At 73.7% G+C, this 57367-nt stretch carries 48 protein-coding genes and 1 tRNA gene (2 of these 49 cut by a window edge); 19 read left to right on the top strand and 30 right to left on the bottom strand.

Annotation, left to right across the window (positions count from 1 at the left end; genetic code table 11):
* The 3 genes from BCL65_RS10025 to BCL65_RS17805 form a co-directional block, all read right to left on the bottom strand.
* Positions 1-259, bottom strand: the beginning of a protein-coding gene (locus BCL65_RS10025) for a glycosyltransferase family 4 protein (RefSeq protein ID WP_106267600.1). The gene continues 821 nt to the left of window position 1, outside the view; 259 of the gene's 1080 nt are visible here — the first part of the coding sequence; its start codon is at positions 257-259; its stop codon lies off the left edge, out of view.
* Complete coding sequence (locus BCL65_RS10020; protein ID WP_106267598.1) at positions 256-1326, bottom strand: glycosyltransferase WbsX family protein; 1071 nt, start codon at positions 1324-1326, stop codon at positions 256-258. Before BCL65_RS10020 ends, BCL65_RS10025 begins: the two co-directional genes overlap by 4 nt.
* A 138-nt stretch (positions 1327-1464) precedes the next feature.
* Positions 1465-4743 (bottom strand): hypothetical protein, encoded by a 3279-nt coding sequence (locus BCL65_RS17805; RefSeq protein ID WP_125206527.1) that lies wholly within the window; start codon positions 4741-4743, stop codon positions 1465-1467.
* Positions 4744-4925: 182 nt separating this feature from the next.
* Here BCL65_RS17805 and BCL65_RS10010 point away from each other — a divergent pair, with 182 nt between their 5' ends.
* From BCL65_RS10010 to BCL65_RS09990, 5 genes are all read left to right on the top strand, one after another.
* A complete protein-coding gene (locus tag BCL65_RS10010; RefSeq protein WP_125206528.1) occupies positions 4926-5765 on the top strand; it encodes a hypothetical protein in 840 nt (279 codons plus the stop codon).
* Between the two features lies 1 nt (position 5766).
* Entirely contained in the window at positions 5767-6714 is a 948-nt protein-coding gene (locus BCL65_RS10005) for a glycosyltransferase (RefSeq protein WP_106267594.1), read from the top strand.
* Positions 6715-6829: 115 nt separating this feature from the next.
* Positions 6830-8044 carry an ABC transporter ATP-binding protein gene (locus tag BCL65_RS10000; protein WP_207767703.1) on the top strand — a complete coding sequence of 405 codons (1215 nt, stop codon included), beginning with the start codon at positions 6830-6832 and terminating at the stop codon, positions 8042-8044.
* 7 nt (positions 8045-8051) lie between these two features.
* Positions 8052-8876, top strand: a complete 825-nt coding sequence (locus BCL65_RS09995) for an ABC transporter permease (protein WP_106267593.1) — start codon at positions 8052-8054, stop codon at positions 8874-8876.
* A complete protein-coding gene (locus BCL65_RS09990) occupies positions 8876-9799 on the top strand; it encodes a glycosyltransferase family 2 protein (RefSeq protein ID WP_106267591.1) in 924 nt (307 codons plus the stop codon). Before BCL65_RS09995 ends, BCL65_RS09990 begins: the two co-directional genes overlap by 1 nt.
* 16 nt (positions 9800-9815) lie before the next feature.
* On the opposite strand, the gene BCL65_RS09985 is transcribed toward BCL65_RS09990, so the two are convergent.
* Together BCL65_RS09985 and BCL65_RS09980 are read right to left on the bottom strand one after the other, a co-directional pair.
* On the bottom strand, positions 9816-11249 hold the full coding sequence (locus BCL65_RS09985) for an apiosidase-like domain-containing protein (protein ID WP_106267589.1): 1434 nt from the start codon (positions 11247-11249) through the stop codon (positions 9816-9818).
* Entirely contained in the window at positions 11246-12409 is a 1164-nt protein-coding gene (locus BCL65_RS09980; RefSeq protein ID WP_165799987.1) for a polysaccharide pyruvyl transferase family protein, read from the bottom strand. The genes BCL65_RS09985 and BCL65_RS09980 overlap by 4 nt, the downstream gene beginning before the upstream one ends.
* A gap of 248 nt (positions 12410-12657) precedes the next feature.
* Between BCL65_RS09980 and BCL65_RS09975 the strand changes: the two genes are divergently transcribed.
* Positions 12658-13812 (top strand): glycosyltransferase family 4 protein, encoded by a 1155-nt coding sequence (locus BCL65_RS09975; protein WP_106267585.1) that lies wholly within the window; start codon positions 12658-12660, stop codon positions 13810-13812.
* Complete coding sequence (locus BCL65_RS09970) at positions 13809-14744, top strand: glycosyltransferase family 2 protein (RefSeq protein WP_165799988.1); 936 nt, start codon at positions 13809-13811, stop codon at positions 14742-14744. The genes BCL65_RS09975 and BCL65_RS09970 overlap by 4 nt, the downstream gene beginning before the upstream one ends.
* Here BCL65_RS09970 and BCL65_RS09965 read toward each other — a convergent pair.
* From BCL65_RS09965 to BCL65_RS09945, 5 genes are read right to left on the bottom strand one after another with little or no spacing between them, the layout of a single operon-like run.
* The gene (locus BCL65_RS09965) at positions 14695-15606 is read right to left on the bottom strand and encodes a glycosyltransferase family 2 protein (RefSeq protein WP_165799989.1); all 912 of its coding nucleotides are present in this window, start codon (positions 15604-15606) and stop codon (positions 14695-14697) included. The genes BCL65_RS09970 and BCL65_RS09965 overlap by 50 nt on opposite strands.
* Complete coding sequence (locus BCL65_RS09960) at positions 15603-16238, bottom strand: PIG-L deacetylase family protein (protein WP_106267579.1); 636 nt, start codon at positions 16236-16238, stop codon at positions 15603-15605. The genes BCL65_RS09965 and BCL65_RS09960 overlap by 4 nt, the downstream gene beginning before the upstream one ends.
* Positions 16235-17455, bottom strand: a complete 1221-nt coding sequence (locus tag BCL65_RS09955) for a polysaccharide pyruvyl transferase family protein (RefSeq protein ID WP_106267577.1) — start codon at positions 17453-17455, stop codon at positions 16235-16237. The genes BCL65_RS09960 and BCL65_RS09955 overlap by 4 nt, the downstream gene beginning before the upstream one ends.
* Positions 17442-18293: a sugar phosphate nucleotidyltransferase gene (locus tag BCL65_RS09950; protein ID WP_125206529.1), complete on the bottom strand. Its 852-nt coding sequence runs from the start codon at positions 18291-18293 to the stop codon at positions 17442-17444. Before BCL65_RS09950 ends, BCL65_RS09955 begins: the two co-directional genes overlap by 14 nt.
* Complete coding sequence (locus tag BCL65_RS09945; protein ID WP_106267575.1) at positions 18290-19720, bottom strand: glutamate-1-semialdehyde 2,1-aminomutase; 1431 nt, start codon at positions 19718-19720, stop codon at positions 18290-18292. The genes BCL65_RS09950 and BCL65_RS09945 overlap by 4 nt, the downstream gene beginning before the upstream one ends.
* Before the next feature lie 149 nt (positions 19721-19869).
* On the opposite strand from BCL65_RS09945, the gene BCL65_RS09940 reads away from it, so the two are divergent.
* A complete protein-coding gene (locus tag BCL65_RS09940; protein WP_106267573.1) occupies positions 19870-20421 on the top strand; it encodes a dTDP-4-dehydrorhamnose 3,5-epimerase family protein in 552 nt (183 codons plus the stop codon).
* On the opposite strand, the gene BCL65_RS09935 is transcribed toward BCL65_RS09940, so the two are convergent.
* The 3 genes from BCL65_RS09935 to BCL65_RS09925 are packed head-to-tail and all read right to left on the bottom strand — an operon-like array spanning position 20408 to position 23945.
* On the bottom strand, positions 20408-21616 hold the full coding sequence (locus BCL65_RS09935; RefSeq protein ID WP_106267571.1) for a class I SAM-dependent methyltransferase: 1209 nt from the start codon (positions 21614-21616) through the stop codon (positions 20408-20410). The genes BCL65_RS09940 and BCL65_RS09935 overlap by 14 nt on opposite strands.
* Complete coding sequence (locus BCL65_RS09930; RefSeq protein ID WP_106267570.1) at positions 21616-22920, bottom strand: class I SAM-dependent methyltransferase; 1305 nt, start codon at positions 22918-22920, stop codon at positions 21616-21618. Before BCL65_RS09930 ends, BCL65_RS09935 begins: the two co-directional genes overlap by 1 nt.
* Positions 22917-23945 (bottom strand): NAD-dependent epimerase/dehydratase family protein, encoded by a 1029-nt coding sequence (locus tag BCL65_RS09925; protein WP_106267568.1) that lies wholly within the window; start codon positions 23943-23945, stop codon positions 22917-22919. The genes BCL65_RS09930 and BCL65_RS09925 overlap by 4 nt, the downstream gene beginning before the upstream one ends.
* 201 nt (positions 23946-24146) lie before the next feature.
* On the opposite strand from BCL65_RS09925, the gene BCL65_RS09920 reads away from it, so the two are divergent.
* Genes BCL65_RS09920 through BCL65_RS09905 form a run of 4 tightly spaced genes read left to right on the top strand, consistent with a single transcriptional unit; the run spans position 24147 to position 30860 of the window.
* Positions 24147-26165 carry a glycosyltransferase gene (locus BCL65_RS09920; protein ID WP_106267833.1) on the top strand — a complete coding sequence of 673 codons (2019 nt, stop codon included), beginning with the start codon at positions 24147-24149 and terminating at the stop codon, positions 26163-26165.
* Positions 26162-27493 (top strand): O-antigen ligase family protein, encoded by a 1332-nt coding sequence (locus BCL65_RS09915; RefSeq protein WP_106267566.1) that lies wholly within the window; start codon positions 26162-26164, stop codon positions 27491-27493. Before BCL65_RS09920 ends, BCL65_RS09915 begins: the two co-directional genes overlap by 4 nt.
* A complete protein-coding gene (locus BCL65_RS09910; RefSeq protein ID WP_106267564.1) occupies positions 27490-28626 on the top strand; it encodes a glycosyltransferase family 4 protein in 1137 nt (378 codons plus the stop codon). The genes BCL65_RS09915 and BCL65_RS09910 overlap by 4 nt, the downstream gene beginning before the upstream one ends.
* Entirely contained in the window at positions 28626-30860 is a 2235-nt protein-coding gene (locus BCL65_RS09905) for a glycosyltransferase family 4 protein (protein ID WP_106267562.1), read from the top strand. The genes BCL65_RS09910 and BCL65_RS09905 overlap by 1 nt, the downstream gene beginning before the upstream one ends.
* On the opposite strand, the gene BCL65_RS09900 is transcribed toward BCL65_RS09905, so the two are convergent.
* The 8 genes from BCL65_RS09900 to BCL65_RS09865 all read right to left on the bottom strand — a co-directional run bounded on the left by BCL65_RS09900 (position 30820) and on the right by BCL65_RS09865 (position 39606).
* Positions 30820-32058: a glycosyltransferase gene (locus tag BCL65_RS09900; protein WP_106267560.1), complete on the bottom strand. Its 1239-nt coding sequence runs from the start codon at positions 32056-32058 to the stop codon at positions 30820-30822. The two genes, BCL65_RS09905 and BCL65_RS09900, sit on opposite strands and share 41 nt — an antisense overlap.
* Positions 32055-33785, bottom strand: coding sequence for a CpsD/CapB family tyrosine-protein kinase (locus BCL65_RS09895; RefSeq protein ID WP_106267558.1), 1731 nt, complete (start codon positions 33783-33785; stop codon positions 32055-32057). Before BCL65_RS09895 ends, BCL65_RS09900 begins: the two co-directional genes overlap by 4 nt.
* Positions 33786-33801: 16 nt before the next feature.
* A complete protein-coding gene (locus BCL65_RS09890; RefSeq protein WP_106267556.1) occupies positions 33802-34947 on the bottom strand; it encodes a glycosyltransferase in 1146 nt (381 codons plus the stop codon).
* A gap of 115 nt (positions 34948-35062) precedes the next feature.
* Positions 35063-35665: an aminoacyl-tRNA hydrolase gene (gene pth, locus BCL65_RS09885; RefSeq protein ID WP_106267554.1), complete on the bottom strand. Its 603-nt coding sequence runs from the start codon at positions 35663-35665 to the stop codon at positions 35063-35065.
* 181 nt (positions 35666-35846) lie between these two features.
* The gene (locus tag BCL65_RS09880; protein WP_106267552.1) at positions 35847-36449 is read right to left on the bottom strand and encodes a 50S ribosomal protein L25/general stress protein Ctc; all 603 of its coding nucleotides are present in this window, start codon (positions 36447-36449) and stop codon (positions 35847-35849) included.
* Between the two features lie 329 nt (positions 36450-36778).
* The gene (locus tag BCL65_RS09875) at positions 36779-37762 is read right to left on the bottom strand and encodes a ribose-phosphate diphosphokinase (RefSeq protein ID WP_106267550.1); all 984 of its coding nucleotides are present in this window, start codon (positions 37760-37762) and stop codon (positions 36779-36781) included.
* A gap of 44 nt (positions 37763-37806) precedes the next feature.
* Positions 37807-39438 (bottom strand): bifunctional UDP-N-acetylglucosamine diphosphorylase/glucosamine-1-phosphate N-acetyltransferase GlmU, encoded by a 1632-nt coding sequence (glmU, locus tag BCL65_RS09870; RefSeq protein WP_106267832.1) that lies wholly within the window; start codon positions 39436-39438, stop codon positions 37807-37809.
* Positions 39439-39534: 96 nt separating this feature from the next.
* Positions 39535-39606: transfer RNA gene (locus BCL65_RS09865), tRNA-Gln, on the bottom strand.
* A 240-nt stretch (positions 39607-39846) separates the two neighbouring features.
* Here BCL65_RS09865 and BCL65_RS09860 point away from each other — a divergent pair.
* The 4 genes from BCL65_RS09860 (at position 39847) to BCL65_RS09845 (ending at position 43386) form a co-directional block, all read left to right on the top strand.
* Positions 39847-40443 carry a TetR/AcrR family transcriptional regulator gene (locus BCL65_RS09860; RefSeq protein WP_106267830.1) on the top strand — a complete coding sequence of 199 codons (597 nt, stop codon included), beginning with the start codon at positions 39847-39849 and terminating at the stop codon, positions 40441-40443.
* Positions 40444-40599: 156 nt separating this feature from the next.
* Positions 40600-41499, top strand: a complete 900-nt coding sequence (locus tag BCL65_RS09855) for a hypothetical protein (RefSeq protein ID WP_106267548.1) — start codon at positions 40600-40602, stop codon at positions 41497-41499.
* A gap of 137 nt (positions 41500-41636) precedes the next feature.
* The gene (locus BCL65_RS09850; RefSeq protein ID WP_106267546.1) at positions 41637-42140 is read left to right on the top strand and encodes a MarR family winged helix-turn-helix transcriptional regulator; all 504 of its coding nucleotides are present in this window, start codon (positions 41637-41639) and stop codon (positions 42138-42140) included.
* On the top strand, positions 42133-43386 hold the full coding sequence (locus tag BCL65_RS09845; protein ID WP_106267544.1) for an MFS transporter: 1254 nt from the start codon (positions 42133-42135) through the stop codon (positions 43384-43386). Before BCL65_RS09850 ends, BCL65_RS09845 begins: the two co-directional genes overlap by 8 nt.
* Before the next feature lie 39 nt (positions 43387-43425).
* On the opposite strand, the gene BCL65_RS09840 is transcribed toward BCL65_RS09845, so the two are convergent.
* Positions 43426-45276 carry an ABC-F family ATP-binding cassette domain-containing protein gene (locus BCL65_RS09840; protein WP_181340732.1) on the bottom strand — a complete coding sequence of 617 codons (1851 nt, stop codon included), beginning with the start codon at positions 45274-45276 and terminating at the stop codon, positions 43426-43428.
* Positions 45277-45376: 100 nt separating this feature from the next.
* Between BCL65_RS09840 and BCL65_RS09835 the strand changes: the two genes are divergently transcribed.
* The gene (locus BCL65_RS09835; RefSeq protein WP_106267540.1) at positions 45377-46354 is read left to right on the top strand and encodes an acetylxylan esterase; all 978 of its coding nucleotides are present in this window, start codon (positions 45377-45379) and stop codon (positions 46352-46354) included.
* A gap of 61 nt (positions 46355-46415) precedes the next feature.
* Here BCL65_RS09835 and BCL65_RS09830 read toward each other — a convergent pair whose 3' ends face one another.
* The 7 genes from BCL65_RS09830 to metG all read right to left on the bottom strand — a co-directional run bounded on the left by BCL65_RS09830 (position 46416) and on the right by metG (position 55351).
* On the bottom strand, positions 46416-47348 hold the full coding sequence (locus BCL65_RS09830) for a 4-(cytidine 5'-diphospho)-2-C-methyl-D-erythritol kinase (RefSeq protein WP_106267538.1): 933 nt from the start codon (positions 47346-47348) through the stop codon (positions 46416-46418).
* Positions 47345-48217: a 16S rRNA (adenine(1518)-N(6)/adenine(1519)-N(6))-dimethyltransferase RsmA gene (rsmA, locus tag BCL65_RS09825; protein WP_106267536.1), complete on the bottom strand. Its 873-nt coding sequence runs from the start codon at positions 48215-48217 to the stop codon at positions 47345-47347. Before rsmA ends, BCL65_RS09830 begins: the two co-directional genes overlap by 4 nt.
* A 28-nt stretch (positions 48218-48245) precedes the next feature.
* Complete coding sequence (locus BCL65_RS09820; RefSeq protein ID WP_106267534.1) at positions 48246-49577, bottom strand: ubiquitin-like domain-containing protein; 1332 nt, start codon at positions 49575-49577, stop codon at positions 48246-48248.
* A 233-nt stretch (positions 49578-49810) separates the two neighbouring features.
* Complete coding sequence (locus tag BCL65_RS09815; RefSeq protein ID WP_279340818.1) at positions 49811-51112, bottom strand: resuscitation-promoting factor; 1302 nt, start codon at positions 51110-51112, stop codon at positions 49811-49813.
* Positions 51113-51347: 235 nt separating this feature from the next.
* Positions 51348-52577 (bottom strand): ubiquitin-like domain-containing protein, encoded by a 1230-nt coding sequence (locus BCL65_RS09810; protein ID WP_243400997.1) that lies wholly within the window; start codon positions 52575-52577, stop codon positions 51348-51350.
* Between the two features lie 42 nt (positions 52578-52619).
* A complete protein-coding gene (locus BCL65_RS09805) occupies positions 52620-53552 on the bottom strand; it encodes a TatD family hydrolase (protein WP_106267533.1) in 933 nt (310 codons plus the stop codon).
* A 2-nt stretch (positions 53553-53554) separates the two neighbouring features.
* Positions 53555-55351, bottom strand: coding sequence for a methionine--tRNA ligase (gene metG, locus BCL65_RS09800; protein WP_106267531.1), 1797 nt, complete (start codon positions 55349-55351; stop codon positions 53555-53557).
* Positions 55352-55443: 92 nt separating this feature from the next.
* On the opposite strand from metG, the gene BCL65_RS09795 reads away from it, so the two are divergent.
* Positions 55444-56034, top strand: a complete 591-nt coding sequence (locus tag BCL65_RS09795; protein WP_106267529.1) for an isochorismatase family protein — start codon at positions 55444-55446, stop codon at positions 56032-56034.
* A gap of 42 nt (positions 56035-56076) precedes the next feature.
* Here the strand turns inward: BCL65_RS09795 and rsmI are convergent, their stop codons facing one another.
* Positions 56077-56949: a 16S rRNA (cytidine(1402)-2'-O)-methyltransferase gene (gene rsmI, locus BCL65_RS09790; protein ID WP_106267527.1), complete on the bottom strand. Its 873-nt coding sequence runs from the start codon at positions 56947-56949 to the stop codon at positions 56077-56079.
* Positions 56950-56997: 48 nt separating this feature from the next.
* Between rsmI and BCL65_RS09785 the strand changes: the two genes are divergently transcribed.
* A protein-coding gene (locus BCL65_RS09785) for a dolichyl-phosphate-mannose--protein mannosyltransferase (RefSeq protein ID WP_243400998.1) crosses the window boundary here: on the top strand, positions 56998-57367 show its beginning. 1616 nt of this gene lie beyond the right edge of the window; only the first 370 of its 1986 coding nucleotides appear in the window; the start codon lies at positions 56998-57000; its stop codon lies beyond the right edge, outside the window.

Here is a 57367-nt window from a genome sequence, read left to right as displayed (position 1 = left end):
CCGTCGCGAACCTGAACGTCCGCAGGGACCCGCTCAGCTCGACGTGCCGGTGCCCGTAGACGGCGCCCGGCACCGGAGGGCACTCGCTGATCACGTCGACGTGATGGCCGCGTCGCACGAGCTCGGTGGCGAGCTCGTGCACCTGGTAGCCGATGCCCTGCTTGCTGCCGCTGGGCAGGTAGTAGGAGATCATCGCGATCCGGAGCGGGCGGTCCGGCGCGTGCTCCTCGCTCGCCACCCGGCCCGCCGGCACGGTCACGCCGCGTCCCGCAGGCCGTCGCGCAGGGCCTCCAGCCAGCCGTGCCCGTGCCGCAGGTCCGGTTCGAGGTGGTTGCCCTCGGCCCACTCGTTCCACGACTTGACCCAGAGCAGCTGTTCGTCCGCCGGACGGTGCGCCACCGACGCGGCAGCCTGGCGCACGTTCGCCCGGAACCCCTCCGGCGTCGCGCCGTGGAGCACGACGCCGCGGCGTCCCGAGCGCGGCGTGTTGTCCCAGTTGGGGTAGATGCACGGCTGGATCAGGTCGCCGGTCCGGTTCTGCTCGGCCCACGCCGTGGAGTACGGGTGGATCTGCGGGCCTCCGGCAACCTTCCGGAAGGCCCGCATGCGCAGCATGTCCCACCGTGAGGTGCCGGCCGGCATCCGCATGTACACGCCGGCGTCGAAGCCGTCCTCCTTGACCCGGTCGTAGCGCACGCCGGTACCGAAGAGGTCGCTCATCTCGGCCACCAGGTAGAGGCCCTCCAGGCCCGCGCGGCGAGCCATCGACTGCCACAGGTCCACGAAGCGCGCGGCGTCCGGCAGCTCCTCGGGACGGAACACGTAGAAGACGGGCCGTCCCCCGACGCGCAGGTAGCGCGGGTCGCGGAAGGCCGGCAGGACGGTCTCGAAGTGGGCGGCGTGGTCCTCGTCCCCCGGGTACTCCTGACGCACCAGGACACGGTCGGCGTCGCCGTGCCAGATGCCGCTCCACGTCTGGTTGGCCCAGGCGAGGCAGAACGACAGGTCGGGGCTGCCGGAGCCGAGCACCTCGGCGAAGGGCCGTTCCAGGATGCGCCGGCCGTTCCCGAACCAGTAGTGCCAGTAGGCGAACGCCTCGACGCCGTAGGAGCGGGCGAGCTCGGACTGCGCGGCGCGCGCCTCCGGCACCCGCAGGTCGTAGAACCCCAGGTCGGCCGGCACCACCGGCTGCACGTGCCCCGGGTAGAGGCGACGCGCCCGCGCCACGTTGGTCCACTCGGTGAAGCCCCGCCCCCACCATGCGTCGTTCTCGGGGACGGGGTGGAACTGCGGCAGGTAGAACGCCACCGCGCGCGTCGCCGTCATGACTTGCTCCTCCCCCCAGCCTGGCCTCCCCCAGTCTCGACCGCCGATCACGGCCGCTCAACGCTTCACGAGGCTTTTCACCCCGGTCGGCGGCCCGGAGAGGGAACTTCACCCGAGGCACCCCGCCGGACGGTCGGGTCAGGGCGGCGCCCACGCCTGGACGGCGCTCACCGCGACGAGCCAGTCGCTCTCCGTGGCCACGCCCATGAACGGCTGCGGAGGGCCGCCGAGCACACCGGTGTAGTTGACGTCCAGCACGCGGTGGCCGCGGATCCGTGTCCACGGGACGCTCACCCGCACGGCGGTGATCTCCACCGGATCGGTGCGCAGAAGGGCCACGCGGTCCCACAGCTGGTCCGTCGGCGCGGGGATCTCCCGCCAGTCGCCGTCCGGCGTCCGGACCTCCACGGTGTAGTGCCGCAGGCCCGCGGTGCAGCACCGGATGCCGGCCGTGGCGACGGCGATGCGGTTCACCTCGACGGGAGCGTCCGTCTCGACGGTCACCGAGGGCGCGGGGTCCACCGAACCGTCGTCGAGCCGGCCGGACCGCCACGGGTCGCGGACGGCGAAGGTGCCCGAGGTGACCGTCGTCGGGTCCCCGGCGTCCGGGTGGGTGGAGGACGCCGTCACGGCGGCCCCCGCGAGGACGTCGTCGCCGAACGGCTCGGCGGGCCGCACCGCGAGCGACTCCCCCGCGGGCACGAGCAGCGCCACGGGGCTGCCGTTCACGGGTACCTCCGTGCCGTCCGCGGGGACGTCCAGCGGCGCCTCGGCCCCGTAGACGTCGCGGCGCACCACCTCGACGCCGCCGGCGGAACCGTCAGCGGGGGCGATGACGACGGACGTGCTCAGGTCCTCCGACCACAGCGCCAGCACCGAGGCGCCGTCGTCGGCGACCGCCCGCACGGCGTGCACGCCGGGCACGCCGGTCTCCACCGCCGTCGCGGCGTCGTAGCGCTCCACCAGGGGCGCGGTGGCCGCCATCGCCGCCCCGGCGGGCTTGACGTAGGCGTCGTGCTGCACCAGGGACCACGAGACGCCGTTCTCCCCGAACCCGCCCTCGCTGAAGAAGTAGGTCCACTCGGCGACGTCCTCGATCTCGTACCACCACAGCTTGCGAGCCACGTCCCACCCGGACGCCCAGAAGTTGACGACGCCGTCCGACCACCAGCCGGACTCCGTGTCCCACCAGGGCAGCTCGTCGCAGACGGCGAGGATCTCGCGCAGCTCGTCCAGCTCGGCACCGGGACGCGAGAACCCTTCTTCCTCCCAGGACCGGTTGAACCCGGTGTAGGGATGGATCCCCACGGCGTCCATCGACGAGCACCCGCCCGCGTCCACCAGCCCGCGCCACCAGTCCGGCGCGAGACCGAGCGTGTTGCCCCCGACGACGACGGCCTCCGGGTCGGCGGCGCGCACGGCCTCGGCGAACGGGGCGCCGACTTCCCGCTCGTAGCGGGCGGGATCCTCGTAGCCGGTGTTGTTCGGCTCGTTCCACGGCTGCCAGGCGGTGATCCCGGGGGCGCCCTCGCGCACGCCGTCGACGACGGCCTCCACCCAGCCGCGCCACGTCCCGGCGTCGACGGCGGCACGATCCGCCTCGCTGCCCTGCCCCACCTGGACGACGAGCCGGACCCCCGTGCGCTCGGCCAGACGAGCGGCGGCCGCGAGCTCGGCGAACGGATCGACGATCTCGCCGTCCTGGGCGTGCAGCCCGGCACCGGGCAGGGCGTCCCAGACGATCGCCGCCGGGTCGGGGGTCGCCGTCGGGTCCGGCACGAGCGCGCCGAGGTCCAGCTGCACCCGGTGGGAGCCGACGCCGAGCTGGTCCGCGATCTGCACCCCGCGCAGGGGTGCCGCCCCGCCCCAGTCCGCGCCGTCGGCGAGCGCCGACGGGTCGAGCCTGCTGCCCGGTGGCGTCACCGTGTAGCGCAGGCAGGTCCCCGACACGGGCACGTCGTCCGTGTCCAGCAGCGCGGCGTCGACCTCGTACACGCCGGGACGCGCGGGCGGCAGCTCCAGCTCCAGCTCACCACCGCCGGCCGGCAGGTCCGTGACCCGGACGTCCCCGACGACGGGGTCGGGCACCCGGGGGTCGCCGCGCACCTGGTAGCGCAGCCGGTACCGGTCGGCGTGCGCGCCCCACGCGGGATCGAAGGCGGCGACCACGCGAGGCGTCTCCCCCGCGCCGAAGACCGCGAAGGGGCGGTCGACGAGCAGGCCGGCGCCGAGACCGAGCGTGGCCACCCGGGACTCGGTGCCGGCGTTGATCTCGACGGGGTCGCGCAGCCCGTAGGCCATCCGGTCGTCACTGATCGCGGTGAGCGAGACGCTTCCGCCTCGCCCGTGCGTGAGCAGGTAGTAGTCGCCGCCGTGGTGCAGCACGGGGGTGCGGTCCCACGGCGCGAACGGGCGGTCGACGTCGGTGCCGGTGGCCGGCCAGAATCCGTGCCGCACGCCGTCGGTGCCGAACCGGTGCAGCCCGGTGCCCGGCTCGGCCAGCAGCAGACCGCCGTCCGGCGCGGTCGCGACGCCGGTCGGGTCCGTCCACGGCAGGCTCGGCACGCCGACCGGACGGTCCACCGGTGCGGGTGCGCCGACGCGCGCCTCGACCTCCCCGTCCGGGGACGCGACGGTGAGGCTGCGGCCCTGCGGGCCGTCGGCACGGTAGGCCACCGCGCCGCCGTCCAGCGCACCCAGCACCGACCCGTCGACGTCCACGGGGTCCAACCGTTCGCCGGCTGCCGTCACGCGGTGCAGGACGGCGCCGGCGTCCCCCACCCCGACGACCCGCCCGTCGTCCGGGTCGTCCCAGGCCACCGTGGAACCGGCCAGGTCGGTCACGGCACCGGTGCTCTGGTCCCCGGCGGGCAGCGGGACCCGCCACCGTTCGCTGCCGTCCGGAGCGATCTTGAGCAGGTCGCGGCGGCCCATGAGGGGGTCCACGAGGTACACCGCGCCGTCGTCGTCCACCTCGAACGAGCTGACGCCGAAGAGCTCGTGGGCCGGGTCCCACCGCAGCTCGACGACGGTCTCGCCCTGCGGGCTCCCGTCGTCGACGTCGTAGCGGGCGACGGTGTACGTGGCCTCGTCCCGGGACAGCACGAAGGCCGTGCCGCGGTGCACCCGGAGGGTGACGAGCTCCCCGGCGGCCGGGAGCACGTCGTCGACGACGGTCCGCCACCCCGGCAGCGTCGTGGCGTCGACGCCGTCGTCCACGACCTGCGCGAGGTCCGGGATGCCGCACACGGGCGTCTCGCCCGTGACCACCTCGATGGCGGGCACCTCGACGGCCGGTCCGGCGGCCGCAGGACCGACCGGGCGCGGTCCCGCCTCCTGGGTACGCAGGACGACGGTCGTCACGACCACCGCGCACACCACCAGGAGGACCAGGGCCACCACGACGTGTCGTCTCACGGCGCCTCCCGCCATCTCCGACACCGGCCACGCTAGGCGCGAGGAGCGCGCCCCGGCGAGGACTTCCCGAGAGTTCACCCGGGCGGAACGGGGACCTCCTGTGTTCCCGCACGGGGGCGAGCGGCCATGATGAACCAGGGTGACGGCCACCTGCGCAGACGTCGGACGAGAGGAGGTCGGGGATGAGCAGCTCGCGTCGTGTGGGCGCGTACGTCCTGCCCGGGGACCCCACCTGGCTCGAACGCACGCTCTCGGTCTACTACCCGCTGCTCGACGACCTCGTCGTCCCCGTACCGCAGGACGGCCGCGGCTGGACCGGACGTCCGCTGCCCGTCGACGAGTGCGTGGACATCGTCCGCACCGTCGACACGCGCGGGATCGCACGCTTCGTCCGCGGGAGCTGGATCGACCCCCAGGACCCCCTCGGCGCCGAGACACGCCAGCGCCAGGCGGCCGTCGACGCCATGCCCGACGTGGACTGGGTGGTCCAGCTCGACGGTGACGAGCTGCTCCCCTCACCGGGCCCGCTCGTCCACGCGATGGACCGCGCCGACGCCCGCGACGTCGACGCCGTCGAGCTCCCGATGCGGGTGGTCTTCCGGCGCACCCGGCGGGCCCGCTTCGAGGTGGTGCGTCCCGACGGCGCGCCGCACCTCGAGTATCCCGGCCCGGTCCTGGTGCGCCCGTCGGTACCCCTGACCTCCACCCGCCGGACCGGCGGCGAGTTCCTGCGTCTGATGGTTCCCGGTGACACCTCGCTGCAGTCGGCCCGAGCGCCGGAGCCCGGCGAGATCCGCGAGGAGCTGCCGGCCCAGTTCGAGAGCATCGTGCACAACTCCTGGGGGCGGTCCCCGCGCGAGATCCTGGCGAAGGTCCGCTCCTGGGGCCACGCGAACGACATCCGCCGCTACCGCTACTACGTCGCGGTGTGGCTGCCCACCCCGGCGACCTGGCGGCTCCTGCGGAACTTCCACCCGCTCGTGAGCGAGCTGTGGCCACGCCTGAGACGGGTGGCCGACTGACATGCCGCGGACCGTCCGCAGCCTCGTCGTGGTCCTGTCGTTCCACGGGGCGGACGACACCCTGGCGTGCGTCGACTCCGTGGTCCAGGGATGCCCGGGTCACGACCTGCTGGTCATCGACAACGGGTCGTTCGACGGGGTCCTCGACAAGGTGCGGGGCGAGTGGCCGGACGTCATGACGATGCAGACGGGGACGAACCTGGGCTACTCGGGCGGGATGAACGCCGGGCTCGCCCGCGGGCTGAGCTCCGGGTACGACGTCGTCACGGTGCTGAACAACGACACCCTGGTCGAGGCCGGCGCGCTCGACGAGCTGGTGGCCGTCGCCGCCGGCGGCGCCACCGCGGTGAGCCCCCGTGTCCTGTACCAGGACGACCCGGACCGCGCCTGGTTCGAGGGCGGCCTCCTGGATCCCGACGACGGGCTGCCCCGGCACATGACGACGGCGGAGGCCGTCGCGGCGGGTCGCGAGGTGGACGGCGACCCGTATGCCGTCGACCTCCTGGCCGGCTGCTGCGTCACGGCGTCCGCCACCACGTGGCGGGACGTCGGGCTGTTCGACGACCGGTACTTCCTCAACTTCGAGGACTCGGACTGGAGCATGCGGGCCCGGCGCCGCGGCGTCGCCCTGCGAGTGGTCCCGCGCTCCCGTGTCCGCCACGGCGTCTCGCGGTCCTTCACCGGCGCCTACGCATACCTGGGCACCTACTACTACCTGCGCAACCTCCTCCTGTTCGCCAGGACCTGGCTGCCGGGCCGTCAACGCCGGCGGCTGCTCCGGACGCGGGTCCTGCCCTCACCGGTCCGGGACGCCCGGGAGCGGGGACCGCGGGCGGGCCTGCGCACCGGACGGATCCTCGTAGCGGTCGCCCTGGCGCAGGTGCGCCGCCGGTACGGCCGCGCACCGTCGCGCCTGGAGCGGCGGGCACGGCGCTGGTCCCGGGGCTAGACCCGCGACCGTCCGGTCGGCCGGTCGAGGTTTCACCCCCACCCGGGCGCCGCAGCGACAGATTCACCCGTTCCCGCCGTTCCAGACCTTCCCCACTCCTGTCTACGGTTCACCTGTGCAACCACTGGCCGGATCGGCGATCGTGGCGCGCGGTCTGGGCAAGTCCTACCGCATCGCCACCTCGGGGCGCTCCCACGACCGCCTCACCGAGGCGTTGGTGGCGCGCGCCAAGGATCCGTTCCACCGGCGCGAGTTCGAGACGTTCGAGGCCCTGCACGACATGTCGTTCGACATCCCCTGGGGCGAGGCGGTGGGGATCGTCGGACGGAACGGCGCCGGCAAGAGCACGCTGCTGAAGATCCTCACCCGCATCACCGCACCGACGACCGGACGGGTCGAGCTCGGCGGTCGCGTGGGCAGCCTGCTCGAGGTGGGCACCGGGTTCCACCCCGAGCTCACCGGTCGCGAGAACATCTTCCTCAACGGCTCCCTGCTGGGCATGGGGCGCAGCGAGATCCGGCGCCGCTTCGACGACATCGTCCGGTTCTCCGGCATCGAGAAGTTCCTCGAGACGCCGGTCAAGCGGTTCTCGTCGGGGATGTACGTGCGTCTGGCCTTCGCGGTGGCGGCACACCTCGAGACGGAGATCCTCGCCATCGACGAGGTGCTCGCCGTCGGCGACGCCGAGTTCCAGCGCAAGTCCCTGGACAAGATGCGCGACGTCGCCAAGGACGGCCGCGCCGTGCTCTACGTCAGCCACCAGATGCAGACGGTCACCGCGCTGTGCACCTCCGCGATGTTCATCGACCGCGGGCGCCTCGTCCAGACCGGTTCGGTGGACGACGTCATGACGGCGTACCGCGACAGCTTCGACGACTGGCGGGCACGGCAGGTCGAGGCGAAGCACCGACCCGGCACGGGCGAGATCCGGCTGGAGCGAGTCGACACCACCGAGGTGCGCGACCCGGTCGACGACACGGTCGTGACCTTCGCCGTCGGCGCGAACCCCGAGATCGTGGGCAAGTACTTCGTCTCCTGCCACATCGTCGACCACCAGGGCGCCGTGGTGGCGCAGTGCGACTCCCGACTGGTGAGCCAGTGGTTCGACCCCTCCGAGCCCCGCAGCGGTGAGCTGCGGATCAAAAACCTCTGGCTCAAGCCGGGCACCTACACGATCGACGCGTTCGTGTGCCAGAACGGAGTGTTCGACGGGTGGCGCGGGGCAGCAGCGTTCGAGGTGCTCCCGCACCTGCCGTACCCCGACCTGGTGATGGACGAGGGCGTCGAGCTGGGCGCAGTCTTCGCCGACTTCGACTACGAGGCCTGGTGAGACCGGCATGAGTGCACCGAGGATCGTCATCACCCCGCCCGGGCGGCTCAACATCCCGCGCTGGCGCGAGGTGTGGGAGGCCCGCGAGATCTTCTACCGGTTCGGCATCCGCGACGTGGTGCTCCGCTACCGGCAGACGGCGATCGGCATCGCCTGGGTGGTGCTGCAGCCGCTCGTCACGGCGGGCATCTTCGCGATCGTCTTCGGGCGGGTCGCAGGCCTCCCGACCGGCGGTGTGCCGTACCTGCTCTTCGCCTTCGCCGGCACCACGGCGTGGACCGTGTTCTCCGGCGTCCTGACGCGCGCCGCCCCCTCGCTGGTGGCGAACCAGGCGCTGGTGTCCAAGGTGTTCTTCCCCCGGGTGGTCGTCCCGCTGTCGACGTCCTTGTCGGTGATGCTCGACTTCTGCGTGTCCCTCGTGATGCTCGGCGTACTGCTGGTCGTCTACGGCGTGAACCCGGGGTGGGCGCTCCTCGGTCTCCCGCTGTGGACGGTGTGCGCCGTCACGTTCGGGTCCGGGCTGGGCCTGGCCGCGTCCGCCGTGATGGTGAAGTACCGCGACGTCACCTACGTGCTGCCGTGGCTGGTCCAGGTCCTGATGTACGCCACGCCGGTGGCGTACTCGCTCGACGCCGTGCCGGCGAACCTCTCCTGGCTGTTCGCGGCGAACCCGCTGACCTGGCTCATGGAGTGCTTCCGGTGGTCCATGCTCGGGACGCCGGCACCGCCCCTGTGGCAGATCGCCGGACTGATCGCGGTGTCCGCGCTGGCGCTCGCCGGAGGCCTGCTGGTGTTCCAGCAGCGGGAACGCGAGTTCGCGGACGTGATCTGATGGTCGCCCGCCGGGTCACCGTGGTCATGTCGACCAACCGCGTGTCCCCGTACCTGCCCGAGGCTCTGCAGAGCCTGAAGGACCAGTCCTTCCCGGACTGGGAGCTGATCGTCATGGACAACGGCTCGCCCGATCCGGACGGGGTGCGGGACGCCGTGTCCGCCGTGCCCGGGGCCGAGGTCGTGCCGGAGGCCGGTCACGGCGTCTCGATCCCGCTCAACCACGGCGCCGCGCTGGCACGCGGCGAGTTCCTCACGTTCCTGGACGACGACGACGTCTGGCTCCCGGACCGGCTCGAGCGGTTCGTGACCGCGCTCGACGCGGCACCGGACGCCGGCGCCGCGTACTCCTCGGTCGACTTCATCGACTCCCGCGGGCAGCGGGGCGAGCCGCTGTTCGTCGCCGCCGACGAGACCCGCCGCGACCTGCTGGCCGGCCGGTACCCGTTCCCCAACGTCGTCTCGGTCATGTACCGGCGGACGCAGTTTCTGCGTGTCGGCGGGTTCAACCCGGCACTGCACTACGCGGAGGACACGGACCTCACCTTCCGGATGCTCCAGTACTCGCGGATGGTCGCTGTCCCCGAGGTGCTGACCCTGTACCGGCGTCACGAGCAGAACGTCACCCGGGTGCTCCCGACCGAGCTCCACGACGCGTCACGGCGGATGATCGGCATGCAGCTCTGGGGCGCCGAGCACCACCCGGACCCCGGCGTGCTCGAGGACGTGCGGGCCAACCTCGATGCGCTGGACGCCCGGGACTCCGCGGACTCGGTGGGGGTCGGCCTCGACCGGCTACGCCGGGGACAGGTCGTCGGGGCGGGGCGCATGTTCACGCGCGCGGTGCGGCTCGACGCGCCGGTCGCCGTCCGCGAGGTCACACGACGCGTCGGCAACCGGCTGCGTCGCCCTGCCGCCTCCTGACACCTCTCGCCGGCGGTCAGCCGACGGCGTGGGAGCCCAGCACGAGCAACCAGTCCTGCTCCCCGGCGGCGTTCGCGCCCGGGGTCGCCATCGACTCCTCCAGCTCGACGGACGTCTCCTCGCCGGTCGTCGGGTCCACCCACCAGGCCCGCGCGCCGTCCACCAGGCGGCCGACGTCGAGCGTGACGGTCCGGGCGGTCGGCACGTAGACGAGCGCGAGATCACCGTCCGGGCTGACGGCGGCCGTCGCGAGGTCGCTCTCGAGCTGGTCCGAGGCCTCGTCGCCCCCACCGGCGCCACCGGTCAGCAGCTCACCCGAGTCGGGGACGAGCGTCCACCACGGCAGCGAGGCCACGACGTCGCGGATCCTGGCGATCTGGTCGGCGCCTTCGGAGCGCAGCCGGTCCTGCCAGCCGGGCAGGAACTCCCAGTCGTCGCTGCCGTAGACGTCCCCCGGCGACCCCGACGTGATGGCCCACAGCACCTGGCGCCGGAGCGTCTCCGTCGTCGTGGGCTCGCCACCGGTGTTGTTCTCCCCCTCGTAGTTCGACTCCGCGAGCAGGGCGGGACGGACCGGTGGCGAGTCGTAGGCCTCGCGCACCGCCCCGTGGACGGGCTGATAGGTGTACACGAAGTCCCAGTCCACGAGCGGGTCCCAGTGGGGGTCCTGGCCGGCGAAACGCACCGAGATCAGCTGGGCCGAGAAGGGACGGCTGTCACCGGTGGAACGGATGCCCTCCTGGACCGCCTCGAAGCACTGGTCCGTCTCCGGGACGGGGGTGTAGTCGCCCCCCGCCATCCACAGCACGTTCGGCAGGTCCGCGGCCCACGTACCGACCATCTCGCCGTACCGGTGGCACGTGTCGGCCGACGGCGAGCCGAACGGCTCGTCGATGGTCCAGCTGTCCACCGGGTAGAGCAGCACCGTCAGGCCCAGCTCGGCGGCGCGTGCCACGGTCGCGTGCGCCCGGTCCCAGTAGGGCGCGTTCCAGCGCGTGACGTCGCCGTCGACGAACGGCAGGATGCCGTCCACGGTCGCGCCGTCACCCGTCACCCCGCCGTTCGCGGGGTTGCCCAGGAGCGAGACGACGAGGGCGTTGAAACCCTGCTCCGACCGGGTGGACAGGTACGTCTCCGCCTCCGCCGGCAGGAGGTCCACGAGCATCGACCACGGTGCGTCACCGCGGACGAGGATCGGCCGGCCGTCCTGGTCGACGAAGTAGCGACCGCCGTCCGCGACACCCGTGACCAGTCGCGGCGTGCCGTCCGCGGCGGCGCCTGCCGTCGACGGCGCTACCGGCCGCACGGGTGCACCGGCCGCCGGCGGCTGCTCGTTCCATCCGTCCTGCGTGGGAGTGGACGGCCGCAGGGCGCTGTACACCACGGCTCCCGCGGCGACGGCCAGGACCACGGCGAGCGCCACGACCAGGACCCTGACCGGCCGGCTCATGCGACGACCTGGTCAGGTGCCCGGAGCCCCAGCCAGGTCCGGACCCGGGCGTCCTGGTCCCGGACGGCGAGCCGGTCCCGGGCCGCCACGTCCCGCACCCGCGCCGACTCGGCCGGGTGGTCCCGGAGGATCTCGCGGACCTGGGCCACGATCTCCGCCGCGTCGTAGGTGTCCCGGTCGTGCGCCCGGTCGGCCGGGCCGTAGGACGCCACGAGGGAGGACTGCTTGTGGCTGTAGCCGGTGGCGACGACGGGAACACCCTCGCTCACCGCGGCGACCAGGTTGTGGTAGCGGGCCGCGACGACGGCGTGGCAGCCCGCGAGGGAGCGTGCGACCTCCTCCACCGTGCGTCCCGCACCCTGCTCGACGGCGGCGCCCGGGTCCGCGGCGCGGACGCGGCGGACCACCTCGGCGGCCACCCGGTCGTCCAGGTCCTCGCCGATCACGACCCGGACCCGGATCCCTGCGTCCAGCAGGGCGCGGACCAGGGCGACGCTCCGACCGGTGTACACCTCACGGTCCGCGTCCCGTTCGGTGCCGCCCCAGTCCATGACCCCGACCGCCACGAGCGGATCCGTCCGGGCGCCGTTCGGAGGCGTGGGGGCGTTCACCGGCTCCCGCCCGAGCACGAGGTCCGGCACGACCAGCACCTCGCGTCGCACGCCGAGAGCCGCCACCGCGCGCGCCGACTCCTCGTCGCGCACCGTCACCAGGTCGGACCAGGCGAGCACCCGCGCGAAGAACCAGTTGACGCCCCGGGTCCCCGCGTCGTCGACCCCGACGCTGAGCAGGAGCAGCGGACGACGCCACCAGCGCGACCACGCCGCCAACCAGAACAGGGAGAAGGGGATGCCTCGTGGCCGCACCCCGCGTCCCTCGAAGATCCCCGTCCCGGGCACGATCACGGCGTCGACCGACCGCACGACGGCGCCCAGGTGCAGGACGTCGGCGAAGCGACCCGTCAGGCTGGTGAACCCGTGCCGCAACGGTCCGGGACGCCGGATGTCCACCGCCTCGATGCCGTGCTCGGCGACGACGTCCGCGCACCGCTGCGCCACGGCGACCGGCCGGGCCCCGGTGCCCTCGAGCAGGTGGATCCCGGCCACGAGGGACGCCTCGTTGCCGAAGTTGCCGATCCCGGTCTCGCCGAAGAGCGCCACCCGCCGCACCTGGGTTCGCGTCGTCGTTCGCCGTGCCTCGGCGTCCGGCGTACCGGAGGTCCTCCGATGCCCCACCCCGACCTCCTCCGTCGTCCGTCCGCTCACAGTCTGCGCCGCCCCGGCCACGGGGTGAAGCCGTTCGAGGGGAGTTCACCCGTCCCGCACGGCGGAACTTCACCCCGCGCCCCGCGGTCCGGCCGGGGAGCGCGTCGGTACGATCGCCAAGAACCCTCCTGACGGGACCTGACATGGAACGTCGCCTGATCCATGTGATCACCCCGGGCGACCACTACTCGCCTCGGACGGGCAGCGCCGTCCCGACGGTCGTGCACGGGCTGAGCGCACACGCACCCGCCGGCACGGAGCCCACGGTGCTCGTGGCTCGCGGCACCTACCCCGACCGCTACACCAGCGCGGACGTCGTCGAGTACCTCCCGGGCACGGAGCCCGGCCGCTGGGATCGGCGGCTCGACCCGCTGCGCGGAGCGCTCGGGGTGCGGCGTGCCTCGTCCCGGCCCTGGGCGGCTGCGCTCCACGACCAGGACGAGTGGCCCCCTTCCGTCGTCGTCCTGCACAACGCGCCACAGGCCGTGCCGCTCGTCGACACCACCCGTCACGCGGTCGTCCTCTACGCCCACAACGAGCTGCTGCGGACATACTCGCCACGCGAGGCGGCACTGACGCTGGGCGGTGTGACCGCCGTCGTGTGCGTGAGCGACTTCCTGGCAGAGCGCACGCGGCGCCGCCTGCCCCCCGCCCTGCGCGACCGCGTCGCGGTCGTCCGCAACGGGGTGGACGGCACCGTGTTCCGGCCCGGACGCCGCGATGCCTCCGCGCCCCTCGAGGTCACGTTCGTCGGGCGGACCATCGCGGCCAAGGGGCCGGACGTCCTGCTCGAGGCCGTCGCGCTGATGGATCGCGACGACGTCCACGTGACGATCGTCGGCAGCTCCGGGTTCTCCGCGACGGATCCCCTGACGCCCTACGAACGACGCGTGCGCGCCGCGGCCGAGGGTCTGCGCGACCGCGTCACCATCCGTCCGTTCCTCCCCCGGGAAGCTGTCGCGGACCAGCTCGCCACCACGGACGTGGTCGTCGTGCCGTCCGTGTGGCCCGAGCCGTTCGCCCTCACCGTGCTCGAGGGCATGGCCGCCGGAGCCGCCGTCGTCGCCTCCCGCATCGGCGGGATCCCGGAGGCCGTCGCCGACGGCGGCACGCTGGTCCCGCCCGGGGACCCCCGCGCGCTCGCCGACGCGCTGCAGGTGCTGGCCGACAGCCCCGACCGCCTCGCCGCGGAGCAGGACCGTGCGCGCCGTCGGGCGGCCGAACGGCCCTGGTCGGTCGTGTCCGCCGAGCTCGACGCCCTCCTCGCTGCCCGTCTGGACGGGCAGGTGACCGCGTGATCTCCGCGCCCGTCGTCGCGGTCGTCCTGGCCACCAACCGCGGACCGGACAACCCGTTCCTCGAGGCGGCGCTCCGGTCGGTGGCGCACCAGACCCTGCGGGAGGTCGAGCTCGTCGTCGTCGACGACGGCAGCCCCCGACCTCTGGACGCCGGCCTGCTGCCCCGGGCGCCTGCCGGCACCCGGCTGCTCCGCACGCCCGGGACGGGGCCGTCCGCGGCACGCAACGCCGGCGCACGGGAGGCGCGAGGCACGCTCCTGGCATTCCTCGACGACGACGACGTGTGGGAACCCGAGCGGCTCGCCGCGCACGCGGAGGCGATGCGAGCCGACCCGGGGCTCGTCCTGACGTACTGCCGCATGCGGAGCATCGACGCCGACGGGCGCGAGATCGCCCCGCCCGACCAGGCGGCGGTCACGACGACCGCCGACGTCTTCCGGCGCCGGACGGGCGTGATGCTGCCGAACTCGGTGGTCCGGGCCGACGCCTTCCGCGCCGTCGACGGGTTCGACGAGTCCCGGCGCCTGGCCGAAGACCTGGACCTGGTGCTCCGTCTCGCCGCCCGCGGCCCGGTCGCCCGGGTCGGCGACGGATCGCTGGTCTCCTACCGCCGTCACGGCGACAACGCGACCGGCCGTCACCGTGCGCTCGCCGCGGCGATCCGCGACGTCGTGGGCGACCGGCGCACGGTGGCGCTCCGCCACGGTCAGGACGAGCTGGTGGACGCCCTCGACGAGTCGCAGAGAGCGAACGACCGGTACGCGGCATGGTCGGCGGCGCGGGCGGCGCGGGCGGCGGCAGCGGAGGGCAGGCCCGGCACCGCCGTCCGGGAGCTCGTCTGGGCGCTGCGGTTCGCGCCCGGCGCACCCGGCCAGTGGCTGGTCAGGCGGCTCCACCGCGGCCGCGAGCCAGCCGCTGCACGTTCCGCTTGACGTCGTAGGGGAAGAACCGCCAGTTCTTGATCGTCCAGTCGCGGAGCACCACACCGGCGGCCCGCGACCGTTGGCGGACGTCGAGCGGAGCCCGGACGGCCTCGGCCAGCAACCGATGGTTGAGGTACCACTGCGGGAACGCGACGGGGCGCCGGTGCGTGCGATACGCCTGGACCTGACGGACCGGGTCTGACGCCTGCAGCTTGTTGGTCTGCTCGTCGTGGTTGCGGGCCCAGAAGAGCTGCTCCGGCACCTGCACCCACGGAGCGCGCAACGCCATGCGCACGGCGAGCGCCATGTCGCCACCGTAGAAGTCCGGATGCTTGCCCATCGCCCGCAACGCCTCGGTCCGGAAGACCCCGCCGTAGCCGATCGCCTGGTAGACCTCGCGTCGGAAGAAGAGCCGCACGCGATCCGCGGGAGCGAGCGAGAGGAAGTCGAGGTTCTCGTCGTCGCGCTCGCCGAGCCGCTCCCCGTCGGCGCCGATGAGGACGACCCTCGAGAAGGCGATGGTGGCCTCGGGGTGCGCCTCGAGCGCCTCCATGCAGGCGCGGAGGTGGCCCGGCTGGACGACGTCGTCCGCCGCGTTCCACATGAACAACGGTGCCCGTGCCAGGTCGACCAGCCGGTTGAAGTTCCAGGTGACCCCACGATTGACCGGGCTGGTCACCACCGTGAAGCGCTCGTCGGCGGCCGCGAGCTCCTGCGCGATCTCGAGGGTCGCGTCGGTGGACCCGTTGTCGGCGATCACGACCTCGATCTCGTCCAGGTCTTGATCCCGCAGCGCCGTCAACGCCTCTTCCAGGTAACGCGCGCCGTTCCAGACGGGCACCCCGACGGTCACCGCCGGCGTCCGCGTCACAGCCCGAGCACCGCCTTGTGCAGAGCGAAGGCCTCCGCGAACCGGGAGCGGCACTCCACGCCCCGCATCCGCATCAGACCCTCGAACGTCGCGTGGTCCCACCAGTCGTGGTGGACCTGGGACGGGTAGCAGGCGTCCAAGATCTCGAGCTTGCGCTGCACCGTCTCCTCGTCCAGCGGGACGTACGCCGACGTCCTGCCGAGATCGCCGTCCCACTTCGGGATCTCGTAGTGCAGCACCACGGCGTCCCGCCAGACGGTGGTGACCAGCTCGCCGATCAGGCGGTGGTCCTGGTGGGCGTCGTCGCTCCGGGGGGCCAGCACCAGGTCCGGCGCCGGACGCGCGTCCGCGAAGGCGTGCAGCGCATCCTTGACCGCGCCCCAGAGCTGAGGGAGCCGACCGTCGGGCAGCCGGGCGAACCGTGCGTCGGCGCCCGGCCAGACCTCGGACGCCGCGCGCCGGGCCTCGGCCTCGCGGTCCGGCGTGCCGGTCATCGTCAGGAAGGACGCCGTCGCCCCCGGCCTGCCGGACAGCCGGATCAGCGTTCCCCCGCAGGCGATCTCCAGGTCGTCCGGGTGCGCGGCGAGGCCGACCACGTGCAGCGGTCCGGACCCGGTGTGCAGCTCGATCATCGGCGGGCTTCCTCCGGGTGGGCGACGGGTTCCAGCCCGAGGTCGGCGCGGAGGCCGACTGCCTGCCGCCCAAGGACGGCGCGGGCACGTCCGAGCCAGGCGGCACCTGCGGTCCCGCGCCCGGCGGTGCTCCGTTCCAGGAGGTCGACGACCTGGTCGGCCACGGTCTCAGGATCGAAGTCGGCGACGTCGTGGGCGCGGTCCGCGGCGCCCAGGTCGGTCAGGAGCCACCTCTGCTTCTCCGCATAGCCGATCGAGACCAGCGGCACACCGAGCCGGAGCCCCGCGACGAGGTTGTGGTACCGGGACGCCACCACGACGTCGCAGGCGCTGAGCACGCCGTCCAGCGCCTGCATCGACCTCGCCGGGGCCAGCACCGCACGGGGGTCGGCGGCCTGCGCGACCACCTCGGCGGCCATCGCGTCGTCGAGGCCCGCACCTCCGACGACCCGCACCTCGGCGCCCGCCGCCAGCACCCGCCCGATCAGCTCCCCCATGCGCCGGAGGTAGGCGTCGCGGTCCCAGGAGGCCTCGACGGTCCCCGTGCCGTGCGTGTCGATCACTCCGATCGCCACGCACGGGGGGCCCGACCCGGCGGACGGCGCTGCCGCGGGGTCGTCGGCCAGCACCAGGTCGGGGACGACCGGCGGACGCCGCCTGGTCAGCTCCTGCACGCACGCGGCGGATCCCCCGTCCCGCACCGTGACGATGGTGGCGCTGCGCACCACCGCGGCGAAGAGCTGCCGGGTCAGCCACGACCCGTCGGTGTCGACACCGACGGAGAGCACGTGGAACGGGCGCCGACGCAGCCGGGCGCACAGGGCGTACCAGAACACGGTCAGGGGAACGGCGGTGGCCCGCACCGCCGACCCTTCCAGGAGCCCGGTGCCGGGAACCACCACCGCGTCGACCTCACCGACCTGGTGCCAGGTCCACCGGAGGTCTCGCCCCTTGCCGACGACGCCGCGCCAGCCCCCGCGGGGCGCCCCCGGATCGGTGAGGGACACCGCGGGGAGGCCGCGGGCCGCGTGGACGGCGTCGGGCTCCTCGGTGAGGATCGTCAGATCGGCCGACCCGGCCAGCACCGTGAGCATCGCGTCGAGGGACGCCTCGTTCCCGAGGTTGCCGATACCGAACTGCCCGAGCAGCCCGACCCGACGCCGTCGGTCGGCACTCGGTGTGCCGCGTCCCGCCGTCGTCCCCTCAGGCGCTCGCACGGACGGGCCCCACGACGTCGGGGACGTCGACCTCGGGCACCCTGCGCACCTGGTGCTGCGTCCCTGCGTCCCAGACGGCCCACGGCCGGTTGCCGACACGGTTCATCTCGTCCAGCGCGGACCGCTCCTTGAGCGTGTCCATCGGGGCCCAGAAGCCCTCGTGCGGGTGGACGCGGAAGCGTCCGTCGCGAGCGGCCCGGACGCACGCGTCCATCACGAGGTCCTCGCCCTCGTTCAGGTAGTCGAAGATGCCCTGACGCAGCACGAAGTAGCCACCGTTGATGCACATGCTCATACCGGCCACCGGCTCGAGGTCCTGCATGGTGCCGTCGGGCTCGAAGCGCACCACGTGGAACGAGTCCTGGGGCGCGACGGCCATCAACGAGCCGACGGCGTCGGTCTGCAAGAAGTCGTCGACGATCGTGTCCATCGGCGCGTCGGTGAGCACGTCCCCGTAGTTGGCCAGGAACACCTCGTCGTCGTCGAGGTAGCGCCGCACACGACGCAGTCGTTCACCGATCGCCGTGTCCATGCCGGTGTCGACGAACGTGATGCGCCACTCGCTGATGTCGCTGCCGAGCAGCTCGATCTGCTCGCCGCCCTTGGTCAGGACGAAGTCGTTGGAGTGCGTCTCCTGGTAGTCGAGGAAGTAGTCCTTCACGGCGTTCGCGCCGTAGCCGAGGGCCAGGACGAACTCCGTGTGCCCGAAGTGCGCGTAGTACTTCATGATGTGCCACAGCACCGGGCGCGAACCGATCGGCATCATCGGCTTGGGGAGCGAGTCGTGGCCGGACCGCATGCGCATCCCCAGCCCCCCGCAGAACAGGACGACCTTCATGGCTTGACCTCCTGGGTCGGCGCCCCCAGGTCAGGCAGGCGACGTGGTGCGGCGTGCGTGCGTAGTGCGGGCGCCACCGGTCGGCCCCGGAGGAACCCGTCGGTGGTGCCGTTGTCGAGAGCCTTGGCGTAGACGACGCAGGCCCGTGCCACGGCCTCGACCGTGAGGTCGACGTCGTCGTCGGTGTGCGCGGCGGAGACGACGAACGACTGCCCCAGCACGCCGTGGCGGAGCAGCTCCTGCAGGAACAACGCCCGGAAGGCCTGGCTGGGTTCGCCCTGCGGGTCCCGGGTGCCGAAGACGAGGCAGGACGCCCGGCCGCCGACGGTCACGTGGTCGGCGACGCCGGCGGCGGCCGCGACCTCCTCGACCCCGCGGCGCAGCCGCTCGCCCTGACGTTCCATGATGCCGACGACGTCGTGCTCGGCGTAGGCGTCCGAGACGGCGAGGTAGGCGGCGAGCCCGGTCGTCTCCGCGCCGTGCGTCGTCGACAGCAGGAACACGCGGGGGCGCGCGGTGTCGAGGCCCCCGAGCTCCATCAGGTCGCGCTTGCCGGCGAGGGCGGAGACGGCGAACCCGTTGCCGAGCGCCTTGCCCCACGTCGACAGGTCGGGGATGACGCCGTACACCTGCTGGGCGCCACCGGCGTGCCAGCGCATCCCGGTGATCATCTCGTCGAGGACCATGACGGCGCCGTGCTCGGTGGCGAGACCGCGCACGCCCTCGAGGAAGCCCGGGGCGGGCTCGGCGCCCCCGGTCGCCGCTTCGAGGAACACGGCGGCCACCTGCCCGCGGTGCTCCTCGAGGACCCGGCGCAGCGAGTCGAGGTCGTTGTAGGCGAACCCGACGGTGAGGTCGCGCCCGGCGCCGGGGATGCCGGCGTCCATCCCGGTGGTGGAGATGAACCAGTCGTCGACGGAGAAGAACGGCTGGCTGCTGCAGATCGCGACCATCGCACGGCCGGTCGCAGCACGGGCGAGCCTGAGAGCCGCCGTCGTCGCGTCGGAACCGTTCTTCGCGAACTTCACCATGTCCGCCCCGGGAACCGTCTCGAGGAACCGTTCCGCGGCCTCCAGCTCCCGGACAGAGGGACGAGAGAAGCTCACGCCGTCGGCGGCGGCGCGGGTCACGGCGTCGACCACCGGCCGGTAACCGTGGCCGAGCGTGACGCTGCGCAAGCCCATGCCGTACTCGACGTACCAGTTCCCGTCGACGTCCTGCACCCGCGCGCCGACACCGCGCACCAGGACCGGGGCGACCCCCTCGGGGTACTGGTCGGAGCCGCGCGCGTAGGTGTGCGCGCCACCGGGGACGAGGCGGTGCAGCCGCTCCTGCGCGGCGGCAGAACCTGTCCAGGTGGTGTGCCGCGGAGCCGGCGTGAGACGCCCGGAGATCTCCTGGGGACTTGCCGTGCGGGTCGCACCCATCGTTGGCCTCCAGTCCGCCCGTTCTCCCAGACCATTGTTCGTGCACGAACCGAGCAGCCTCAACGGCCTGACGCCAATTCACCCGGGTGAGGAGCAGTCCGGGCGGGTGCCCGCTGGCTGCTCGCAGGCCGACCGCCTAGCCTCGAGCCATGCGTGTCGAGACCACCCGCCTCGCCGGGCTCCTGCGCCTGGTGCCCACCCCGCATCGCGACGAGCGCGGCTTCTTCACGCGCACGTTCGACGACGCCACGGCGCGCGAGGCGGGCATCGACCCCGCGGCGTTCGTCCAGGACTCGCAGTCCCGCTCGCACCAGGGCGTCGTGCGCGGCATGCACGGACGCGTGGGGTCGGGCGAGGCCAAGCTGGTCCGGGCGGCCCACGGCGCCGTGCTCGACGTCGTGGTGGACGCGCGACCCGGGTCACCGACGTTCGGCCAGGCGGAGTCGGTCGTGCTCGACGACGACACCTTCGTGTCGCTGTACATCCCGCGGGGCTTCCTCCACGGCCACCAGACCCTGACGCCGACGGCGGACGTCTGCTACCGCATCGACGCCGAGCACGACCCCACGGAGGACGTCGCCGTGCACCATCTGGACCCCGACCTGGCCATCGCCTGGCCGGCGGAGATCACGACGGTCAGCGCGCGCGACCGCGCCGCCGGGTCGTGGGCGCAGCTCACCGGTCGCCTCAGCGCGTCGTGATCCCGTCGGGGGCGACGACGACCGGAGCGGGCTCGGCCACGACCCAGCTCCCGCCGGACGCCTCCACCTCCGGGTAGGCCCGGCGCACCTCGTCCAGGAGGTCGGGGACGAACAGCACCACCCATCGGGGCCGGAGCCCGCCCAGCGCGGCCGGCTCGACGATCGGGATCCGCGGTGCGCCGTCGGCCCCTGCGGTCCCCGGCATCGACAGGCCGCTCTTCGCGGCCGACGCGTCGACCACCGCGCGCACGTCGCGACCCGTCACCCCTGCCGCGGCCAGCAGCGCCACCGCCCGGGAGGCCGCTCCGTAGCCGACGATCCCCTCCGCGCGGTGGTCGTCCACCCACGCCCGCAGCGCCGTCGCCGTCGTGGTGACCTCGGCCTGCAACCGTCCCACGGCGTCCGGGTCGGTCACCCCGGCGACCCGCTCGTCGTCCAGGACCTGGTCGAGGTCCGCGAGCGCCGCGGACCCGGCGTGCTCGGCGGCACGCCGCGACCCGGCCGGCACCAGAGCCAGCACCACCGTGCCGCCGTACAGCGCGTACCGCCACAGCCCCACCGGCACGACGCCGACTTCCCGGGCGGCGCGCACGAGCCAGGTCACGGAGTAGTAGGCGTAGTGCCCGTGCCGCAGCGCGTTCCAGGCGCTCGTGCGCAGGATCGTGCCGAGCGGGTGGACGTGCAGGGCGAGCACCCCCTCGGGGGCGAGCTGGTCGGCGCGGTCCGCGAGGGCGGCCCGCTGGTCGGCGTCGTGCATCATGCCGAGCGAGTCGACGAGGAGGTCGACCCGCTCCTCGTCGTCGGCACCCGGCTCGTCCGGGACGACCGTCAGGCCGCGCTCGGCGAGCTGGCCCAGCCAGGATCCGCCGTGGGGGCTGGGCTGCTCGGCCACGCGGGCACCCGAGGCCGCCAGGCCGGCGGCGGCGAGGTCGTCGACCGCCTCACGGGCCTGCGCGACGAGGGCTGCCGGTTCGATCCCTCGCGGCTCGTCGGCGTCGGTCGGGTCCTCCTCGAGCTGGGCCAGGCCGCACCCGGCGCACAGGACCATCCGCAGCGGGTACACGTCGTCCGCTCCCGTGGCCCCGGCGGGAGGGAACGCGTCGGCCGCGGGCTGCTCGCCCAGGTCGAGCACGACGGAGCCGTCGTCCGCTCCGCACCACCGGCACCGCCAGGACGTGACCGGCCGGGCGCCCATCACGTCCCCGGCTCGAACACCTCGAGGTGCGGGAGCGCGACGACCAGCTTCCCTCCCCAGTCGGCGACGGGGGCGAGCTGTGCCGAGATCTCCTTCCGGAGGTTCCACGGCATGATGACGACGTAGTCGGGTCGTGCTGCGTCGAGCGCCTCGGGCGCGTGCACGGGGATGTGCGTGCCGGGCAGGAACCGGCCGTGCTTGTACGGGTTCCGGTCGACCGCGAACTCCAGGAGGTCGGCCCGCACGCCGCAGTGGTTGAGCAGCGTGTTGCCCTTGCCCGGCGCCCCGTAGGCCACGACCCGCTTGCCGGCGCGGCGTGCGTCCAGCAGGAACGACACGAAGTCGTCGCGCACCTGCGCCACCTGCTCGGCGAACCCGTCGTGCCCCTCGACGCTGTGCAGGCCGAAGTCGGCCTCGGCGGCGAGCACCTCGGCGACCGCCGCCGTCGGGACGACGCGCCCGGACTCCACAGTCTCCGTCGGTGCCGACCAGGTGCGCAGCGACCCGCCGTGGCTGGCGAGCTCCTCGACGTCGACCACCGTGAGCCCGGCCGCCGCGAGCACCCGCTGCGTGGTCAGCAGCGACAGGTAGGAGAAGTGCTCGTGGTAGATCGTGTCGTACTCGTTGCCCTCGATGAGGCGCAGCAGGTGCGGGATCTCGATCGTGACCCGGCCGTCGTCGGCCACGAGGGCCCGCAGCCCCTTCGCGAAGTCGACGATGTCGGGCACGTGGGCGAACACGTTGTTCGCCACGACGAGGTCGGCCGGTCCGTGCTCGGCGCGGACCGTGCGGCCGCTCTGCTCCCCGAGGAACTCCACGAGCGTCGGGATCCCCTTCGCCACGGCCGCCTCGGCGACCGTGCGGGACGGCTCGATGCCCAGGCAGCGGATGCCCTGCGCCTGCACGTGCTGCAGCAGGTAGCCGTCGTTGCTCGCCACCTCGACGACGAACGACGACCCGGCGTCGAGGCCGAGCCGGTCGGTCGCCTTCTCGACGTACTGGCGGGCGTGCTCGACCCAGCTCGTGGAGAACGAGGAGAAGTAGGCGTAGTCGTCGAAGATCTCCGTCTCGGCGACGTAGGCGGGGAGCTGCACCAGCAGGCACTGCATGCAGATCCGCACGTTGAGCGGGTAGAAGGTCTCCCCCTGGTCGATCTGGTCCGCCCGCAGGATCGCCTCGCACGGCGGGGACATGCCGAGGTCGACGAACGTGCGCGTCAGCTCCGCGCCGCACAGGCGGCACGCCGGCACCGACGCCGAGGCCGCAGTCCTGGCAGCGGCCGCCGCGGACGCCGTCGCCGTCATGCCGCCACCACCATGCGCAGCGAGGCGAGGTCCAGGCGACCGGCGGCCGCCAGCTCCTGGATGCGGTGCAGCCGGACGAACGTCTGCTCGAAGTCCTCGGTGGTCAGGCCCCGCTGGCGCATGTCCCGCCACAGCTCCTCGATGCCGTCCCGCACGGTCCAGCGGGGGTCGGCCGCCGGCAGCAGGCTGCGGATCTTGCCGAAGTCGACGCGGTAGTTGCGGGCGTCGGCCCCCGCCCCCGGCGCGAAGGTCACGGGCGCCCCGGTGACGTCGGCGACCTGCTCGGCCACGGTGCGGATCTGCACGACGTCCTCGTCGCGGCCCACGTTGAACGCCTGGTCGTGCACCACCTCACGCGGCGCCTCGAGCGCGGCCAGGAAGGCCCGCGCGATGTCCTGGACGTGCACCAGCGGCCGCCACGGCGAGCCGTCGGACTGCAGCCGCACCTCGCCCCGCGTGAACGCCGTGCCCGTGAGGTTGTTGACGACGATGTCGGCCCGCAGGCGCCGCGATGACCCGTACGCCGTCGCGTTGCGCAGGTAGGTGGGGCTGAACGAGTCGTCCGCGAGCGGGGAGATCCCCTGCTCCGCGCGTACCTTCGACTCGCCGTACGGCGTGACCGGGTGGAACGGGCTCTGCTCGTCCACCGGCGCGTCCCCCGCCGCGCCGTACAGGGAGCACGACGACGAGAACAGGAAGCGCGGCACGCCCGCGGCCTTCGCCGCCTCGGCCATGTGGACCGCTCCGCCCGCGTTCACCGAGAACGTCGCGTCCGGCGCGAGGTGCCCGATCGGGTCGTTGCTGATCGCCGCCAGGTGGACCACCGCGTCGAAGCCCTCGAGGTCCTCCGGCCGCGCGTCCCGGACGTCGCCGGTGCGCTGCTCGTAGTCCGCGGCGGGCGTCCCGAAGTCGCAGCCGTCGTACCACCCGACGTCGAGGCCGACGACCTCGTGCCCGTGGGCCCGCAGGAGCGGTACCAGGACGGCACCGACATAACCTCGGTCGCCGTCGACAAGAACCCTCATGGCAGTCTCCTCCGGTCACGGAACGGCATCGCGTCGACAGTAACCAGAAGCCTCGAGGGCAGGACAGGCGTGGAGCGGGTGGAAAAGCGCCCCGGCCGGGTGAACCGCGGCACGGTGGCACGGGTGAAGTTCGGGCGCGCACCGGGTGATTCACCGGCACCTCCGTTCCACGGTCCGGGCGCGCAGGGGACGATCGTCGTCATGAAGGTCCTCCGCGTGTCGCACAGCGCTGTCGTCGACGCGTGGCGCGAACGCGAGCGCGCGCTGCGCCGCCGCGGCGTCGACGTCCGCTTGCTGGCGGCGCGCTCGTGGGACGAGGGGGGCTCGCGAGTCCGGCTGGTCGCCCGGCCGGGCGAACCCGTCCGCGGGGTGCGGACCGCCGGTCGGCACCCCGCGCTCTTCGTCTACGACCCGTTCGCCCTGTGGCGCGCGCTGGGCCACGACTGGGACCTCGTCGACGTCCACGAGGAACCGTTCGCGCTGGCGACGGCGGAGGTCCTGGCCCTGCGCCGGCTCCGGGCGCTGCTGGGTCGGCGCCCGGCACCGCCCGTCGTCCTGTACTCGGCGCAGAACCTGCGCAAGCGCTACCCGTGGCCCTTCCGCTGGCTCGAGGCCCACGCGCTGCGGACCGCCGCGGGCGTGTCGGTCTGCAACGAGCAGGCGGGGCGCATCTGCACCGACAAGGGCGCCACCGGTCGGGTCGAGACGATCCCCCTGGGCGTGGACCCGGCGCACTTCTCCCCCGCCGCGCCGGTCCCGTCGCAGGACGGCGGACGCCCGTGGCGGGTGGGCTACGCCGGGCGCCTCGCCGACCACAAGGGTGTCGACGTCCTGCTGCGGGCCGTCGCGGGAGAACCTGACCTCCGGCTCGAGCTGGCCGGGGACGGACCGGTCCGCCGGAGGCTGGAGGACCAGGCCCGGACGGCGGGACTGGACGTGCGCTTCCACGGGGCGCTCGACGGCGACGCGCTCGTGGCGTTCTACCGCACGCTCGACGTCCTCGTGGTGCCGTCCCGCGAGACGCCGGGCTGGACGGAGCAGTTCGGCCGGGTCGCGGTGGAGGCCATGGCGTGCGGAGTCCCCGTGGTGGCCACGGAGACCGGGGCGCTGCCCGACGTCGTCGGCGGCGCCGGACTGCTCGTGCCGCCCGACGACCCGCCGGCCCTGCGGTCCGCGCTGCTGCGTGTGCGGCACGAGCCGGGGCTCGCCGGCCGGCTGCGGGCCGCGGGGGCCGACCGCGCGGCGTCGTGCTCGTGGCAGGAGGTCGCCCGGCGCTACCACGACCTCTACAGCGAGGTGACCTCCGCCCGGACCCCGAGCGACGTCGTGACCGCCGCACCGGCCCCGCCGGAGGTCGTCGTCGTCGCCTACGGTGCGCCGCACCTCGTGCGCACGGCGCTCGAGCCGCTGGCCGGCAAGCTCACGCTGACCGTCGTCGACAACTCCTCGATGCCGCAGATCCAGGAGATCACCGAGGGCCTCGGCGGTCGCTACCTCGACCCCGGTCGCAACGGGGGCTTCGCCGCCGGCGTCAACCACGCCCTCGCGCACCGGCAGGAATCGGGCGCCGACGTCCTCCTGCTCAACCCGGACGCCGTGGTCGGCCCCGACGACGTCGTCGCCCTCCAGGCAGCCCTGCACGCCCGGCCGCGGACGGCGAGCGTCGGCCCGGCGCAGGTCGGTGCCGACGGCTCGCCGGCGCGGGTGGTGTGGCCCTACCCCTCGCCGACGGCGACGTGGGTGGAGGCGCTCGGGTTCGGTGCGTTGCGCCGCACTCCCGCCGCGCGGTCCTTCGTCATCGGGTCGGTGCTGCTGCTGAGGTCAGAGGCGTTGGACGAGGTGGGCGGCTTCGACGAACGGTTCTTCCTCTACGCCGAGGAGACCGACTGGGCCTACCGGGCCAACCAGGCCGGGTGGCGGCACGCCGTCGTCCCCGAGGTCCAGGCGCTGCACCTCGGCGGAGCGACCAGCGACGACCCGGGCCGGCGCGACGTCCACTTCCACGCCTCGCAGGAGCACTTCCTGCGCAAGCACCACGGCGCCCTCGGCTGGCAGGTGGCGCGCGCAGGGGCCGTCGTGGGCGCGGTGTCCCGCGCGGTGCTGCTGGACGGGGAACGCGGCGCGGCCGCCCGCCGTCGGCTGCGGTCCTACGTCCGGGGCCCGGCCCGCACGGAAGCGCTGCTGCGCCGGACGTCCGCCCGAGCGGTCGGGGCCTCGTGATCCGGCGTTCGATGGCCTGGCTCGCGGGGGTCGCCGCGGTGACGGTGGTGCTCGTCGGCGTCGGCGCCCTCGTCCCGGACTACGCACCGTTCGCCGTCGCCGCGGCGGCGCTGGTGCTCGTCGTCGGCCTGACGCTCTACGAACCGGTCGCGCTGCCGGTCCTGGCGATGCCGGCGCTCGTCGTCGTCGAACGCGTCGGCAGCGGCGCTCTCGACCTGTCGATGTCCGACTTCGCGCTCTTCGCCGCCTTCTGGTTCGCGCTGTTCCTCGCCCCGCGCCCCTACTCCCGACCGATGCGCTCGATGCTGTGGCTCTCGGCCGTCTACCAGGTCGGCACGCTGTTCACGGTCATCGTCAACCCCTACCAGTCCAACACCGTCGAGTGGTTCCACGCCTGGCTGTCCGTGGGTGGGGCGCTCGTCGTGGGCTGGGCCGTGGGGCGTGCCGGGCGGGCGCGGCTCGCCCTCTCGCTGTTCCTCGGGGTGTGCCTCGCCATCTCCGCCCTGACCTGCCTCGTCGCGGTGCAGCAGCTCGCCGCCGGAGCGACCGGACCGGTCTACCTCGACTGGCCCTACCCGATGCACAAGAACCTCATCGGGTCCGTGGTGGCCTTCGCCGCCCTCGTGGCGTACGCCCGGCCGTGGTGGGTCGGCTGGCCACGGTGGTTCGCGCAGTCGGCCTTCTGGCTCTGCTCCCTGGCGGTGCTCGCGTCCCAGGCCCGGCAGGCGCTCGTCGGCCTGGCCGTGGGCGTCATCCTCATCACCCTGCGGGCCGACCCGGACCGCAAGCGCTCCAAGCTCATCCTGCTCGCCGCGATCCCCGCGATCTACTTCGTGTGGGGCGCGGTGCAGGAGCAGCTCTCGCAGGACAACGAGTTCAACTCCGCCAACCAGCGGCTGACCTGGTACCAGGACGCCATCGAGGTCTGGCAGAGCAGCCCGTGGTTCGGCGTGGGCCTGCGCTGGTGGACGGCCGACCGCACGGAGTTCGTGTTCCAGCCCCCCAACGCCGAGCTGGAGATGTTGTCCTCCGCCGGGATCGCGGGGCTCGCCGGGTTCCTCGTGCTGTTCCTCGGCGGGCTGATCGTGCTCTGGCGGATCGATCCGCGGTTCGGCACGCTCGCGTTCTCGATCCTGCTGATGCGGCTGATCCAGGGGCAGTTCGACCTGTTCTGGACCGCGGTCGTGGTGTCCGTGCCGTTCGCCGTCATCGGCGTCTGCCTCGGCGCCGAGGACTACGCCCGTGCGCGCCGCGAGGCGCGGGAGCAGACCGGTCAGGCACTGCCCGTGGACGAGCTGCGGTCGGTGCAGGAGATGGCGGCCCGATGAAGATCCTCCAGATCGCCCCGACCATCGGCCCCGGGACGGGTGTCGGTGCGGTGGCCCATCACCTCGAGCAGGAGTGGCGTGCGGCCGGCGTGGACGTGGACCGCTTCACCCTGGACGACGCGGGCGGTGGCTGGCTCCCCGAGCCCGGCCCCGGCCTGCGCGGCCGGCTGGTCCTGCTCGGCCGGGTGGTGTGGTTCTCCACGGTCGGGTCGGTGCTCGCGCGGCGCAGGCTCGCCGGTGAACCGGGCACGGTCGGGGTGTGCCACAACGACGCCCTCGCCGGCGACGTCTACGTCAACCACGGGATCCTCCGCGTGGCCATGGCCGCGCGCGGAGGCTACGCGTGGCGCATGCTGCGCAACCCGCTGCACCTGTTCACGTCCGTGCGCGACACCTGGCGCTACCGGAGCGGGACCCACCGCGTCGTCGTGAACCTCACGCCGGCCGAGCGCGACGCGCTGGTCAGCACCTACTCCCGGGTGCGGGCGCGGACCCAGGTCATCGGCAACGGCGTCGACGTCGAGAGGTTCCGACCACCCACGGCCGCGGAACGCCGGCGCGCACGGGCCGGCCTTCCCGACGGCGCGACGAACGTCGTGTTCGTCGGGCACGAGTTCGCCCGCAAGGGGCTCCCGCTGGTCCTCGAGGCCGTCGTCGACCTGCCCGGCGTCCACGTCACGGTCGTGGGAGGCACCAGCACGATGCTCGACGCCCTGCGCCGCGACGTCAGCCGGCTCGGGATCGCCGACCGCGTGCACCTCGCCGGCCAGGTCGTGGACTCCCGACCGTTCCTGCACGGCGCCGACCTCCTCGCCCTGCCCAGCGCGTACGAGGCGAACGCCCTGGTCGTGCTCGAGGCCCTCGCGTGCGGTGTCCCGGTCGTGGCGACCCCGGTCGGCTACGCACCCCAGGTGGTCCGCGACGGCGTCGACGGATATCTCGTCGATCGCACCGTCGAGGACGTGCGACGGGGCGTCGCGGCGATCGGCGCAGCGACCCCCGGCGAACGGGCGGCGCTCGGGCGAGCCGCGCGCCGGGAGGCCGAGGCGCACACGTGGGGCCGCGTGGCCGGGCAGTACCTGGACCTGTTCCGCTCGCTCGCCCGCGGCACCGACCGGACGGCGGCCCGCTGATGCGGATCGTGCACGCCGTCCGGTCCGACGGCTTCGCCGGGGTCGAGCGGCACGTGTCCCGCCTCGCCGCCGCCCAGGCCGCAGCAGGGCACGACGTGCGCGTCGTCGGGGGCGCCACCGAACGGATGGCCGCGGCGGTCGCCGACCCGTCCGTCCGCCTGGTCCCGGCCGCGACCACGGCGGACGTGGTCCGGGCGTTGCGGGCCGCCACCGACGCCGACGTGGTCCACACGCACATGACGGCCGCCGAGGTCGCGGCGGCGCTCGCCGCCTGGACGACGCTGCCGGGCCGGTTCCCCCCGGTGGTGGCCACCCGCCACTTCGCCCGCCCGCGAGGGTCGGGACCGCTGGGGGGCCTGGCCGCCGCGCTGGCGCGCAGGACGGTCCGGGCACAGCTGTCGATCAGCGAGTACGTCGCTGCCCACGTCGACGGCGCCAGCACCGTGGTTCCCCCCGGGATCCCCGGGCGCCCCGACGGCCCCGTGGCCGCGCAGCGGCTCCCGGTGGTGCTGATGGCCCAGCGGCTCGAGCCGGAGAAGCGTGCCGACGTCGGGCTCGAGGCGTTCGCGAGCTCCGGGCTCGCGGCCGGCGGGTGGCAGCTCCTGGTGGCGGGCGACGGCTCACGACGACCCGCTCTCGAGGAGCAGGCGCACCGGCTCGGGCTCAGCGGGTCGGTGACGTTCCTCGGGGAGCGCGCCGACGTCGACGCGCTGATGTCGCAGGCGGCGCTGTTCCTCGCGCCCTGTCCCGTCGAAGGGCTGGGGCTGAGCGTCCTCGAGGCGATGGCGGACGGGCTGCCCGTCGTCGCCGCCGGCGCGGGGGGGCACGTCGAGCTGCTCGAGGGCCTCGACCCGCTGGCCTGCTACCCGCCGCAGGACCCCACCCTGGCGGGCAAGCACCTGGCGGAGCTGGCCGCCTCCCCGGAGCGTCGTGACGCCTACGGCCGGGCCGCGAGGCAGCGTCAGCACCGGCACTTCTCGCCCGCGGCGCAGGCGTCCGCCACAGAGGCGGTGTACCGCCAGGTGCTGGGGTCCGCCCGGCGTGCGGGGGCACGACCGCAGCCGGGCACCGGGCACGACGTCGTGGTCGTCTCGTTGGAGGACTGGGACCTCGTCCGACGACGCAACCAGCACCTGGTCACCGAGCTGCTGCGGACGGACCCCGACCTGCGGGTCCTGTTCGTCGAACCGCCCGCCGACCCCCTGCACCAGCTCAGCCGGCGGTCGCGGCCGCGCGCGGGCCGCGGACTGCACCGACCGCCCGCCGGGGACCCGGGTGCTGATCGACTGCGGCTGTACCAGCCGACCAAGCTGCTGCCCCGGCGCATCGACCCGCGCGCCGACGAGCGCCTCGCACGCGGCGTCCGGCGGGCCGCCCGCACCCTCGGGTTCGACGCGCCGGTGCTCTGGGTGAACGACCCGGCCGCGGCCACCCTGGTGCGGTCCAGCGGCTGGCCGGCGCTCTACGACGTCACGGACGACTGGGCCGCCGCCGAGCGCACGCCTGCCGAACGCGCACGGCTCGACGCCGACGAGGACCTGCTGCTGAGCCGGTGCGTCGCGGTGACCGTGTGCTCGCCGGACCTGCTCCGCACCAAGGGCGGACGACGCCGAGAGCTCGGTGGCGACGACGCGCTCCTCGTCACCAACGGGGTCGACGTCGCACGGTACCGGACACCGGTCGCCCGGCCGTCCGACCTGCCCGACGGACCCGTCGCCGTGTACCTCGGCACCGTCCACCCCGACCGGTTCGACGTCCCGCTCCTGGTCCGGACCGCCCGGGCCGTCGCCGGGGAGGCGACGGTCGTCGTCGTCGGACCCGTCGTCGACGTCGCACCCGCCGTACGGGCGACGTTGCGGGACGCCGGGGTCGTCCTGCTCGGCCCCCGGCCCTGGACCGCCGTGCCCGCCTACCTCCAGCACGCCGACGTGCTGCTGGTCCCGCACCTCGTCAACGACTTCACCGGGAGTCTCGACCCGATCAAGCTCTACGAGTACCGGGCGGTGCGCCGACCCGTCGTCGCCACGCCGGTCGCCGGTTTCCGGGACGCCACCGACCCGCTGGTCACCAGCAGCGACGCCGCCGGTTTCCCCGCCGCGGTGCGAGGGGTGCTGCAGGGCCCCCGGCCCGCGGACGGCGGAGGGGCGGACGACATCCCGACCTGGCGCGACCAGGCGGCTCGGATGGCCGGGGTCATCGACGCCCTGCGGCGGCGCGGCGCCACACAGCGGTGACCACCGCCGCGGTCCGTCCCACGGCGAACCGCTCCACGGCCACCTCACGCGCCCGCCGCGCCCGCTCACGCGCCGCGACGGGATCGTCCAGGACCGCCAGGACCCCGGCCGCGAGCGCGTCGACGTCGCCGGGCTCGACCAGCACCCCGAGATCGCCGTCCGGGTGGGACAGGATCTCCGGCACGCCGCCGGCCCGGGTCGCGACGACCGGTACCCCGCGCACCATCGCCTCGACGACCACCTGCCCGAAGGGCTCGGGAACCGGGGACGCGTGGACGCAGACGTCGAACCGGTCGAGCTCCTCGGCCGGACTCTCGACGTGCCCTGCCCACTCGACGTGGGCGTCGACACCGAGCCGTTCGGCCTCGGTCCGGACCTCGCGGGCGTGGTCCCCGGCGCCGAACAGCGCCCCGCCCACGACCCTCACGGTCGCCCGCGGATACCTGGCCAGGACGGCGGGCAACGCGCGGACGAGCTCGAGCTGCCCCTTCGTCGGGCTGACCCGACCGACGATCCCCACCACGGGCGCGTCCCGTGGCGTGTCGTGCGGCGTGTCGTGTGGCCCGTCGTGTGGCGTGTCGTGCGGCCCGTCGTGTGGTGCGTCCGGTGACATCTGGTCGGCAGAGAAGCCCGGGTAGGCGATGGTCGCGTGCCGCGGCAGCGTCCGCGCGGTGGCCCGGGAGTTCGCGATGAGGGCGCGAGGGAGGTACGCGGCGACACGGACGAGGGAGACCAGCGGGCGCGGCAGGTAGTCGGGGGCGATCCGGTCGTGGACGTACCAGACGACCGGTCGTCCGGCCAGGGTCGCAGCGAGCGTCCCGAGCAGGTCGGCCTTCAGCGACGTCGTGTGGACCACGTCAGGGCGCAGGCGCCGCAGGAGGCGGACCAGCCGGACCAGGAACGACACCGTGCCCCGGACGCGTCGGAGCCCCCCGAGCCCGCCGCGCAGGACGTCACGACGGCCGACCGTCGCCACCTCGGGATCCAGCTCGAGCACGTCGACCGGCACACCGACGGCCTGCAGAGCGGGGCGCAGGGGTCCGTCGGCGAACAGCACGGCGCGGACGCTGACGTCCGGGCCGAGCGTCGCGCAGAGCCGCACCAGCGCGAGCTCCGCACCGCCGGGTGCCGCCGTGTGGTCCAGCACCAGCACCCGCACGGGGGCGGGCGGCGGGCCGTGACCGGGGGCCGTGCTCACCGACGGGACGGGCGGGGTCCGTCCACCGGCTCGGGAGCGCTGCCTGCCCCGACGACGGCCGGGCTGTCGGCGGACCGGTCGGCCGCGCTGCTGCTCGTGCTCCCCTCACGCGGCGTGACGACGGCGTCCCACGCCGGGACCTGGTTCGACGACGGCGCCGGCCCTGCCGTCGCGGGCTCGGCCGCCGCACTCTCCTGGTCGGGTACCGGCGCGGGGTCCGAGCGGCGCACGAGCGAGCGCACCCGCGACGGGGCGCCGTCGTCCTCGCCGTACGTCGAGGCGTAGAGCATCCTGCGGTCGCTCTTGACCCCCTCGAGCGCGACACCCGTGAGCCGGACGTTCGTCGTCCGGAGTCGCTCGGCCGCCTCGCGGAGCACGGCGGCGTCCGTCCGGCCCGCGGACGCGATGAGCACCACGCCGTCGGCGTACCGCCCGAGGATCGTCGCGTCCGCGGCGGCGAGCACCGGCGGTGCGTCGATGACCACGACCTCCGCCCGTTCCCGCAGGCCGTCGATCATCGCCGTCGCCCGCGCGGTCGCGAGGAAGTCCGCGGGGTCCATCGCGTCCTCGGTGATCGTGAGGACACCGAGGTTGGGCACCTTCGTGCCCCGCACGCCCTTCCGTCCACCGTGCCAGCCGTCCGGGAACGGCAGCATCCGGTCGAGCTGTGGGCGGCGCAGGTCGGCGGAGACGGCGATGGTCCGCCGGCCGCTCAGCGCGAAGGACGCCGCGAGGTTCGCAGCGATGAAGGACCGTGGGGCATGAGGGTCCGCCGCGGTGACGGCGATGACCATCGGCTCGGACGAGTCCAGCGAGACCTGCACGGAGGTCCTCAGCTCTCGGATGGACTCGGTGAACGGCGTGGCGACCTTGCTCGAGACGGGCAGCATCTGCGACGCGGCGAAGTCTCGTCGGGCATCGCGGACGGAGTAGAGCTCGGCGAGCACCGGGGCGTCGGCGAGCCGTGCGGCCTCGCTGGTCGTGCGCACGCGGAAGTCGAGACCACGTCGGGCGAAGGCCAGCCCGATGCCGGCGAGCAGTCCCACCAGCGCGGCGACGGCGACGACGACCGCGGGGGCCGGCCCGAGTTCTGTCGCTCCCTCGGCCGGCGCGACCACCTCGGCCGGCTCGGTGATCGACCCGAGGGTGTTGAAGCGCTCGGTGAGCGTCGTGTACTCCGTCACGATCGTGTCCTGCTCGGCGAGGGCGAGCGGGTCCTCAGGCCGGCGTTCGATCCGTTCGGTGACGCCCTCGAGCTGCTCCGAGAGAACGTCGCGGCGTTCGTCGAGGATGGCGAGCTGCTCCTCCTGGAGGACCGGCACGTGCGCGACGTACGCCGCGGCGACGGCGTTCGCGATCGCCACCGAGCGCGCCGGATCGGTCGTCTCGGCGCTGACCGTGACGACCGAGGCGTCCTCGTCGTCGCCGCCGACGGTCACGACCGCCGAGAGATCGGGTGCGGAGGTCTCCCCCACCTCCTCGGCCGCCGCTTCCAGGACCGGTGCTGCCAGGGCGTCGTCGGCAGAGGTGTCGACCGTGACCTCGACGAGCTCCTCGCTGCTGCCCTGAGCCGTCTGCACCCCGAGGACCTGCACCTCGGCGCTGGCGCTGTACATCGTCTCCTGGCGGTCGAGGTAAACCAGCGCGCCGGCCACGACCACCACGACGGCGGCCAGCACCAGGTACTTGGCCGTCCACACCGTGCGCAGGAACTCTCTGATGGTCATGGGGCGTCCTTCCCGATCATCGGCCCGCACCGGCCGTCGTGCGTTGTTCAGCGACGACGGCCTGGAGCCGTTCCTCGAAGCGCGCGGCCGAGAACCGGTCCACGTGCTCGGCGATGCGCCCCTCGTCCCACCGGGACGATGCCGCGAGCTCGATCGCGGCGGCGACGAGGTCGGCGCGCGGCGCGTCGAAGAAGACCCCGTTGACCCCGGCGACGACCGTGTCCAGGTATCCCCCGTCGTGCAGGACGACGCTCGGCCGGCCGAACGCCCCGGCCTCGAGCGGAGACAGCCCGTAGTCCTCGTACGAGGCCGCCACGAGCAGGGAGGCGTGGCGGTACAACCAGCGCAACGTCGCGTCGTCCACGCGACCCATCAGGTGCACGCGCCCGGTACCGCCGCTGCGCGCTGCGAGCGTGGCGAGGCGAGCGCGGTCCGGTCCGGCGCCCACCACGACCAGCTCGCGGCCCGCCGCCTGTGCCGCCTCGATGACGACGTCGACGTTCTTGTACGGCAGCAGCCGTGCGACGCAGAGCAGGAATCCGGGCTCGAGGGCCGGCACCTCCTGCTCGGGACCGACGGGCAGCATCGCGGGCGGCGGCGGCAGGACCTCGGCATCGATGCCGTACGCCTCGCGGACGGCGCGCTGGGTGACGGTGGAGTTCACGAGGTAGGCGTCGGCCCGGCCCGCGGCCGCGGCGTCCCAGCGTCGCAGCCCGGGGGTGACGGCTCCGAGGCCGGCCGCGACGACGGCGCGTCGCGCGCTGCGGGCCAGGCCCCCTCCGGGGGGGCCCAGGTAGCGGTCCCGTTGGTACAGCCAACGGGCCGGGGCGTGGCAGTAGACGACCGTCCGACGAGCGCCCCGGTAGCCGTGCGCCCATCCGGTGGACGACGCCACCAGGACGTCGGCGTCGACCCGCTGTCCGTCGACGGCGCCGGCGAGCAGGGGCAGGGCGAGACGGTGGTTCCGGCGCAGCACGCCCGACCGGTCGAGGCGGGAGGTGCGCAGGTCGAGCCGGTCGAACTCCGGGAACGTCCCGTCGGGGTCGTGCAGCGTCGTGTACAGGGGCGAACCGGGGAACGCCTCCGCGAGCAGCAGCGCGACCCGTTCGGCGCCGCCACGCTGCGTCGCGTAGTCGTGCGCGAGCGCGACACCTGTCGTCATGTGCCCTCCCTCGCGGACCGACAACCAGCGTAGGCAGGTGTCGGTCGCCCGAGGCCGCCGTCGGCGGGTGAATCAGGGCAGGACGAGCGGGTGAAACTGGCGCCCACGGCACACGTCAGGCCCTCGGGTGGTACTTCCCCTGCGCGGCCAGCAGCCCCTCGGTGACGACCATCTCGACGGCGTCGGCGGCGTCGTCGACCAGGATCGGCAGGTCCTTGCGCTCCGTGGCCGAGAAGTCCCGGAGCACGTAGTCCGCGGTGTCCATCCGGCCGGGCGGGCGCCCGACCCCGACGCGGACCCGCAAGTAGTCGCGCGTGCCCAACGCCTTGGAGATGTCGCGCAGGCCGTTGTGCCCGCCCTCTCCCCCGCTCGCCTTGAGCTTGAGGGTGTCGAACGGGATGTCCACCTCGTCGTGGACCGCCAGCACGTGGTCGGCGTCGATCCCGTAGTACTGCGCCAGTGCCGAGACCGGGCCGCCGGAGGTGTTCATGTAGGTGGTCGGCTTGGCCAGGACGACGCGTGGTCCGGGGGCGCCGCCGGGCAGCGTCCCGAGCCGGGCCTCGGTGACCACGGCCTGCGCCCGCGGGTGCTTCGCGAACCGGCTGCCGGTGCGCTCGGCGAGCAGGTCCAGCACCATCTGGCCCACGTTGTGGCGGTTGCCGGCGTACTTCGGTCCGGGGTTGCCGAGCCCGATCACGAGCCACGGACTGTCGGCCATCCCACCTGCTCCTTCGTGTTGTGGGCGCGAAAACTGGCCCGAAACATGCTTTTTATCCGCTTATGGGCACACAGATTTTCCGCCCACAACGTCGGAGCCTAGTCGGCACGACGCAGAACGCCCGACGGCGGCGCGTGGCCGCCGTCGGGCGTTCGGGTGCTGCTACCTCGTCAGGCGAGGGTCACTCGGGGGACGAACCGCTCTCGGGGGCGGCGGACGCGGCCGACTCCTCGTCGGCGGACTCCTCGCCACGCGGCTCGGTGATCGTCACGACGGTGTAGGAGGCGTCCGTGAGGAGCTCGACGCCCGCGGGCAGCTGGACGTCGCCGGCGACGATGTGGTCGCCCGCCTCGCGGCCCTCGATGGAGACCTCGACGTACTCCGGGATGTTGGTGGCGTCGGCCTCGACGGACAGCGTCTGCTCCTCGACCAGGTGGATGGAGCCCGGGGCGGACTCGCCCACGACGTGCACCGTGATGTCCACGGCGATCTTCTCGCCCTTGTTCACCAGGAGGAGGTCGATGTGCTCGATCTCCGGACGGACCGGGTGCCGCTGGACGTCCTTCACGACCGAGAGGTAGCTCTCGCCGTCGACGTCGAGACCGATGAGCGCGTTCGTGTGACGGACGGCGAGCATCGTCTCGTGGCCCGGCAGGTTGATGTGCACCGGGTCGGCGCCGTGGCCGTAGAGGACGGCGGGGATCTTGCCGGCACGGCGGGCGCGACGGGCGGCCCCCTTGCCGAACTCGGTGCGGGCCTCGGCGGCGAGCTTGATCTCGGCCATGTGGATCACTCCTGCGATGAGTCTGTGCGTGCCGACGACCAGAGGGAGCCATCGGCTGTCCGCGATGGGGAACCGGCGCGGACGGGCGGCTGCGTCGGCGTGGGACACGTGACGGACGCGATCGTGGGCGCCGCACGGTCGGCGCGGTGCGCGCCCTACCGGCAGCCGCCCAGTCGATCACGGAAATCCGACGGATCCAGCTCTGCGGGCGATTCTTGCGAAAAGCCGGCGCCCGTCAGACGTCCCTCGCCGAGGCAACCTGACTACTGTACCCGGAGGGACGGGACAGAGGGAAGTCGGCTGCCGCCCGCAGCGCTGTCGTCCTCGTCTCAGCTGTTGCCGTCGAACAGCGAGGTGACGGATCCGTCGTCGAACACCTCGCGGATCGCCCGGGCGATGAGCGGCGCGATGGAGAGCACCGTCAGGCCGTCGAACCGCTTCTCGGGCGCGATGGGCAGGGTGTTGGTGACCACCACCTCCGACGCGCCGCACTCGCTGAGCCGCTGACCGGCCGGGTCGGAGAGCACGCCGTGCGTCGCGGCGACCACCACGGACTTCGCACCGGCGGCCATGATGACCTTGACCGCCTCGGCGATGGTGCCGCCGGTGTCGATGAGGTCGTCGACGAGCACGCACTCGCGGCCCTCGACGTCGCCGACGACGCGGTTGGCGACCGCCTGGTTCGGCCGCGTCACGTCGCGGGTCTTGTGGACGAACGCCAGCGGCCCGCCACCCAGCTTCTCCGCCCACTGCTCCGCGACCCGGATGCGCCCGGCGTCCGGGGACACCACGGTCACGTTCGAGGTGTCGACGCGGGTGCGCACGTACTCGGTGAGCAGCGGCATCGCCCACAGGTGGTCGACCGGGCCGTCGAAGAACCCCTGGATCTGCGCGGTGTGCAGGTCGACGCTCATGATGCGGTCCGCCCCCGCGGTCCGCAGCAGGTCCGCGACCAGACGCGCGGAGATCGGCTCGCGACCCCGCGACTTCTTGTCCTGGCGCGCGTAGCCGTAGAACGGCGTCACGGCGGTCACCGTGCGGGCCGACGCACGCTTGGCGGCGTCGACCATGAGCAGGTGCTCCATCAGCCACTGGTTGACCGGTGCGGTGTGGCTCTGCAGCAGGAAGATGTCCGCGCCACGGACCGACTCGCCGAAGCGCACGTACGTCTCGCTGTTCGCGAAGTCGTACGCCGACAGGGGCAGCAGGCCGATGCCCAGCTCCTCGGCGACGGCGTCGGCGAGCTCGGGGTGCGCCCGGCCCGCGGCGAGGACCAGGTTGCGCTCTCCGGTACCGGGGATGGAGGTGTTCATCAGGGGGGCTCTTCCTTCGTACGAGGGCACAGGTGCGGGCGGTGTCAGGCGGACTCGGACGACTCCGGCGACCCGGCGTCGTCGTCGGGCACCACCGGGACGGCCCCGGTGAGGGCATTGTGCTCGGCCAGCTCGCGCTGCGCCTGCGCGCCGAGGGCGTCGGACCCTTCGCCGGCGCCGTTCGCCCGCGCGGCCGCCTCGGCAGCAGCCGTGCCGGGGCGGCGGCGCTCGACCCAGCCGTCGACGTTCGTCTGCTGGGACCGGCTCACGCCGAGGGCGCCCGCGGGCACGTCGCGCGTGATGATGCTGCCGGCTCCGGTGTAGGCCCCGTCGCCCACGGCGACCGGCGCGACGAACATGTTGTCCGCGCCCGTCCGCGCGTGCGAGCCGATGACGGTGCGGTGCTTGTGCACGCCGTCGTAGTTCACCGTCACGGAGGCCGCACCGACGTTGCTCTGCTCGCCGATCGTCGCGTCCCCGATGTACGACAGGTGCGGCACCTTCGAGCCTGCGCCGATCTCGGCGTTCTTCGTCTCGACGAACGTGCCGATCTTGCCCCGTGCCCCCAGGACCGTGCCGGGGCGCAGGTAGGCGAAGGGCCCCACGCTCGCGCCCTCGCCGATCACGGCCAGCGAGCCGTGCGTCCGCACGACCGTCGCGTCCGGGCCGACCTCGACGTCGGTCAGCGTGGTGTCCGGGCCGATGGTGGCGCCTGACTCGACCCGCGTGGCCCCGTGCAGCTGCGTACCGGGCAGCAGGGTGACGTCCTGGGCGAGCTCGACGTCCGCGTCCACCCACGTGGTGCCCGGGTCGACGACGGTCACGCCCGCGCGCATCCAGTCGGCCAGGATCCGCCGGTTGAGCTCGGCACCGAGCGTGGCCAGCGCGAGGCGGTCGTTGACGCCCTCGACGAGCATCGGGTCGTCGCTGAGCAGCGCGCGCACGGACCCACCCTCGGCCCGGGCGGAGGCGATGACGTCGGTGAGGTAGACCTCGCCCTGCGCGTTGTCGGAGCCCAGCCCGCCGAGCCCGCGGCGCAGCACCGCGGCGTCGAACACGTAGACCGACGAGTTGATCTCGCGGATCTCCCGCTGCTCGGCCGTGGCGTCGGCGTGCTCGACGATCGCGACGACGTCACCGGTGCCCTGCTCGCGCACGATGCGGCCGTAGCCGGTGGCGTCCTCGAGCTCGGTGGTCAGGATGGTCACGGCGTTGCCGTCGGCGTGGTGGGCGTCGAGCAGCTCGGCCAGCGCGGCGCCGTCGAGCAGCGGGATGTCCCCGGCGAGGACGACCACCGCGCCGTCGAGGCCGTCGCCGAGCGGGTGCTCCCCGCCGTCGTGCACGACCGCGGTGGTGTCCAGGCCCGCGGCCACGGCGGCGTGGGCGCGCGCGTCGAGCGCGTCCAGCGCGCACTGCACGGCCCGGCCGGTGCCGGGGATCTCGTCCTGGTCGACGACCAGGGCGGCCTCGTCGATCTCGAGCGCCGCGGCGGCGACGCGCTCCCGCTCGTGGCGCACCACGACGGCGACGTGGACCGGGTCGAGCTCGCGGGCGGCCGTCATCGCGTGGCCGAGCATCGAGCGGCCGCCGAGGGCGTGGAGCACCTTGGGGGTGGCGGACCGCATGCGGGTCCCCTGCCCCGCCGCGAGGACGACGACGGCGGCCGGTCGTGGCATGCCGTGCGTCGCGGGCGTCGAACCGTGGGCTGCGTGCAGGTCGCCCTGGGGGGCCGTGGGAACCACCGGTGCTCCGTCTCTGTCGGGTGTCGCGAGCTCCGCCCCCAGGACTCGAACCTGGACCAAGGGCACCAAAAACCCGTGTGCTGCCGATTACACCAAGGCGGATCGGTGCGCCACGACGGTCCGGGATCCTCCCCGCAGCACGCGGTACCGCCCACCTGCTGCGCACCGCCGTCACGCGTCCGGGCCCCAGTCTGCCAGGTCGCCAGGGGTGGCTCGCGCACATCCGGGCGAACCGGACGCCGGTGCGACGTGGTGCGGGCCACAGGGTGGCCGGCACGGACCAGGCATGATGGACCCATGCCTGCCGACTCCCGCGCGTCCAAGCGTGCCCCGCGTGCCCGGATGACCGCGAGCCAGCGCCGGGAGCAGCTCCTGGCGGTGAGCCGGGGCCTCTTCGCGGCCAAGGGGTTCGACGGCACCAGCGTCGAGGAGATCGCCGCCACGGCGGAGGTCTCCAAGCCGGTGGTGTACGAGCACTTCGGCGGCAAGGAGGGCATCTACGCCGTCATCGTGGACCGGGAGGTGCAGGGCCTGACGTCGGCCCTCACCGGTGCGCTGGCCGAGGGCGGCCACCCCAAGCTCATGGTGGAACGGACCGCCCTGGCCCTGCTCGGCTACATCGAGGCGTCCGAGGACGGCTTCCGCATCCTGGTGCGCGACTCCCCCGTGGCCCAGGCGACCGGCACCTTCTCGTCGCTCATCGGTGACGTCGCCGCGCAGGTCGAGCACATCCTCGCGGACCAGTTCAAGGGCAACGGGCTGGACCCGAAGATCGCGCCGCTGTACGCCCAGATGCTCGTCGGGATGGTGGCGCTGACCGGTCAGTACTGGCTCGACGCGCGGCGGCCGAAGAAGGCCGACGTCGCCGCCCACCTGGTGAACCTGGCGTGGAACGGCCTGGCGGGCATGGAGCGCAAGCCCGGCCTCATCGGCCCCTGACCCGCCCCCACCTTTCGCCGTTGTGGGTGCACGACGCGCCGCTCGGCCGAAGCCCGAACCGGCGTGTCGTCCACCCACAACGCCGGGGTCACGGGGTTGTCCACAGATGCGGGATCGGCCCTCCCGCGGCGCCGGGCGCACGGGCACCGTGTGCCCATGCCTCCCCCACCGCTCGACCCGCGCATCCCTCTCGACCGGCCGTTCCTGGTGTCCGACGCCGTCCGTCGCGGCGTCCCGCGCCACCGCCTCCGCTCGTCCGAGCTGGCGACCCCGTTCCGCGGGGTCCGCTCCGCGGTGGCGCCGGAGAGCCTGGCCGACACCTGCCGCGCGCTCGCCGAACGCCTCGGTCCCGACGTCGCCTTCTCGCACACGACGGCGCTCGACCTGCTCGGCGTCGAACGCCCCTGGACGCTGGAGCACGACGACACCCTCCACGTGGTCACCGCCCGGCAGCAGGAACGCCCGCGGTACGACGGCGTGGTCGCGCACCGCTCCCGGCAGTCGTTCCTGGAGGTCGTCGAGCACGACGGCCTGCTCGTCACGACGGCGGCGCAGACGTTCGTGCACGTCGGTGTCGGGCTGCGCCGCCCCGACGACGTCGTCGTCCTCGGCGACGCGATGATGCGCCGCCAGCGCCCGCTCACCACCGTCGCGAGGCTGGCCGACCTGGCCGAGCGCACGCGCAAGGTCAAGGGCATCGCCCAGGTACGCGAGCAGATCCCGCGCCTGCGGGCGGGTACCGATTCCGGCCCGGAGACCGTGACACGACTGGGCCTGGTCGCCGGCGGTCTGCCGTGCCCGCAGGTGAACGAGGTCGTCACGGACCTCGACGGCCGCTACGTCAAGCGCGTGGACCTGGTCTACCCCGCCGAGCGTGTCGCTATCGAGTACGACGGTGACCAGCACCGCACCGACCGCGCACAGTGGCGCGAGGACGTCCGCGCCCGGCGGCGTCTCGAGGAGCTCGGCTGGATCGTCATCGTCGTCGTCGGCGACGACCTGCGCGACCTGCGCCCCGTCGTCGCGCGCGTCCGTGCCGCCCTCCGCGCCCGCTGATCCCCGCCCCCCTCCCCGCTGTGGGTGCACGACACGCCGCTGGCCAGCACTGCGAGACGGCGCGTCGTGCACCCACAGCAGTCGGGGGGTGCGCGTCAAGAGTCTTGATGTCGAGAGACCCGCGATAGTCTCGTCGCATGGACAGCACGCGCACCGGGGACGAGGTCGACCGCATCGTCGCGGCCTGGCAGCGCGAGCGACCCGACCTGGACGTCGAGCCGCTCAGCGTCTTCTCCCGGATCAGCCGGCTGGCCCGCCACCTCGACCGTGCGCGGCGCGGCGCGTTCGCCCGCCACGAGCTCGACACCTGGGAGTTCGACGTGCTGTCCGCGCTGCGTCGCGCCGGCGACCCCTATCGCCTCTCCCCGGGCACCCTGGTCGCGCAGACCCTCGTGACCAGCGGCACCATGACCAACCGGATCGACCGCCTCGAGCGCCGCGGGCTCGTCGAGCGGCACCGCTCGCCCGACGACCGCCGCGGCGTGCTCGTCCAGCTCACCGCCTCCGGTCGCAGCCGCGTCGACGCCGCGATGAGCGACCTGCTCGACGTCGAGACCCGCGTGCTGGACGCCCTGCCCGCCACGGAGCGACCCCGCCTCGCCGACCTGCTGCGCACCCTCGGTGCGCAGTTCGATGCGTAGCGCCTCCGACGGCGGCACCCGCCCCGGCAACGTCCTCACCACCAGCGCCGGCTGGGGCGCGCTCGGCGCGCTCCTCCTCGTGGCGCTCAACCTGCGCGCCCCGATCACGTCCCTGCCACCCGTGGTCGACCAGGTGGCCGCCGGGCTCGGGCTGTCCTCCGCCGGCGCCGGGCTCCTGACGTCCGTCCCGGTGCTCTGCTTCGCCCTGTTCACCCCGACGGCGGCGGTGCTAGTGGGCCGGCTCGGTCCCGAACGGACCATCCTGCTCGCCCTGCTCGGCGTGCTGGGCGGGACGCTGCTGCGGTCCACCGGATCCGTCCCCACCGCGCTCGCCGGAACCGCCGTGCTCGGACTCGGCATCACGCTCGGGAACGTCGCCGTACCGGTGGTCATCGCCCGCGACTTCCAGCGGCGCGCAGCCGCCGTCACCGGCGCCTACACCGCCACGATGAACGTCGGCTCGACCTTCACCACCCTGCTCACCGTCCCCCTGGCGGTCGTCTTCGGGTGGCAGTGGGCGCTGGCCGGCTGGGGGCTCCTCGCCGTGGCAGCACTGGCCGTGTGGGTTCCCACGGGTCGGGCGCTCGCCGCCCGCCACGCCGGGGCACCGCCGTCGGCCACCGCTGCGCCGACGGCCGGTGCGCTCGGTGCACAACGGCGGCTCGTGGTGCTGCTGGCGTTCGCGTTCGCCGGGCAGGCGTCCGGGTACTACGCGATGACGGCGTGGCTGCCGGCGATCCTCGCCGACCGGCTCGGGATCGACGCCGCGGCGGCAGGCGGGGCCGCGGCTCCCTTCCAGCTCGCGGCCGTGGCGGGAGCTTTCCTCGTGCCGATCGGCATGGTCGGGAGGCTTTCCGCGCGGACGGTGGCCACCGGGCTCTCGGTCATGTGGCTCTCGCTGCCCGTCGGGCTCCTGGTCGCACCGGGCGCCTGGTGGCTCTGGGTGTGCCTCGCGGGCGCCGCGCAGGGCGGCAACTTCACGGTGATCTTCACGCTGATCGCCCAGCGCTCGCCGTCCGTGGCGACCGCCCGGCGAGCCTCCGCCGTCGTGCAGACCGCGGGCTACGCGTGCGCGGCGACGGCCCCGACCGTGCTCGGCGCGGTGCACGAGGCGACCGGTGGCTGGACGGCGCCGCTGCTCGTGGTGGCGGTGTTGCTGGCGATCATGGCGGTGACCCTGTGGGTCGCGTCGGCGCGGCCGCGCACTCCCTCTTCGCTGTGGGTGCACGACACGCCGCCGGATTGATCGGCTCAACGGCGTGTCGTGCACCCACAACGACCGGGGCTACTCGGCGAGCTCGGCGGCCTCCAGCCACTCCATCTCGACCTCGTCCTTCTCGGCCAGCAGCTCCCGCAGCCGGGCGTCGAGCTTCGCCGTGGCCTCGAAGTCGGTCGGGTCGGCAGCCATCGTCTCGTGCAGCCGCGCCTCCTCCTCCGCCAGCCGGGTCAGGCGCTTCTCCAGCCGCTGCACGGTCTTCTTCGCGGCCCTCTGCTCAGCGGGCGACGCCTTGGGCTCGGCCGTCCCGCTCGCCCCCGACGACCGGACGGCCTCGCCACCACGGGGCAGGCCGGACGCCGACGGCGCCGCCGCCGCAGCACGGCGCAGCTCCAGGTACTGCTCCACTCCCCCGGGCAGGTCCCGCAGCGTCCCGTCGCCCAGCAGGGCCCACTGCCGGTCGCACACCCGCTCCAGCAGGTACCGGTCGTGCGAGACCACGATGAGCGTGCCCGGCCAGCCGTCGAGCAGATCCTCCACCGCGGCGAGCGTGTCCGTGTCCAGGTCGTTGGTGGGCTCGTCCAGCAGCAGCACGTTCGGCTCCGAGACCAGCAGCCGCAGCAGCTGCAGCCGACGGCGTTCCCCGCCGGACAGGTCGCGCACCGGCGTGTGCGCCCGCTCGCGGGTGAACCCGAGCCGCTCCGTGAGCTGCCCGGCCGTCATCTCCTTGCCGTCGACGACGACGGTGCGCTTCTCGGCGTCGACCACCTGCACGGCGGTGAGGTGACCGACCTCGTCGAGCTCCGTCACCTCCTGGGTGAGCTCGGCGACCTCGACCGTCTTGCCGCGGCGCACGCGTCCGCCGTCGGCTTCCCGCCGGCCTGCCAGCAGGGCGAGCACCGTCGTCTTGCCGGCACCGTTGACGCCGACCAGCCCGTAGCGGTCGCCGGGGCCGAGCCGCCACGTGACGTCGTCGAGCAGCGTGCGCCGGCCGCCGTCGGGCTGCGGGACCGTGACGGTGACGTCCTCGAGGTCGAGCACGTCCTTACCGAGCCGCTTGGTCGCCATCTGGGTGAGCTCGAGCGTGTCGCGCGGCGGCGGCTCGTCGTCGATGAGCGCGGCGGCCGCGTCGAGCCGGAACTTGGGCTTGGAGGTCCGGGCGGGCGCGCCGCGCTTGAGCCACGCGAGCTCCTTGCGCAGCAGGTTGTTGCGCTTCTCCGCGGCGGCCGCCGCCTGCCGGGACCGCTCCGCGCGAGCCAGGATGTAGGCGGCGTACCCGCCCTCGTAGCCGTCGACGGCGCCGGTCCCGTCGCCGCGCACCTCCCACATCCGCGAGCAGACGGCGTCCAGGAACCAGCGGTCGTGGGTGACGACCACGAGGGCTCCTTGACCACCGGAGCGCCCGGCCGTCCCGTACCGGTCGCGCAGGTGCTCGGCCAACCAGGCCACGCCCTCGACGTCGAGGTGGTTGGTGGGCTCGTCGAGCAGCATCACGTCCGGGTCGGTCACCAGCAGCGCCGCCAGCGCCGCCCGACGGCGTTGCCCGCCGGAGAGGGTCGACACCGGCTGGTCGAGGTCCAGGTCGGCCAGCAGGCCGGCGTGCACGGCGCGGATGCGGGCGTCGGACGCCCACTCGTGGGTGGCGTCGTCGCCGTGCACCAGGTCCAGCACCGTGGCCCCGGGCCGCGCGTCGTCGCGCTGGTCCAGCATGCCGAGCCGGGAGCCCCCCACGCGGGTGACCCGTCCGCCGTCGGGCGTCGCGGTCCCCGCGAGGAGGCGCAGGAGCGTGGACTTGCCGGCGCCGTTGGGGCCGACGACGCCGATGCGGTCGCCGTCGTCCAGCCCGAGCGAGACGCCGTCGAGCAGGGTGCGGGTGCCGATGGTCAGGGAGATGCCGTCCGCACCGAGAAGATGAGCCACCGCAACAGCGTAGTGGCCGGACGCGGACCGCCCGGCGCCCTGTGAGCGGGCTAACCTCGTCCCGACCCCGCCGTCCGCACCCGTCCGAAGGAGAACCCGCATGGCCCAGTTCGACCTCCCCCTGGCCGAGCTCGAGCAGTACGAGCCCACGCTCGACGAGCCCGCCGACTTCGACGAGTTCTGGGCCGGCACCGTCGCCGAGGCCCGCGGGCATGGGGACGGCGTGCGCGTCGAGCGGGTCGACTCCGGGCTCACGGAGGTCACGGTCGACGACGTCACGTTCCCCGGGTTCGGCGGGCACCCGGTCAAGGCGTGGCTGGTCCGCCCGGCCCGTGCCGACGGGCCGCTGCCGGCGGTCGTGGAGTTCGTCGGGTACGGCGGAGGCCGGGGTCTGCCGCACGAGCAGCTCGGGCTGGCCGCCGCCGGGTACGCGCACCTGATCATGGACACGCGGGGTCAGGGCTCCGGCTGGGGATCCGGCGGGGACACCCCCGACCCCGTGGGCCACGCCCCGGCCTCGCCCGGCTACCTGACGCGCGGCATCCTGGACCCCGCCGAGCACTACTACCGCCGGGTCTTCACCGATGGCGTGCGCGCTGTCGACGCCGTCCGGCACCTCGACGGGATCGACCCGGCGCGCGTCGCGGTCGCCGGCACGAGCCAGGGCGGCGGGATCGCGACCGCCGTCGCCGGCCTGCTGCCCGACGTCGTCGCCGCGGCGCCGAACGTGCCGTTCCTCAGCGACTTCCGGCGCGCTGTACAGATCACCGACGCTCATCCGTACGCCGAGATCACGCAGTACCTGTCCGTCCACCGGGAGCACGAGGACGCCGTCTGGCGCACCCTGTCCTACCTGGACGGGGTGTCGTTCGCCCGCCGCGCCCGGGCCGCCGGACTGTACTCGGTGGCGCTCCGGGACGACATCTGCCCGCCGTCCACGGTGTACGCGTCGTACAACGCCTGGGGCGGATCGGACAAGAGCATCGACGTGTACCCGTACAACCGCCACGAGGGTGGTCAGCACTACCGGTTCGCCCCGACCCTGGCGTTCCTGCGCAAGCACCTCGGCCAGGCCTGAGCCGGCACTACCTCGGCCAAGTCGGCACTACCTCGGCAGAACCGGTACTACCTCGGCGGGGTCAGAGGACCCGTGCGCCGGGCGCGGGCGCCGTCGTGCACCACACCGCGTCGGCGGCGTCCTCGGCGGTCCACGTCGCGGCCAGCGCCAGCGCGTGCTGGCGTGAGCGGGCGAGCGCCGCGACCGTCGGCCCGGAGCCGGAGACCATCACCCCGAGCGCGCCGCCGTCGCGCGCGATCTGCAGGGTGCGGGCGAGCTCGGGACGCAGGTCGAGCGCCGCCGCCTCGAGGTCGTTCTGCAAGGCCTCGCCGAGCGCCGTCGGGTCGCCGGCGCGCAGCGCCTGCATCAGCCCGTTGTCGTCGGCGTCGTCGACGGAGGGCGCGGTGGGGCCGGTGAGCTCGTCGAACCGCCGGTACACCGCCGGGGTGGAGAGGCCGTCGTCGCGCGTGGCGAACGCCCAGTGGAACTCCCCGCGGGTCATCGCCGGCGTGAGCAGGTGGCCCCGGCCCGTCCCGACGGCGGTGTGCCCGAGCAGCGCGAACGGCACGTCGGAGCCGAGGGTCGCGGCCAGCCCGGCGAGCTCCTCGCGCGGCAGGGCGGTGCCCCACAGCGCGTCGCAGGCCAGCAGCGTCGCCGCCGCGTCCGCGGATCCGCCCGCCATCCCGCCGGCCACCGGCACGCCCTTGGCGATGTGCAGCGCGACGCTGGGGTCGAGCCCGACGTGCCGGGCGATCGCCTCGACGGCCTGCCAGGCGAGGTTGCTGGCGTCCAGCGGGACGCGGTCGGCCTGCGGGCCCTCGACGGTGAGCGAGATGCCCGCACCCTCCGGGACCTCGGTGGCGGTGATCTCCTCGTGCAGCGCGACCGCCTGGAAGACGGTCACGAGCGGGTGGTAGCCGTCGTCGGCGACCGGCCCGACGCGCAGCGTCAGGTTGATCTTCCCCGGGGCACGCACACGGACGGAGGGCGCGGGGGCGGCAGCGAGGTGGCTCACGCGTCCACCGTGCCAGCACCGGCGTCCAGGCGCTCGGCGATGCGGGCGAAGTCGCCGATCGCCAGCCGCTCCCCGCGCAGCGTCGGGTCGACGCCGGCGGCCCGCAGCGCCTCCTCGGCGGCGGGTCCGGAACCGAACAGCCCGGAGAGCGCGGCCCGCAGGGTCTTGCGGCGCTGGGCGAACGCGGCGTCGACCACGCGGAACACCTGCTCGCGCGTCGCGGTGGTCGACGGCGGCTCGTGCCGCTCGAACGCGACCAGCGCCGAGTCCACGTTGGGCACGGGCCAGAACACGTTGCGCCCGATGGTCAGCGACCGGCGTGCGGACCCGTACCAGGCGGCCTTCGCCGACGGTACGCCGTAGGTCCGGGACCCGGGGGGCGCCGCCAGGCGGTCGGCCACCTCGGCCTGCACCATGACGAGCACCGAGCGCAGCGAGTCGAACCGTTGGAGGAACGTCAGCAGCACGGGGACGGCCACGTTGTACGGCAGGTTCGCCACGAGGGCCGACGGCGGTTCACCGGGCAGCGCGGTGACGTCCAGCGCGTCGGCGGTCACCACCTCGAGGTCGGCGCCGGGCAGGTGACGCTGCACGGTCTGGGCGACCTGACCGGCCAGGACCGGGTCGATCTCGACGGCGACCACCGACGCGCCGGCCTCGAGCAGCCCCAGGGTCAGCGACCCCAGGCCGGGACCGATCTCCACGACCCGGTCGCCGGGCTGCACCCCTGCCGCACGGACGATCTTGCGGACGGTGCCGCCGTCGTGCACGAAGTTCTGCCCGAGCGTCTTGGTGGGCCGGACGCCGAGGCGCCCTGCCAGCTCGCGGATCTCCGCAGGGCCGAGCAGGGCGCCAGGGGTGTCAGTCATGGGGCTGAGTATCGCCCGTCGGGGCGGCTCAGTACCAGTTGTTGGCCTGCGAGTGGCCCCAGGCCCCGCACGGGGAGCCGTAGCGGCCGGCGATGTAGTCCAGCCCCCAGGCGATCTGCGTGGCCGGGTTGGTCTGCCAGTCCGCACCGGCGGTGGCCATCTTGCTGCCGGGCAGCGACTGCGGGATGCCGTAGGCGCCGGACGAGGGGTTGGCGGCCGTGTGCGACCAGCCGGACTCCTTGGTCCACAGGCTCTCCAGGCACGTCCACTCGCCACCGGTCCAGCCGCGGGCCGCGGCCATCTGCTGGCCGATCTCGCGGTTGGAGCCCGAGTAGCTGCCGGTCGAGGCGGCGACGCCGGACGAGGAACCGGACGACGACCCGGACGAGGTTGCCGGCTCCGGCTCGGGCTCGGGCTCGGGCCGCTCCTTGGTGCCCTGCACGAGCACCTCGGTCACCGGCTCGGCGGTCACCAGGGAGGTGACCTTCTCGTCCGAGACCGTCTTGCCGTCGATCGTGGTGATCTCCCGGACGACGGTGCGCGAGCCGGGCTCGCCCTTCGTGCGGACCTTCGGGTCGAGGTCCTCGAAGCGCTGGGAGCTCTTCTTCGTCTTCGTCTCGAAGTCGATCTCCTTGACCTTCGTGACCTGCTCGACCTCGACGCGCTGCACGACGACGGCGACCTGCGGCACGTCCGTGCCCTCGGGCAGGTCGTCGGCCCGGACCCCCGCGTCGGCGGCGGTGGACAGCGTGACCGTGTCGTCCTCGTCGACCTCGACCTCGACGTCGGCGAGGACGGCGTCGAGCTCGTCGGAGCCGTCGGCGACGTCCACGGTCTCGTCGTGCACCACGGCGACCTGGTCGCCGTCGTGCACCTGCAGGGGGAGGTCGGCGCGGTCCTCGGAGCGGGACGCGACGAGCGCGACGTCCTCACCGCGCTGGGCCAGCAGGTTGAGCGCCTCGTGGGCGTCCGCCGCGGTGACCCAGGCGGTGCTCTCCCGGCCGTCGATCGCGACGTCGACCTCCTTGCCGGTCCGCACGACCACCTCGGCGTCGCTGGACAGCGGGCTGTCGGCCGCCGGGGCCACGAGGTCACGGTCGCCGACGGTGATGCCCTCGGCGGCCAGCAGGCCGTCGACGTCACCGGCGAAGGTCCCGACGGTGCGGGTCTCGCCGTCGACGTCGAGGGTGACGGTCTTGTGGGCCTGCGACACGGCGACGGCCGAGCCGACGCCGAGGACGAGGGTGCCGGCGGTGGCGCCGGCGATCAGCGCCCGACGTCGCCGGGAGCGGTGCGTGCGGACGGCGCGGGTCTCGGCGGTGGTGGGCCGAGGCTCGGTGTTCTCCGGTGCGGAGGTCATGGATCTCCTGGGGTGGTGTGGGGGGTCGGCTCTCGGGAAGGCGGCGTCTGCCGGGCAGGAACGCCTCGCGGTGCGCGAACGACAGCCGACCGTAACGGATTCGTGATCGGGGGCAAGAGGGCGTGGGTCACACCTGACGGCACCGGCACCACGTCTTCACAGCCCTTCACAGGGCTTCACGGGCGGGGCACACCGAAGGCCGCCGGGAACGCTCCCCGGCGGCCTTCCGTGGGTCAGAGCAGCCCGAGCTGGCTGGCGCAGTGGGGCCACTGGCCCCACCCGGAGCGCTGCTGGAGGATCTGCGCACGCTTCGTCTGCTCGGCGGCCGAGGCGTCCGAGGGGAGCCCGGAGCCGCCCACGGCCTGCCAGGTCGGCAGCGAGAACTGGTACAGCCCGTAGTAGCCGTTGCCGGTGTTGGTCGACGGGTTGCCGCCGGACTCGCACTGGGCGAGCTGCGCCCAGACGCCGGCCGGGGCGCTGCCACCGGACGAGCTGGTCGACCCGCTGGAGCCGGACGACGAGCTGCCGGACGACGAGCTGCCGGACGACGAGCTGCTGGACCCGGAGTCCGCGGGCTGCGGCTCGGGCTCCGGCTCCGGCCGCTCCTTGGTGCCGGTGACGACGATCTCGTCGACCGGCTTCGTGGTGACCTTGTTGGACACCTTCTCCCGCGACTCGACCTCACCGTCGACGCGCGTCACGCGCTTGACGATGGTCCGCTCGCCGTCCTTGCCCTCCCGGGAGACGGTCGAGCCCTGGTCGCGGTAGCGGTCGGGGTCCGTCCTGGTGACCGTGTCGTGGGCGATCTTCTTGGTCTGGGTGACCTTCTTGACGTCGACCACCTGCACGACGACGCGCACCGTCGGGTCACCGGCCTCGGCGGCCTCGATGCGGTCCACGTGGACGCGGTCGTCGGCGTCGATCTCGACCGACTCCGCCTCGAACAGCTCCGAGAGCGTCGTGGCGCCGTCGTCGACCACGGTCTCCTCGCCGCCCACGACGAGCGCGACGGGCTGCTCGGCGTCGAGCCGGATGGGCAGCGTGGCGCGGTCGGCGGACCGGGAGGGCAGGAGGCGGACCTGCTCGTCACGCGTGGCGAGCTCCGCCAGCGCCTCGTCGGCGTCGAGCGCGGCGACCCAGACGTCCTGCTCCTCGCCGTCGGCCTCGACGGTCAGCTCGCGGCCGTAGCGCACCTCGACGACGGCCCCGTCGCGGAGCTCGTCACCGGCGGCGGGCGTGACCTCGTCGTTGGCGCCCACGCGGACGCCCTCCTCGGCCAGGACGTCGTCCACGGTCCCGGCGTAGGTGGTGACCGCGACGAGCTCGCCGTCGACGTCGAGGGTGACGTCCTTGCGGAGCTGCTCGACGACGGCGACGCTCACGCCGCCGGCGACCACGAGGCTCAGCGCGACCACCATGGTGATCAGGGGCCAGCGGCGACGGCGCAGCGCCGTCGCGGCAGCGGCCGCCCCGGTGGTCGACTCGGGGGCGGTTGCGTCGGGCGGCGTGACGGAGTCGTCGGACCAAGCGTTCACGAGGTGTTCCAGACGTCGGCAGGTCCGGGCACGACGAGAGGTCACCGACTGGCGGTCGGGCCGGACGTCGATCCGGTGGCTCCGAAGACCGTAACCGCATCGTGATCTTCAACCAAGACCACTTGTGGTATGTATGCCCGGCTCCGACACGGTATGCCGGAAAATTGACCCGCCTCTCGCGACCGACGTCACACGGTTGACCGGGGCCACGGCGCCCGCCGCGCCCCGCGTGCGCTCAGTACCAGCCGACCGACATGGAGTGGTTCCAGGCGCTGCACGGGGTGCCGTACCGCCCCGCGATGTAGCCCAGCCCCCACGTGATCTGGGTCGCCGGGTTGGTGCGCCAGTCGGAGCCGGCCGTGGCCATCTTCGACCCCGGCAGGGACTGCGGGATGCCGTACGCCCCGCTCGAGGCGTTCTCGGCGTTCCAGCGCCAGTTGGACTCCTTGGTCCACAGCTTGTCGAGGCAGACGAACTGGTCGTCGCCCCAGCCGCGCTCGGCCGCCAGCGCCCGGCCCAGCGCCCTCGCCGAGCCCGGGTCGGCCTGCACCTGCGACACGTCCAGCGTGCCCACCACGACGACCTCGTCGACGGGCTCGACGGTGACCGACCGGTCGACGACCGTGCGCTCCACCTCCGCACCGTCGAGCGTGTGCACCTGGTACGTCGTCACCCGCTCGCCCGGGACGCCCCGCGTGCGCACCGTCTCGTGGCCCTTCGGCAGCTCGTCGGACTCGATGCGCTCCGTCTCGAACGGGATGACCTCCGTGACGATGTCGGAGGCCGTCTCGCCGCGGTTGACCACCACGACCATGCCGTCGACGGCGGCGGCACCCAACGGCACCGACGTCCGGTCCTCGTCGCCCAGGGAGATCTCGACCTCGGCGAGCACGTCGCGGACGGTCGCCTGCGTGGTCCGCAACGGCAGCACGGAGCCGTCGACCGACACGTAGACGGTCTTGCGGGTGGAGACCCGCACCGGGCCGCGGCCCAGCGGGTCGCTGCGGGACGCCGTCGTCACGGCCCCGTCGCCCCGCGGCCCGAGGGCGGCGAGGAGCTCGCCCACCGTGTGCGCCGTCGTCCGGAAGCTCGTGGTCTCGCCGTCGACCTCGAGCGTGACCTCCTTGCTCGTCCGCACCACGACCTCGCCGTCCCGCGGTGCGGGCGCGGAGGCCACCGGCTGCACGAGGTCGTCCGGACCGGGCCGGATGCCGTGGAACGCGAGCACCTCACCGACGGTGCTCCCGTAGCCGTCGAGGGTCTGCACGCGGCCGTCGACGTCGACGGTGATCGTGCTGTGCGCCGCGACCACACCCGTCGCGCCGAGCGCCACCGCGGCGACCACCAGGACCTGCAGGGCACCACGGGCGATCCCGGGCAAGGGGCCACGGCGACCGACGTACCGTTCCGAGGGACGACGCCGCCGGGTGCTGTCCAGCCGTCGTCCCGCCTCAGGTGTCGCCACGGTCACCAGACCGTAGTCGAACCGGGGCAGAAGCGACAGGGGTCACCACGACCCGTAGACCCGGCCGCTGTTGTCCGAGATCGCTCGGCACACCTCGTCGAGCGGTCGTTCGAGCACCTCCGCCATCGCGCGCACGGTGTGCGCGGCGACGTACGGCGCGTTCGGCTGCCCCCGGAACGGGTGCGGCGGCAGGTAGGGGGCGTCGGTCTCGACGAGGACGAGCTCGAGCGGCACCGTCCGCAACGCCTCGCGCAGGTGCGCGTTCTTCGGGTACGTCACCGGCCCGGCGAAGGACAGGTACCACCCGTGCTCCGCGGCGAGCTCCGCCATCTCCGCGTCGCCGCTGAAGCAGTGGAACACGGTCCGCTCGGGCGCGCCGTCGGCGAGGAGGACCTCGATCACCGGGGCGTGTGCGTCGCGGTCGTGGATCTGGAGGGCCAGGCCGAGCTCCTTGGCGAGGGCGATGTGGGCGCGGAACGACTCCCGCTGTGCCTGCTCGCCCTGCGGGCCGGTGCGGAACAGGTCCATGCCCGTCTCCCCCACCGCCCGCACGCGGGGGTTGTCGCGGGCGACCTGCGCGACCCGGGCGATCGCGTCGTCGAGCGGGACGTCGTGGTGGGCCTCGGGGTGCGGCTCGAGACCGTCCGGGCCCACCTCGCGGACGCCCGCGTGCAGCACCGCCTCGTTCGGGTGGATCGCGACCGCGCCCAGCAGCGCCGCGGCGTCGGTGCCTCGCAGGAGCGCGTCGGTCCACCCGACGGACGGTAGGTCGCTACCCACCTGCACCATCCGGTCGACGCCGACGGCGCCGGCCCGGCGGACGTGGTCGGCCACGGTCGGGGCCGGCTCGCCGCCGCCGCCGGCACGCTCGGGCAGGACGTCCGCGATCGCGTCCAGGTGCGTGTGGTTGTCGACGACGGGGACGGGCAGCGGTTCCGGGTCGCGCGGGAACCCGCGCTCACGCTTGCGGCCCACGCTCAGGCCTTCTCGCGCAGCCGCTCGAGCTCCTCCTCGACGATCGAGTCGTCGAGCTTGGTGAACACCGGCGACGGCTTCGCGATCGGCGTCCCCGGGGCCACGGGCCTCGACTCCCACGCGGGGAACCGGTAGCCGCCGTCGTGGTCGCCGGTGATGACCGGGTAGTGCCGCGAGTCGTCGTCGAGGTCGGTGACCTCCTCGATGCGCGGCTGCGGGGCGAACTGGCCCGTGCCGCCCAGCACCTCGTGCACCGACTGGGCCGAGTGCGGCAGGAACGGGGCGAGCAGCGTGTTGCAGTCGCTGACGGCCTGCGTCGTCGTGTGCAGCACGGTGGCGAGACGGTCCGGGTCGGTCTTGAGCTTCCACGGCTCCGTCTCGGAGACGTAGCGGTTGACGTCGCCGACGACGCGCATCGCCTCCGCGATCGCGGCCCGCTGCCGGTTGGCCGCGATGAGCGAGCCGATGTCGCCGAACGCCTTGCGCGTGGAGGCCAGGACGTCCCGGTCGGTGTCGGTCAGCTCGCCGGCGGCCGGGATCTCGCCGAAGTTCTTGTGCACCATGCTCGCCGTGCGGTTGACCAGGTTGCCCCAGCCGGCGACGAGCTCGTCGTTGGTGCGGCGCAGGAACCCGTCCCACGTGAAGTCCACGTCCTGGTTCTCCGGGCCTGCGGCGGCCACGTAGTAGCGGAACGCGTCGGGCTGGTAGCGCGCGAGCATGTCGCGCACGTAGATGACCACGCCGCGCGACGACGAGAACTTCTGACCCTCGACGTTGAGGAACTCGCTGGAGACGACCTCGGTGGGCAGCTGGAGCGAGCCGAACTGGCCCGGTGCGCCCCCGCGCGACCCGCCGCCGTCGTACGCCAGCAGCTCGGCCGGCCAGATCTGGGAGTGGAAGGTGATGTTGTCCTTGCCCATGAAGTAGTACGAGCGGGCGTCGGGGTCGGTCCACCACTCGCGCCACGCCTCGGGCGTGCCCTGGCGGCGGGACCACTCGATCGAGCTGGACAGGTAGCCGATGACGGCGTCGAACCACACGTAGAGCCGCTTGGCGGGGTTGTCCTCCCAGCCCTCCAGCGGCACGGGGATGCCCCAGTCGATGTCGCGCGTCATGGCGCGCGGACGGACGTCGTCGAGCAGGTTGCGGCTGAAGTTCAGCACGTTGGGCCGCCACCCGTTGCGGGTCTCGAGCCACGACGACAGCGCGTCGACGAGCGCCGGCAGGTCGAGGAAGAAGTGGTTCGACTCGACGAACTTCGGCGTCTCGCCGTTGATCCGGCTGCGCGGGTTCTTCAGGTCGATCGGGTCGAGCTGGTTGCCGCAGTTGTCGCACTGGTCGCCGCGCGCGCCGTCGTAGCCGCAGATCGGGCAGGTGCCCTCGATGAAGCGGTCCGGCAGCGTGCGGCCCGTGGACGGGGAGATGGCGCCCATGGTCGACTTCTCGACCATGTAGCCGTTCTTGTGCACCGTGCGGAACATCTCCTGCACGACGGCGTAGTGGTTGCGCGTCGTGGTGCGCGTGAACAGGTCGTAGGACAGGCCGAGGGACGTCAGGTCCTCGACGATGACGCGGTTGTAGCGGTCCGCGAGCTCCTGGGGGGTCACGCCCTCGGACTCGGCCTGGACGAGGATCGGCGTGCCGTGCTCGTCGGTGCCGGACACCATCAGGACGTCGTGACCCGCCATCCGCATGTGCCGGCTGAAGACGTCGGAGGGAACGCCGAAGCCGGCGACGTGGCCGATGTGCCGCGGGCCGTTGGCATAGGGCCATGCCACGGCCGAGAGGATGTGGGTCATGCCCCGAATCCTAATGGTCGACGCCGGAGGCCGGCCGGGGCGTCCAGGGTGCGGCCTGCCCTGATCCCGGCGGTGGTGGCACAGTGGGAAGCATGAGCACTCGCGCACTGATCGTCGTGGACGTCCAGCCGACCTTCTGCGAGGGCGGCGAGCTCGGTGTGGAGGGCGGCAACCAGGTCGCGGCCGACGTCGCCACGTACGCCGGCACGCACCGCGACCGGTACGGGCTCGTCGTCACCACCCAGGACTGGCACGTCGACCCGGGCGAGCACTTCAGCGACCGACCGGACTTCGTCACCTCGTGGCCGGTGCACGGCGTCGCGGGCTCGCCGAACGCCCGGCTCCACCCGGCGCTCGCCGACCTGGCCGCCGACGTCGCCGTGAAGAAGGGTCAGTACGACCACGGGTACTCCGGCTTCGACGGGGCCGACGACGAGGGGCGCCGGCTCGTCGACGTGCTGCACCAGGCCGGCGTCGACGCCGTGGACGTCGTGGGGCTCGCGGAGTCCCACTGCGTCAAGCACACGGCGCTGGACGCGGCGGGCCTCGGGTTCGCCACGCGCGTGCTCACCGACCTCACGGCACCGGTCTCGCCGGAGCTCGGCGAACAGGCCCGCACGGAGATGGCGGCCGCCGGGGTCGAGCTCGCCTCGTCCGGCGGCGACCCGCTCGCGCCGAGGTAGTGCTACCTCGGCCGAGGTAGCACTACCTCGGCGGGAGGGGTGCTACCTCGGCGGGCGGGCGGCGAGGGCGGCGGCGTAGAGGTCCCGCTTGGGGACGCCGGCCGCGGTCGCGACCTCGGCCACCACGGCCTTGAGCCGTTCGCCGGCGGCCACCCGGTCCATGACCTCGGGCACCAGGTCCTCCACGCGCGGGGCCTCGGCGGCCGGCGCCCCGCCGACGACGACGCAGATCTCGCCGCGCAGACCGGCACCGGTCTCGGCGCGCTCGCCCGCGAGCGCCGCGAGCTCGCCGAGGGTGCCGCGCAGCACCTCCTCGAACGTCTTCGTCAGCTCCCGGCAGACGGCGGCGGGCCGGTCGGCGCCGAGGGCGTCCGCCATCGCGGCCAGCGTCTCGACGACGCGGTGCGGCGCCTCGAAGAAGACCATGGTGCGCGGCTCGGCCGCGAGCGCGCCGAGGAACCGGCTCCGGTCCCCCGCCTTGCGGGGCACGAACCCGTCGAACGTGAAGCGGTCGGTCGGCAGCCCGGACAGCGCGAGCGCCGTGAGCACGGCCGAGGCCCCCGGCGCTGCCGTCACCGCCAGCCCGCGCTCGACGGCGCGCTCGACGAGCCGGAACCCCGGGTCGGAGACGGCCGGCATCCCGGCGTCCGTGACGACGACGACGGTCCCGCCGTCGTCGACCACGTCCAGCAGGTCGTCGGCCCGGTCGCGCTCGTTGTGCTCGTGGTACGACACGACGCGGCCACCGACCTTGATCCCGAGCCGGCCGGCCAGCCCGTGCAGGCGACGGGTGTCCTCCGCGGCCACGACGTCGGCCTCCTGCAGCAGACGCACCAGCCGGGGGGAGGCGTCCTCGACGTTGCCGATGGGGGTGGCGGCCAGCACGACGGACCCGGCCTCGGCGTCACGACTCATGTGGCCAACTGTCCCACGCCGACGTCATGACCCTCTAAAGTGGCCGAGGTGACCGCCCCCGATGCCGACGCTCCCGCCACCGGTGAGAACCCGGAGATCGACTCGCCGTCCGCGCCCCGCCAGTACCCTTCCCGGCGCGACATCCACGGCCACCGCACGGACACCCGCGGCATCCCCCTCGTGACGGGCGCGATCCGAGCCGTCACGGGCGCCGTGCCGAGCGTCGGGCGGAACGGCGCACAGCGGGCACAGACCACGACAGCGACCGGGGCGACGACCGGGACGCCGACCGGGGCGACGACCGCGACACGGACCGCCGAGGACGGCGGCACCCCCACGGCGGGTGGGAGCGCTGCCGGTGCGGTCGGCCCGGCCGGGCCGGCGCCGTCGGGCACGGACGACCCGTCCGAGGACGGCA

Origin of the sequence: Isoptericola halotolerans (assembly GCF_003003075.1) — a bacterium.
GTDB classification, from domain to species: domain Bacteria; phylum Actinomycetota; class Actinomycetes; order Actinomycetales; family Cellulomonadaceae; genus Isoptericola; species Isoptericola halotolerans_A.
This window is presented reverse-complemented; position numbering and strand designations above follow the sequence as displayed.

Coding starts and splice junctions, on each gene's coding strand:
- BCL65_RS09880 (WP_106267552.1), bottom strand. CDS start 36,449: ATGGCCGAGATCAAGCTCGCCGCCGAGGCCCGCACCGAGTTCGGCAAG.
- BCL65_RS09910 (WP_106267564.1), top strand. CDS start 27,490: ATGAAGATCCTCCAGATCGCCCCGACCATCGGCCCCGGGACGGGTGTC.
- BCL65_RS09990 (WP_106267591.1), top strand. CDS start 8,876: ATGGTCGCCCGCCGGGTCACCGTGGTCATGTCGACCAACCGCGTGTCC.
- rsmA (WP_106267536.1), bottom strand. CDS start 48,217: ATGACTGACACCCCTGGCGCCCTGCTCGGCCCTGCGGAGATCCGCGAG.
- BCL65_RS09820 (WP_106267534.1), bottom strand. CDS start 49,577: ATGACCTCCGCACCGGAGAACACCGAGCCTCGGCCCACCACCGCCGAG.
- BCL65_RS10005 (WP_106267594.1), top strand. CDS start 5,767: ATGCCGCGGACCGTCCGCAGCCTCGTCGTGGTCCTGTCGTTCCACGGG.
- BCL65_RS09795 (WP_106267529.1), top strand. CDS start 55,444: ATGAGCACTCGCGCACTGATCGTCGTGGACGTCCAGCCGACCTTCTGC.
- BCL65_RS09890 (WP_106267556.1), bottom strand. CDS start 34,947: ATGACGACAGGTGTCGCGCTCGCGCACGACTACGCGACGCAGCGTGGC.
- BCL65_RS09940 (WP_106267573.1), top strand. CDS start 19,870: ATGCGTGTCGAGACCACCCGCCTCGCCGGGCTCCTGCGCCTGGTGCCC.
- glmU (WP_106267832.1), bottom strand. CDS start 39,438: ATGCCACGACCGGCCGCCGTCGTCGTCCTCGCGGCGGGGCAGGGGACC.
- BCL65_RS09850 (WP_106267546.1), top strand. CDS start 41,637: ATGGACAGCACGCGCACCGGGGACGAGGTCGACCGCATCGTCGCGGCC.
- rsmI (WP_106267527.1), bottom strand. CDS start 56,949: ATGAGTCGTGACGCCGAGGCCGGGTCCGTCGTGCTGGCCGCCACCCCC.
- BCL65_RS09945 (WP_106267575.1), bottom strand. CDS start 19,720: ATGGGTGCGACCCGCACGGCAAGTCCCCAGGAGATCTCCGGGCGTCTC.
- BCL65_RS09935 (WP_106267571.1), bottom strand. CDS start 21,616: ATGGGCGCCCGGCCGGTCACGTCCTGGCGGTGCCGGTGGTGCGGAGCG.
- BCL65_RS09875 (WP_106267550.1), bottom strand. CDS start 37,762: ATGAACACCTCCATCCCCGGTACCGGAGAGCGCAACCTGGTCCTCGCC.
- BCL65_RS09835 (WP_106267540.1), top strand. CDS start 45,377: ATGGCCCAGTTCGACCTCCCCCTGGCCGAGCTCGAGCAGTACGAGCCC.
- BCL65_RS09895 (WP_106267558.1), bottom strand. CDS start 33,785: ATGACCATCAGAGAGTTCCTGCGCACGGTGTGGACGGCCAAGTACCTG.
- BCL65_RS09860 (WP_106267830.1), top strand. CDS start 39,847: ATGACCGCGAGCCAGCGCCGGGAGCAGCTCCTGGCGGTGAGCCGGGGC.
- BCL65_RS10010 (WP_125206528.1), top strand. CDS start 4,926: ATGAGCAGCTCGCGTCGTGTGGGCGCGTACGTCCTGCCCGGGGACCCC.
- BCL65_RS09925 (WP_106267568.1), bottom strand. CDS start 23,945: ATGAGGGTTCTTGTCGACGGCGACCGAGGTTATGTCGGTGCCGTCCTG.
- pth (WP_106267554.1), bottom strand. CDS start 35,665: ATGGCCGACAGTCCGTGGCTCGTGATCGGGCTCGGCAACCCCGGACCG.
- BCL65_RS09930 (WP_106267570.1), bottom strand. CDS start 22,920: ATGACGGCGACGGCGTCCGCGGCGGCCGCTGCCAGGACTGCGGCCTCG.
- BCL65_RS10020 (WP_106267598.1), bottom strand. CDS start 1,326: ATGACGGCGACGCGCGCGGTGGCGTTCTACCTGCCGCAGTTCCACCCC.
- BCL65_RS09905 (WP_106267562.1), top strand. CDS start 28,626: ATGCGGATCGTGCACGCCGTCCGGTCCGACGGCTTCGCCGGGGTCGAG.
- BCL65_RS09985 (WP_106267589.1), bottom strand. CDS start 11,249: ATGAGCCGGCCGGTCAGGGTCCTGGTCGTGGCGCTCGCCGTGGTCCTG.
- BCL65_RS09855 (WP_106267548.1), top strand. CDS start 40,600: ATGCCTCCCCCACCGCTCGACCCGCGCATCCCTCTCGACCGGCCGTTC.
- BCL65_RS09975 (WP_106267585.1), top strand. CDS start 12,658: ATGGAACGTCGCCTGATCCATGTGATCACCCCGGGCGACCACTACTCG.
- BCL65_RS09950 (WP_125206529.1), bottom strand. CDS start 18,293: ATGAAGGTCGTCCTGTTCTGCGGGGGGCTGGGGATGCGCATGCGGTCC.
- BCL65_RS09845 (WP_106267544.1), top strand. CDS start 42,133: ATGCGTAGCGCCTCCGACGGCGGCACCCGCCCCGGCAACGTCCTCACC.
- BCL65_RS09960 (WP_106267579.1), bottom strand. CDS start 16,238: ATGATCGAGCTGCACACCGGGTCCGGACCGCTGCACGTGGTCGGCCTC.
- BCL65_RS09995 (WP_106267593.1), top strand. CDS start 8,052: ATGAGTGCACCGAGGATCGTCATCACCCCGCCCGGGCGGCTCAACATC.
- BCL65_RS09920 (WP_106267833.1), top strand. CDS start 24,147: ATGAAGGTCCTCCGCGTGTCGCACAGCGCTGTCGTCGACGCGTGGCGC.
- metG (WP_106267531.1), bottom strand. CDS start 55,351: ATGACCCACATCCTCTCGGCCGTGGCATGGCCCTATGCCAACGGCCCG.